The sequence below is a fragment of the Sphingobacterium sp. BIGb0165 genome (genome assembly GCF_024810095.1).
Taxonomy (GTDB): domain Bacteria; phylum Bacteroidota; class Bacteroidia; order Sphingobacteriales; family Sphingobacteriaceae; genus Sphingobacterium; species Sphingobacterium detergens.
This window is the reverse complement of the sequence record NZ_JANUEB010000001.1, coordinates 461,374-519,044: the sequence shown is the minus strand read 5'-3', so window position 1 is coordinate 519,044 and position 57,671 is coordinate 461,374. Positions and strand designations below refer to the sequence as shown.

General features: G+C 40.6%; 48 protein-coding genes and 3 tRNA genes (2 of these 51 only partly in view). 29 read left to right on the top strand and 22 right to left on the bottom strand.

Features of this window, described 5'->3' with window-relative positions:
* The 3 genes from M2408_RS02255 to M2408_RS02245 all read right to left on the bottom strand — a co-directional run.
* Window positions 1-633: the 5' portion of an ImuA family protein gene (locus tag M2408_RS02255; RefSeq protein WP_259178874.1), read on the bottom strand. It extends 114 nt beyond the left edge of the window; 633 of the gene's 747 nt are visible here — the first part of the coding sequence; the start codon lies at window positions 631-633; the stop codon falls past the left edge of the window.
* Between the two features lie 141 nt (window positions 634-774).
* Entirely contained in the window at window positions 775-1,509 is a 735-nt protein-coding gene (locus M2408_RS02250; RefSeq protein ID WP_223580074.1) for a LytTR family DNA-binding domain-containing protein, read from the bottom strand.
* A 12-nt stretch (window positions 1,510-1,521) separates the two neighbouring features.
* Window positions 1,522-3,450 (bottom strand): sensor histidine kinase, encoded by a 1,929-nt coding sequence (locus M2408_RS02245; protein ID WP_259178871.1) that lies wholly within the window; start codon window positions 3,448-3,450, stop codon window positions 1,522-1,524.
* A 527-nt stretch (window positions 3,451-3,977) separates the two neighbouring features.
* Between M2408_RS02245 and lgt the strand changes: the two genes are divergently transcribed.
* The gene (gene lgt, locus M2408_RS02240; protein WP_259178868.1) at window positions 3,978-4,805 is read left to right on the top strand and encodes a prolipoprotein diacylglyceryl transferase; all 828 of its coding nucleotides are present in this window, start codon (window positions 3,978-3,980) and stop codon (window positions 4,803-4,805) included.
* Between the two features lie 33 nt (window positions 4,806-4,838).
* Here lgt and M2408_RS02235 read toward each other — a convergent pair whose 3' ends face one another.
* Window positions 4,839-5,501, bottom strand: a complete 663-nt coding sequence (locus tag M2408_RS02235; protein WP_259178867.1) for a response regulator transcription factor — start codon at window positions 5,499-5,501, stop codon at window positions 4,839-4,841.
* Between the two features lie 279 nt (window positions 5,502-5,780).
* Here M2408_RS02235 and M2408_RS02230 point away from each other — a divergent pair, with 279 nt between their 5' ends.
* Window positions 5,781-7,856: an ATP-binding protein gene (locus M2408_RS02230; protein WP_259178866.1), complete on the top strand. Its 2,076-nt coding sequence runs from the start codon at window positions 5,781-5,783 to the stop codon at window positions 7,854-7,856.
* A gap of 248 nt (window positions 7,857-8,104) precedes the next feature.
* Here the strand turns inward: M2408_RS02230 and M2408_RS02225 are convergent, their stop codons facing one another.
* The 6 genes from M2408_RS02225 to rocD all read right to left on the bottom strand — a co-directional run bounded on the left by M2408_RS02225 (window position 8,105) and on the right by rocD (window position 17,856).
* On the bottom strand, window positions 8,105-9,184 hold the full coding sequence (locus M2408_RS02225) for a phytase (RefSeq protein ID WP_259178864.1): 1,080 nt from the start codon (window positions 9,182-9,184) through the stop codon (window positions 8,105-8,107).
* Between the two features lie 10 nt (window positions 9,185-9,194).
* A complete protein-coding gene (locus M2408_RS02220) occupies window positions 9,195-10,457 on the bottom strand; it encodes a right-handed parallel beta-helix repeat-containing protein (protein WP_259178863.1) in 1,263 nt (420 codons plus the stop codon).
* Between the two features lie 66 nt (window positions 10,458-10,523).
* On the bottom strand, window positions 10,524-13,307 hold the full coding sequence (locus M2408_RS02215; RefSeq protein WP_259178862.1) for a TonB-dependent receptor: 2,784 nt from the start codon (window positions 13,305-13,307) through the stop codon (window positions 10,524-10,526).
* 206 nt (window positions 13,308-13,513) lie between these two features.
* Complete coding sequence (locus M2408_RS02210; protein WP_259178861.1) at window positions 13,514-15,178, bottom strand: tetratricopeptide repeat protein; 1,665 nt, start codon at window positions 15,176-15,178, stop codon at window positions 13,514-13,516.
* A gap of 450 nt (window positions 15,179-15,628) precedes the next feature.
* Entirely contained in the window at window positions 15,629-16,594 is a 966-nt protein-coding gene (locus M2408_RS02205; RefSeq protein WP_259178860.1) for an arginase, read from the bottom strand.
* Window positions 16,591-17,856: an ornithine--oxo-acid transaminase gene (gene rocD, locus M2408_RS02200; RefSeq protein ID WP_259178859.1), complete on the bottom strand. Its 1,266-nt coding sequence runs from the start codon at window positions 17,854-17,856 to the stop codon at window positions 16,591-16,593. Before rocD ends, M2408_RS02205 begins: the two co-directional genes overlap by 4 nt.
* A 123-nt stretch (window positions 17,857-17,979) precedes the next feature.
* Here rocD and M2408_RS02195 point away from each other — a divergent pair, with 123 nt between their 5' ends.
* Window positions 17,980-18,432, top strand: a complete 453-nt coding sequence (locus tag M2408_RS02195; RefSeq protein WP_108631878.1) for an Lrp/AsnC family transcriptional regulator — start codon at window positions 17,980-17,982, stop codon at window positions 18,430-18,432.
* Between the two features lie 61 nt (window positions 18,433-18,493).
* Here the strand turns inward: M2408_RS02195 and M2408_RS02190 are convergent, their stop codons facing one another.
* Complete coding sequence (locus tag M2408_RS02190) at window positions 18,494-18,682, bottom strand: hypothetical protein (protein ID WP_120257934.1); 189 nt, start codon at window positions 18,680-18,682, stop codon at window positions 18,494-18,496.
* 205 nt (window positions 18,683-18,887) lie between these two features.
* On the opposite strand from M2408_RS02190, the gene M2408_RS02185 reads away from it, so the two are divergent.
* The 3 genes from M2408_RS02185 to M2408_RS02175 all read left to right on the top strand — a co-directional run bounded on the left by M2408_RS02185 (window position 18,888) and on the right by M2408_RS02175 (window position 21,394).
* Window positions 18,888-19,130 carry a hypothetical protein gene (locus M2408_RS02185; protein ID WP_120257935.1) on the top strand — a complete coding sequence of 81 codons (243 nt, stop codon included), beginning with the start codon at window positions 18,888-18,890 and terminating at the stop codon, window positions 19,128-19,130.
* 106 nt (window positions 19,131-19,236) lie between these two features.
* Entirely contained in the window at window positions 19,237-19,896 is a 660-nt protein-coding gene (locus tag M2408_RS02180) for an NAD(P)H-binding protein (protein ID WP_259178853.1), read from the top strand.
* Between the two features lie 85 nt (window positions 19,897-19,981).
* Window positions 19,982-21,394: an alkaline phosphatase gene (locus M2408_RS02175; RefSeq protein ID WP_259178851.1), complete on the top strand. Its 1,413-nt coding sequence runs from the start codon at window positions 19,982-19,984 to the stop codon at window positions 21,392-21,394.
* Window positions 21,395-21,434: 40 nt separating this feature from the next.
* Here the strand turns inward: M2408_RS02175 and M2408_RS02170 are convergent.
* The 3 genes from M2408_RS02170 to M2408_RS02160 form a co-directional block, all read right to left on the bottom strand.
* Window positions 21,435-21,507, bottom strand: a tRNA-Thr gene (locus M2408_RS02170).
* Window positions 21,508-21,541: 34 nt separating this feature from the next.
* A tRNA-Thr gene (locus M2408_RS02165) sits at window positions 21,542-21,614 on the bottom strand.
* A gap of 33 nt (window positions 21,615-21,647) precedes the next feature.
* Window positions 21,648-21,720, bottom strand: a tRNA-Thr gene (locus tag M2408_RS02160).
* A 272-nt stretch (window positions 21,721-21,992) separates the two neighbouring features.
* On the opposite strand from M2408_RS02160, the gene clpB reads away from it, so the two are divergent.
* Window positions 21,993-24,593, top strand: a complete 2,601-nt coding sequence (gene clpB, locus M2408_RS02155; protein WP_259178850.1) for an ATP-dependent chaperone ClpB — start codon at window positions 21,993-21,995, stop codon at window positions 24,591-24,593.
* A gap of 90 nt (window positions 24,594-24,683) precedes the next feature.
* Here clpB and M2408_RS02150 read toward each other — a convergent pair whose 3' ends face one another.
* The gene (locus M2408_RS02150) at window positions 24,684-25,178 is read right to left on the bottom strand and encodes a thioredoxin family protein (RefSeq protein ID WP_259178848.1); all 495 of its coding nucleotides are present in this window, start codon (window positions 25,176-25,178) and stop codon (window positions 24,684-24,686) included.
* 157 nt (window positions 25,179-25,335) lie between these two features.
* Here M2408_RS02150 and purN point away from each other — a divergent pair, with 157 nt between their 5' ends.
* Window positions 25,336-25,908, top strand: coding sequence for a phosphoribosylglycinamide formyltransferase (gene purN / locus M2408_RS02145; protein ID WP_120257940.1), 573 nt, complete (start codon window positions 25,336-25,338; stop codon window positions 25,906-25,908).
* A gap of 254 nt (window positions 25,909-26,162) precedes the next feature.
* Here purN and M2408_RS02140 read toward each other — a convergent pair whose 3' ends face one another.
* Window positions 26,163-27,398 carry an MFS transporter gene (locus tag M2408_RS02140; protein WP_259178846.1) on the bottom strand — a complete coding sequence of 412 codons (1,236 nt, stop codon included), beginning with the start codon at window positions 27,396-27,398 and terminating at the stop codon, window positions 26,163-26,165.
* A 92-nt stretch (window positions 27,399-27,490) separates the two neighbouring features.
* Between M2408_RS02140 and M2408_RS02135 the strand changes: the two genes are divergently transcribed.
* The 9 genes from M2408_RS02135 to M2408_RS02095 all read left to right on the top strand — a co-directional run bounded on the left by M2408_RS02135 (window position 27,491) and on the right by M2408_RS02095 (window position 36,888).
* Window positions 27,491-27,988 (top strand): DUF4442 domain-containing protein, encoded by a 498-nt coding sequence (locus tag M2408_RS02135; RefSeq protein WP_120257943.1) that lies wholly within the window; start codon window positions 27,491-27,493, stop codon window positions 27,986-27,988.
* 40 nt (window positions 27,989-28,028) lie between these two features.
* Complete coding sequence (locus tag M2408_RS02130; RefSeq protein ID WP_259178843.1) at window positions 28,029-28,445, top strand: transposase; 417 nt, start codon at window positions 28,029-28,031, stop codon at window positions 28,443-28,445.
* Window positions 28,446-28,527: 82 nt separating this feature from the next.
* On the top strand, window positions 28,528-29,175 hold the full coding sequence (locus tag M2408_RS02125; protein WP_259178842.1) for an SCO family protein: 648 nt from the start codon (window positions 28,528-28,530) through the stop codon (window positions 29,173-29,175).
* Between the two features lies 1 nt (window position 29,176).
* On the top strand, window positions 29,177-29,596 hold the full coding sequence (locus M2408_RS02120) for a cytochrome c (RefSeq protein WP_259178841.1): 420 nt from the start codon (window positions 29,177-29,179) through the stop codon (window positions 29,594-29,596).
* Window positions 29,597-29,825: 229 nt separating this feature from the next.
* Complete coding sequence (locus tag M2408_RS02115; protein ID WP_259178840.1) at window positions 29,826-30,431, top strand: TetR/AcrR family transcriptional regulator; 606 nt, start codon at window positions 29,826-29,828, stop codon at window positions 30,429-30,431.
* Window positions 30,421-31,746, top strand: a complete 1,326-nt coding sequence (locus tag M2408_RS02110; RefSeq protein WP_259178837.1) for a TolC family protein — start codon at window positions 30,421-30,423, stop codon at window positions 31,744-31,746. Before M2408_RS02115 ends, M2408_RS02110 begins: the two co-directional genes overlap by 11 nt.
* Window positions 31,747-31,774: 28 nt before the next feature.
* Entirely contained in the window at window positions 31,775-32,932 is a 1,158-nt protein-coding gene (locus M2408_RS02105) for an efflux RND transporter periplasmic adaptor subunit (protein ID WP_259178835.1), read from the top strand.
* A 37-nt stretch (window positions 32,933-32,969) separates the two neighbouring features.
* A complete protein-coding gene (locus M2408_RS02100) occupies window positions 32,970-36,140 on the top strand; it encodes an efflux RND transporter permease subunit (RefSeq protein WP_259178833.1) in 3,171 nt (1,056 codons plus the stop codon).
* A 136-nt stretch (window positions 36,141-36,276) separates the two neighbouring features.
* A complete protein-coding gene (locus tag M2408_RS02095; RefSeq protein WP_259178831.1) occupies window positions 36,277-36,888 on the top strand; it encodes an HAD family phosphatase in 612 nt (203 codons plus the stop codon).
* A gap of 137 nt (window positions 36,889-37,025) precedes the next feature.
* On the opposite strand, the gene M2408_RS02090 is transcribed toward M2408_RS02095, so the two are convergent.
* Together M2408_RS02090 and M2408_RS02085 are read right to left on the bottom strand one after the other, a co-directional pair.
* The gene (locus M2408_RS02090; RefSeq protein ID WP_259178829.1) at window positions 37,026-38,408 is read right to left on the bottom strand and encodes a hypothetical protein; all 1,383 of its coding nucleotides are present in this window, start codon (window positions 38,406-38,408) and stop codon (window positions 37,026-37,028) included.
* A gap of 14 nt (window positions 38,409-38,422) precedes the next feature.
* Complete coding sequence (locus M2408_RS02085; RefSeq protein ID WP_223580031.1) at window positions 38,423-39,028, bottom strand: RNA polymerase sigma factor; 606 nt, start codon at window positions 39,026-39,028, stop codon at window positions 38,423-38,425.
* A 225-nt stretch (window positions 39,029-39,253) separates the two neighbouring features.
* On the opposite strand from M2408_RS02085, the gene lysS reads away from it, so the two are divergent.
* The 6 genes from lysS to coaA all read left to right on the top strand — a co-directional run bounded on the left by lysS (window position 39,254) and on the right by coaA (window position 45,615).
* Window positions 39,254-40,972, top strand: coding sequence for a lysine--tRNA ligase (gene lysS, locus M2408_RS02080; RefSeq protein ID WP_259178823.1), 1,719 nt, complete (start codon window positions 39,254-39,256; stop codon window positions 40,970-40,972).
* A gap of 202 nt (window positions 40,973-41,174) precedes the next feature.
* Window positions 41,175-42,230 (top strand): patatin-like phospholipase family protein, encoded by a 1,056-nt coding sequence (locus tag M2408_RS02075; protein WP_259178822.1) that lies wholly within the window; start codon window positions 41,175-41,177, stop codon window positions 42,228-42,230.
* A gap of 31 nt (window positions 42,231-42,261) precedes the next feature.
* On the top strand, window positions 42,262-43,494 hold the full coding sequence (locus M2408_RS02070; RefSeq protein ID WP_259178819.1) for a nucleoside recognition domain-containing protein: 1,233 nt from the start codon (window positions 42,262-42,264) through the stop codon (window positions 43,492-43,494).
* Window positions 43,495-43,655: 161 nt separating this feature from the next.
* A complete protein-coding gene (locus tag M2408_RS02065) occupies window positions 43,656-44,036 on the top strand; it encodes a methylglyoxal synthase (RefSeq protein WP_120257954.1) in 381 nt (126 codons plus the stop codon).
* Between the two features lie 21 nt (window positions 44,037-44,057).
* Window positions 44,058-44,462 carry an OsmC family protein gene (locus M2408_RS02060; protein ID WP_259178817.1) on the top strand — a complete coding sequence of 135 codons (405 nt, stop codon included), beginning with the start codon at window positions 44,058-44,060 and terminating at the stop codon, window positions 44,460-44,462.
* Between the two features lie 193 nt (window positions 44,463-44,655).
* On the top strand, window positions 44,656-45,615 hold the full coding sequence (gene coaA, locus M2408_RS02055) for a type I pantothenate kinase (protein WP_259178816.1): 960 nt from the start codon (window positions 44,656-44,658) through the stop codon (window positions 45,613-45,615).
* On the opposite strand, the gene M2408_RS02050 is transcribed toward coaA, so the two are convergent.
* On the bottom strand, window positions 45,612-46,460 hold the full coding sequence (locus M2408_RS02050; RefSeq protein WP_259178814.1) for a mechanosensitive ion channel family protein: 849 nt from the start codon (window positions 46,458-46,460) through the stop codon (window positions 45,612-45,614). The genes coaA and M2408_RS02050 overlap by 4 nt on opposite strands.
* Window positions 46,461-46,637: 177 nt before the next feature.
* On the opposite strand from M2408_RS02050, the gene M2408_RS02045 reads away from it, so the two are divergent.
* The 4 genes from M2408_RS02045 to M2408_RS02030 all read left to right on the top strand — a co-directional run bounded on the left by M2408_RS02045 (window position 46,638) and on the right by M2408_RS02030 (window position 53,752).
* Window positions 46,638-48,737 carry a cation-translocating P-type ATPase gene (locus M2408_RS02045; RefSeq protein WP_259178812.1) on the top strand — a complete coding sequence of 700 codons (2,100 nt, stop codon included), beginning with the start codon at window positions 46,638-46,640 and terminating at the stop codon, window positions 48,735-48,737.
* Window positions 48,738-48,900: 163 nt separating this feature from the next.
* Window positions 48,901-51,471 (top strand): DNA gyrase subunit A, encoded by a 2,571-nt coding sequence (gene gyrA / locus M2408_RS02040; RefSeq protein WP_259178810.1) that lies wholly within the window; start codon window positions 48,901-48,903, stop codon window positions 51,469-51,471.
* Window positions 51,472-51,476: 5 nt separating this feature from the next.
* On the top strand, window positions 51,477-52,577 hold the full coding sequence (locus M2408_RS02035) for a lipopolysaccharide assembly protein LapB (protein WP_259178809.1): 1,101 nt from the start codon (window positions 51,477-51,479) through the stop codon (window positions 52,575-52,577).
* Between the two features lie 2 nt (window positions 52,578-52,579).
* A complete protein-coding gene (locus tag M2408_RS02030; RefSeq protein WP_259178808.1) occupies window positions 52,580-53,752 on the top strand; it encodes a tetratricopeptide repeat protein in 1,173 nt (390 codons plus the stop codon).
* Window positions 53,753-53,887: 135 nt separating this feature from the next.
* Here M2408_RS02030 and M2408_RS02025 read toward each other — a convergent pair whose 3' ends face one another.
* Together M2408_RS02025 and M2408_RS02020 are read right to left on the bottom strand one after the other, a co-directional pair.
* The gene (locus tag M2408_RS02025; protein WP_259178807.1) at window positions 53,888-54,322 is read right to left on the bottom strand and encodes an FKBP-type peptidyl-prolyl cis-trans isomerase; all 435 of its coding nucleotides are present in this window, start codon (window positions 54,320-54,322) and stop codon (window positions 53,888-53,890) included.
* A 216-nt stretch (window positions 54,323-54,538) separates the two neighbouring features.
* Entirely contained in the window at window positions 54,539-54,949 is a 411-nt protein-coding gene (locus tag M2408_RS02020; protein ID WP_259178806.1) for an OsmC family protein, read from the bottom strand.
* A gap of 202 nt (window positions 54,950-55,151) precedes the next feature.
* Between M2408_RS02020 and M2408_RS02015 the strand changes: the two genes are divergently transcribed.
* Together M2408_RS02015 and M2408_RS02010 are read left to right on the top strand one after the other, a co-directional pair.
* A complete protein-coding gene (locus M2408_RS02015) occupies window positions 55,152-55,400 on the top strand; it encodes a hypothetical protein (protein ID WP_259178804.1) in 249 nt (82 codons plus the stop codon).
* 53 nt (window positions 55,401-55,453) lie between these two features.
* Window positions 55,454-56,638, top strand: a complete 1,185-nt coding sequence (locus M2408_RS02010) for an MFS transporter (protein WP_259178802.1) — start codon at window positions 55,454-55,456, stop codon at window positions 56,636-56,638.
* A 119-nt stretch (window positions 56,639-56,757) separates the two neighbouring features.
* Here the strand turns inward: M2408_RS02010 and fabV are convergent, their stop codons facing one another.
* On the bottom strand, window positions 56,758-57,671 hold the 3' portion of the coding sequence (gene fabV, locus M2408_RS02005) for an enoyl-ACP reductase FabV (protein WP_259178800.1). It continues 289 nt past the right edge of the window; the window shows 914 of its 1,203 coding nt (coding positions 290-1,203); its start codon lies beyond the right edge, outside the window; its stop codon occupies window positions 56,758-56,760.

Genomic DNA, 57,671 nt, shown 5'->3' with positions numbered 1-57,671 from the left:
TCCGTTCCGAACTTTCAACAAGGCTATATCCCAACTTGGGTAGCCAATTCCCGGCAGTCCATCTTCCAATTGACTCGGCAGCGAGCTAATTTTCCATCGTGCTGCACAGGCAGTGGCACCCAGTAACTTTGGGTTGTGCTGTAGGATAAATCCCGTCACTGCACTTTTCTCCACGGCCAACTGCAAGCGTCGCGACTGTACAAAGTCCAAATGATGTATCTCCGCCAGTACAGCCGTGATCCCTTCACATTTTAGGGCCTCTTCCATCGCCCATAAAACATCCTTTTCCCGTCCCATACGAACGAAAATAACATTTTCAGGAACAACACCAAACGATTTCAGGGCCGTGGGAAATAGTGTATGAAAGCAACTTATCCAAATGCAAATCCCACCATTACACATCAGCTTGCCCAACAATCCACTGATAAAACCACAAGAAACAGCTCCCCCTACCCGATCAAAACTAACAAATTCGTGAATCACTCCCCTTGGGAAAATTCCATTGGGAAAAGTCTCTTCCAATGGACCAAGGCCCATCGGAAGTACATCGGCCGATTTTTGTGGTACTCCCTGCCATACCAGCAGGTCCTTTTTCAATTGGCCGATTAAAGCTTTTTTTTCTGTTAATAACATAGCCACCTCCGTCTTAAAGTTTAAGCAAATTTAATACTAATAATTTTAGTATTAAAGCGGAGTTGCTATATTTTTTAGCTTTTCAGAATTTATAAATAAGAATAAGCCTTCTTTTCGATTCCAAAAGAACTTACATTTCCATTAGAAATCATTCAGAAATTGCTGAATAACATCCTTCTTTCTCGTCGCTACAGGAATCATTTTGCCATCTGCCATCTCCAACTGACCATCTTTAAAATATTTTTTAATATAGTTTGCGTTGATCAGATAAGATTGATGACATCGGATAAACTCTGTTTCGGGCAACATGGTTTCGAAGTGTTTCAATACTTTAGAAACCATCATAGGCTTGTTGTCCTTGATATAAAATGTGGTATACCCCTTGTCGCCATGGCAATAAAGCACATCGTCGATATTCACAATCTGTGTATATTCAAAAGTGCGCAAGGCAATTTTTTTGGGTTTATTAGGCGCCTTCAGATAGCTCTCCGCCATATTTAACTGCATGCTATTGAATCGATATTCGGTATTCTTTTTATAGCATTTTTCAATCGCCTCTATAAACTGATCGGGCACCAACGGTTTCAACAGATAAGCAATGGCACCGATATTAAGAGCTTCAATGGCATATTGATTGAATGCTGTAATAAAAATCGTATTGATATCCAATTTAAGTTCAGAGAGAAAAGATAAGCTCGAACCATCTTTCAGCTGAATGTCAGCCAAAATTAAATCGGGGTTGGTTGCCAGTAGTTCCCGCTCAGCCTGTGCAATGGAAGGGCTGTAACCAACGATTTGAACATAAGGGATGCTATCCAAGAGTGACTTTATATACAAGTATATATTATACTCATCTTCAAGAATATAAACTTTCATAATATTGATTTTTTAGTTAAAATATAAAACAAGCGGAATATAAATTTCGACTTTATAACCACGCTGATCCTCGCTATAGTTTGGTGTTATTTCAATCCGTGCTTCCGGTTCAGCATCCGTAAACAAAAGCTCCAGACGTTCTTTTGTAATGATCTGCGATAAGGACGTCTTATGGGGAACCTGTTCCTTAGATACCTGCATTCCCCAGCCATTGTCACAGATGCTGACATGCAGTTGATTTTCATGTGTACGGAAAGAAATCTCCAGTTGTCCCATATAAGGTAAATTCTTAAACGCATGCTCAATGGCGTTTTCCACAAATGGCTGTATAATCATCGGTGGAATCATGACATCATCCAGATCCAGCTCGTCGGTCTCAATCTGAAAGCCAAACACATCTTGATAACGCATCTGCTGTAAAAGTATATAATTATTTAATGATTTAATTTCCTGATCCAATGAAATATATTCTTCCCTATTCAACTCAAGAATATCACGGATCTGACGCGACAATAAGAGCAGATATTGATTAGCCTTTTCCTTTTGTTCGCTACTGATCAATCCCTGTAGGTTGGCGATAGCATTGTATATAAAATGCGGATTCAGTTGGTTTTGCCTTGTCTTTTGTTCTAAAATAAGCTGCTTATTCTCCGCAAGAATGCGTTGATTGATATTTTTCAGCAATTTCTGTTTGTTTCTGAAATAGATAAAAAATGCGATACTGAATACCAGGGCCAATAGAATTACAAATATCCAGCGTTGTTGTACCAGTATCTTATGATTGAATGTGTTTGTTGTTCTTAACAGCGTAATCGCCTGATCCTTTTTCTCCGTTTGGTATTTTGTATTGATATCGTTGATTTTTTCGGCTTCGATCCGCTGTGTACTCAGTTTGTAATCTTGAAAAGTTGAATCCAATGCAAAATATGCCCGTTCATAATCTCCTTTTGACGCATAGGCTAATTGCAGATTTTTATAATAAAACATTTTATTATGCTTAATCTTGTGTTTTTTAATAAATCGGAGCCCGGCATTAAAATAAAATATGGCCGAATCCACTTGATTATTGTTCAGGAAATTCTTACCAAGATTTGCAAAAATATACGCATTGAGGGTATTGGATGCTTCTAGATAATTGAAATACTTCTTGGACGCCTCTATTGCTTTGGGATTATTATTAATACTAAAATAATATTGCGACTGTAAGTCATACATCCGCATGATGATGGCCGAGTCCTTGGTTACATTTGCATAGTGTTTACAACTGTCCAAGGTACCTTTTAGTTTCTCATAATCATGCAAAGCAATATATTGCATAAACTTCATTTCCTGATAGGCCTGAGAGACATGTGGGTTGGACTTATTGGGATGATAATGATACCAGGACTCAACATCTTTCAAAGCCTCTCGGTATTTTGCCTGTCGGTATTCCGCATTGGCCAATAGATTATAGAACAGAAAGGTAAACACACTTTCATGTGCTAAAGCGTACTCTTTTGCATCAATAATCTGCTCCATCATCGTTCCGCTGGTTACATCATGAAAACTAAAATTAGCACGGATTTCCAAATAATCCTTTAAAACAGCCAAATCCGAAGATAATTTTTGTCCTTTCAGATTTTTTAAAGCGATTTCGACGGAATCAATATTGTCATCCAATAAATATTCGTAGGCCAACAGAATCGAACTGTAAGAAGAATGCTCAAAATAGCCATCTTTAAGCAGTTCATTTCTTTTCTTGTTTACAAGGGCTGCACTCCTAAAATCCTGTGTCGAAAGATAGCTCAACATCACATTCTCATAGCTCAAGTCAAGAGAGTCGTTGGCTACGACCGCAGCCTTCTGTGCATCTTGGGGCTTATTCTGATGACAAGAAAATAACTGGACCAGCAGTAAAAACACGATAAGACAGTAAAACGCTCCAGTTCTATATAATTTCATCTGAATATCTATTAATTCACTTTTGTTCTTCTCCAAAGGTATACTTATGTCCTCAGTGATTTAAAATAACAATGCCGCTAAGATGAGTACGATATTTTAAACGTTAAGGTATAGCGCTCATCAGGGTTGCGTCAATAAGTAATCGAATATCGGAATATTCCCAACAAAACAATATACCTGAGTTCAAAAATATTTAACTTTCCTGATATTTAAGTATAACTCTTAATGGATTAAAGATACATAGAAACATACTTCTTACGGTTCATCCTAAACAGGTAGGTCTACTATCTTTAAATCAGGTTGTTTATAAAAAAAACTTCGTCATGCGGTCTTATTAACAAACAAATATACAGGATCGAAAAAAGATAAATTAGGCCTTTTAACAATCGTACAGGTAGCATCAATATTTGTATTGAATGACCTAGTTTCCGAACTAATAACGCAACTTTGAACTTATTTTAATGATTTAATGTAACAAAAAACCATCTTCTTATACTAATACCATACACTAAATATTTTAAGGCATAATGACGAGTAGCTTAATATTGAATTTCATCACCTGGGATGTCAATAGCGACATCTTTACCATACCGATCATCAATCACCCTGTCCGTTGGTACGGCATATTTTGGCTATTTGGAATTATCCTATGCTACAGACTGTTATGGACAATGTTTAAAAAGGAAGGCCGAGCTGTCGAATTTTTAGATCAGCTTAGTATCTATGTTGTCCTGGGCACAATTATAGGCGCACGTTTGGGGCATGTCTTATTTTATGATCCCTCGTATTATTTCAACAATCCGCTAAAGATCTTCGCCATATGGGAAGGAGGGCTTGCTAGTCATGGCGGTGGCATTGGTATTTTGGTCGCTATTTTCTTGTTCGCGAAGAAGCAGAAGCTTCCCTTCCTTTGGGTCGCAGATCGAATCGCATTGGTGGTCCCTATCGCAGGAGCGTGTATCCGCCTGGGTAATCTCATGAATTCGGAGATGATCGGTACACCAACAAACATGCCCTGGGCTTTTGTCTTTACTTCTATTGATCAAATACCACGACATCCGGCTCAGTTATATGAAGCGTTGTTTTGTATCATACTATTCCTGTTACTGCGTTATCTCTGGACAAAACCAATCCTAAAAAACAACATTGGAAATTGCTTTGCTTTATTGTTGATCCTGTTGTTCTCTTTTCGATTTTTAGATGAGTTTCTAAAACTCAATCAGGAAGACTTTGAGAATTCATTGTTCATTAATATGGGACAGCTACTGAGTATCCCATTTATACTTATCGGATCTGTCTTACTTTTCATCAACAGGAGGAGAAAATCACAACAGCTGTTGCAAACCAAAAGTTAGTCAAGCAGGAATCGCTTGTATTATTTTAATGCACTATTTGAGAATACCAGACTGGAAGGCAACTTTAACAAGTTCTGCCGTATTTTTCACATTCATTTTTTCGATCAAACTTTGTCGATGGCCCTCTATTGTTCGTTTGCTCAAAAATATTTTGTCGGCAATCTCCATATTCGTAAAACCGTCCGCGATCAACTTCAGTACTTCCAGTTCACGTTCACTGATATCAAAGTCTGGTAGCGAACGGTTTGGTAAATCCGTGTAATTTTCACCAGACATCACCTGATCAAGCAGCGCCATACTGATTTCTTCACTCATATATTTACCACCATTAGCCACATGGTTGAGTCCAAAAAGAAGTTCGTTATAATCCACATTTTTAAGCAGATAGCCCGAAAGGCCATGCTCAAATCCTTCAACAACATAATGAATCTGATTCAACATCGAGAGGATAACAACCTTAATGGACGGATACTTCGCTTTGATCACACGCAATAGCTCCATACCATCCATATGATCCATACTGATATCCGTTAAGATAATATCGGGCAATAATTCGTTGCTCAGGAGTTGTAGCGCCTCATTGCCATCCGAAGCCTCCCCAATGACAACAAAATCCTCCTGAGACTCCAATAACAATTTAATACCATTACGTACGACCATATGATCTTCAACCAACAGTATCTTAACCTTACCCATCTTTTGCAATATTTAATAAAAATTATCTTTCTTCTTCATCCGAATAGTATGCTACTATGGAGTTTAGTTGCATTTTTTTACCTTGGAAAGATCAGGAAACCTCTTGTACCTCCAGCTACCCTCCTGCCTTCTTTCCAAACCGGTACATACTGATAAAGATACAAAATTCTCAGCAAGAAGCCCCTGTTCGGTTTAAATTTTAAGGAAAGTATAAGCAGGATCTGGAAAGGGAACAATATTTGTTTTAAACTAAATAGCATTTTATTTTTTTGAAACTTTATGATCCGTTCCGACAAAGATATTTTAACCATACTCAGAACAGCATCGGTGGCCTGCGCGATTTATGATAGCCCTGAGCTGCATATATCCTATGCCAGCGCAAGAATGCTCCAGCTATGGAATTGTGATGAAACTGTCCTTGGACAGCGTCTGGAAGATCGTGTTCAACAGGATGATCTCCTAGCTACTGTCTCCAAATTAAAACAGATATGGTTTAGCCAGAAAAGCCTACTAGAGGAAAATATATCAATCAGGATTGATCTGGAAGGGCAATCCGATAGCTATAACTGCAGCATGAAATACCAGCCCCTTTTCAATACAACAGGAGAAGTGTATGGCATCTACCAGGAAATAAACATTATTCCCGACCATATTCCGATCGTACAGCAGTCGGATGAAAAGAATAGCATTGAGCAAAAACTTCTTGAAGATCTACTGACTCCAAAATACAGTCTGGAAGGCAACATTCATGCAGTCACCAGTTTAAATAAATATCCATTACCGGGCAGGGAATCCAAAAATTTAAACCAAAAGCTAAAAGTTGCACTAAAAAAAATTATCGAAAGCGAAGAACATTATCATTTTGCGCTACAATCTGCCGAAATGGGAACCTGGAATCTAAACTGCAAGAGCTACATTGTACACTGGGATGAACGTACACGTGAGCTCTTTGGCTTTGCCAAGGGTGAGACTGTTCCTTATAGCGAGGTTTTACGCTATATACATCCCGATGATAGGAACAGAATAGATCAAGAAGTCAAAAAATCATTGAGTTATCAAAATAAGGGTGTTTATGATGTGCAGTTTCGTACCATTGGTGCCGAGGATCAAAAATTACGCTGGCTACATTGCAAGGGAAAAATGTATTTTGATCAGGACCAACAGCCGGAATGGTTTGCTGGCACCACCCTGGATATTACACAACAGCATGCAGAGCGTGAACAACTGGAGGCGATCAACAATCTGGTCGCAAAGAAAGATCAAGAGTTTAGAATGATCGTGGAGGCTGCAGGAATTGGCATCTTTTCCATTGATCTGGAATCAAGGAAAATGGAACTCAATGATCAATGTCGCGAGCTTTTTGGCTTTGATCACCATAGGGAAATACAGGAAGTGGATTTCTTCACCCAGATCCTACCGCAATACCGAGACAACGTACGTCGTATCTTTCAGGAAGTTGTATCCAAGCAGTCCCCCTTTGACTGTCAATGTGAAATAGAAGATAAAAAAACAGGCAAAATAAAATGGCTTCGATCTGTTGGTGGAGGGCAATTATCGGCTGATTCAAACCGACAAATCATATACGGTGCGATATTCGATACCACTAACGACAAAGAAGAGGAAAGGAAAAAACTGGACTTTATCAGTATCGCAAGCCATGAATTGAAGACTCCTTTGACTTCGCTGATTGCCTATATACAACTGTTACTTGCAAGGGAGCAGACACTCAGTTCGGAAAAACGTCTACAATATCTCCATCAGTCAAATGAGCAGGCTACACGCATGCGTGGATTAATCGAGGGTTTCCTGAATGTATCTCAGCTCAATGAGGGAAAATTATTGCTTCACAAAAATACATTTCGCATCTGCACACTGATAGATTACATCCGTAACATCTATTCACTAAAACCCATCAAGCATCTTATTCACTATACCGGAGCAACCCATTCCAGACAGGAAATTGTTGCTGATCGTGATAAGATCGAACAGGTGATCATTAATTTCATCGATAACGCCATTAAATACGCTCCGACCAATTCAACCATTATCATGGATGTCCTGGTGGATGATGATTATTTCAGTGTAAAAGTCAGCGACCAGGGAAGAGGCATCAGTGACAAGCACCAAAAGCAGATTTTTAATAAATTCTATCGGGTGAATGATTCAACAGACAGTTACGCCTCTGGATTCGGCATCGGATTGTTTATCTGTCGTGAAATTATCCAAAAACATCAGGGAGAAATTGGTGTGGACAGCACACTCGGTGAAGGTTCGACATTCTGGTTTAAGGTCCCTATCCATTGTCAGGAATTATCTGTAACTACAGTGCATAAAGCCTCTAACAGGATTGATTAATGCTTTGCTTGCACCGAGGAAGACCATATTTCTTTCTGAGAGCCTGATTCGCTATCACCAGCAGGAATCAGCTGTAGCGTATAAAATGTACGAGCAGGATTGATAAAGGCTACGCTTCTGCTTGCACTGTGCGGGGATCGTGGATCTTTTAAAAAACAACAGTAGTAATACATTATTACTGAAAAAAGCAACAACTGTACGTCAATTGTACAGCTGTTGCTTCATACTTTATCAGTCTTCTCTAAAGACTATTTCTTTTTTAGCTCCTGCCCCGCGATATCTTCCCAACGGTAATAGTGAAAAGTCTTATCATCGCTCATGGCAACAAATAAACCATGCTGAAATGTATCGTTTAGACGGGAAGAAACGACATCCGAACCATCACTTTGCGTAGCCATAACAGGCACCGTTTTCAAATGAGTATGTTCAAATGGGTTTGCCTTTGTACCCTCACGGCTAAAAACCTGAAAGCGGTTAGCTCCCTGATCGGACACCAAAATATAGCCCGTACTATCCGTCAATTTATAAATCGAAATACCTTCATGGTCTTCTTTGAAACCTTCGGTCGCAAACAAAGCCAACTGCTGATTTCCCTTCTCAGGATCTGCATAATACTGCTTCACCCCCACTTGTTCATCCGAATAGTAGATATAGCCCAGTTCATTGTCTACAGCGATAGCTTCAATTTCTTTCTTCCCACTGAATGAACCAAACTTACGGACTAAGGTGGCCTTCACAGCACCGGCACCATTATCCGTCAAGAGATATTGGCCCAAGTAACCCTCTTTGGGACCATTTTTTCTTCCCACAATGGCATAGATCTCCCCTTTCGGTGAGGTATAAAGTGCTATTCCCATCAGATCCCTGAAATCAGGTTCGGTCTCCCCTACAAACATATCCAATCCACCCTGATCGATTGGTTTCATATCTGGCAGTGAGAATACGCGCAGTTTATGTGTCATCCGTTCTGTTGTCACAGCGATATCGACAGATTTCCCTCCGATGATCAAACCATAGGCGATATCCACATTATTTGGGCGTTTCAAATTTGAGATTACCTTATCTTTGACAATTTTACCTTGTAAATCGTACACAAATAAAGCGCCATCCGCATCTTTGTCCGTTGCGATGACCAGACTTTTGCTAGGATCGGTTTTATCGACCCAGATCGCAGGATCATCGGAATCATAACGTACCGTATCAGTAACAAAAACAGGTTTAATGGAATCCGTTGCGGGCGTATTCGTTTTTGGGTTATTACAGGAGACTTGCAGTAATGTCGATGCTGTCAAGCCAAAAAATAGTATTGTTTTTAAAGTTGTTTTCATGTTGAATTAATTAAAATTTGGCACCAAAAGCACCAACATAAGTTGTGGGTTGTGGAGAGCTGTAGGATAAACCATTTGATAGTGTCAATCCGTCTATAAAATGTGGTTTGAATGCTAACGTACCAGCCTTCAAAGCGGGTGAATTTCCTTGTAGGTGGAAATCCCAGGCTGCATTAAATACATAGTTATCACCGGGAGTTTCTAATGGATAGTTCACAAATTTAGGGTTGTTCTCCCCTGCCAATTTGCCCCTGACATCATTGGTACCTTCAACAATATCATTCTTTCCGACCTGAAATTGATCCACCGTCAATTGATCATAACCATAATACCAATTGTTGCTTGATACCGAGCGCTTATCTTCGGGCTTCTTGGGATCGCGTTTAACCCCGAATCGCGTATTGGCGAACAGATTATTGTACACTTCCGCTTTAACAGAGGCCTCTAACCAAACCGAACCACCTTTTGCTGTCGGCCGACGCCAGCCCGTATTCAGCATGGTATTGTTGTAAACGATGATATGTGCCTGTGGTATTCGGTCTCCTGAATTGGATAGCTTTAAGGCATTGGTATTGACACTGTAGACCAGATTGTAGGCTACATCAGCGAGACAACCCGATTTAAAGTTCATGGCTTCACCTCCAGTGACGCCATTCGAGAAGAAACGATTATTAGCGAAGATAATTTTACCACCTTCAATATAGGTGCAATCTTCATGAAAATGACTGATTGTGCTATTTTGAACAATCAGTTTCCCATCAATATTGGAAAACCATAATGCAGGTAGCGCTTCACCAGCTGTCTTTTTATATAATCCCATTTTGACAGACATTGACGCATCTGAAGTAACTGCTCCCCCATATTCAATAATTGTATGGTCTAAAACTAACTCCTGGCAACTAGGTGCCGCTAAAATACCACCCCAAAGCTTTCCAAATTCATTGGTTTTGGATTTGTATTTATCTTCTACGGTAAATTTCACCGGATTTTCAGCTGTACCTAGCGCATATAGATTTCCTAACACCACGATTTCAGCTTTACCAACAGAGTCCATTAACACCGTCACGCCCTCCTCAATGGTCAATGTTTTTCCTTCGGGAATAATAATATCACCTTTAATATGCTGGATACTCCCCTTACTCCAAACGCCGGAAACTTCACCAATAGCACTACCATTGGCATCAGAAGTATCCACGTCAATATTTGCCTTTTCACAGCCCGCTAAAAATGCGATTGAAAGAGATATAAACAATAAAATAATGTTATTTTTCATCTGTATATTTCATTATGAGCATGTGCTCGATTTATTTAATTATAATATGCTAAATGCTTCACAAACCTATTTATTCAGATTATAGCGTAGACCTAGGATATAATTTTGGCCATATAAATCCTTCCGAATAAGCGTATTACCACCCTGTACGAGCTTTTCCTTAATCTTGTCATTCTCAGGATTTGTCCCCTTCACATACAGTTCCATAGGTGTATTTAAGATATTATTGGCTTTGGCGAAAATTGCCCATCCTGCACGGAATTTCTTTTCCACAGAAGCATCAAGTTGAATAAATCCCTTTTGCCATAAATCATTATTCAAAAACTGGGAAACGGTATTGATCCGAGATCCGGTATAAGATCCAGCCAATTGTCCTTCCCAACCTTTGTTAGCATCTTTGTATAACAAGGATAAATTAGCTATATGTGCTGCTTGCCCATAAAGAGGGCGAGTTTGATCCAAAAAGATAGGATCAGGATCCTGTGTAACTTCGTTCGTCTTACGGGTCATTTTAGTGGTCGTGATGCGCGAATGCGTGTATGTATAATTTGCCTTAACCCCAAATTTTTGGATATACTTAATATAATCAACCTCTAAGCCGAAGTTTTTAGCAGTTCCAAAATTTCCAGGTGTATAGTATACGTCCTGCCTGCGTACCTCATCAGGCTGAAAAGTGTACTCGATGGGGTTTTTAATCTTTTTATAAAACATACCCACAAGAAATTGTGATGACGCTTCTGGGAATAATTCGTAACGTAAATCAAAATTATCGGCCAACGCGTGTTTCAAATCTGGATTTCCTCGTTCCATAAATTCCTCATTGACAACACTAGATGGAACAATTTCGTAAAAACCAGGGCGGTTTAATGCCCGATAGTAAGCTGCATGAAGTTGTTGCTTTTTGTCCAAATGATATTTAATTGTTAAACTCGGCAACCATTCTGTATAAATCTGGGATCCCTCAGGTCTCTTTTCTCCAGCAGGGAATAATAATTTATACCCCTGATTCGTATGTTCCATACGTATACCTCCGATCATTTGAAGCTTGTCATTCTCATAGTTGAACATACCGTAAACCGCCGTCGTTTTTTCATCAGCATCGTAGGTCAATGCATTAGCAACAGCACCAGTAGCATTACTGACTGTCAACTGGAGATCCGTATATTTCTGAAAATCAACCCCATACTTATATTTTACCTCATCAGAGATCGGAGAAAGGTTATAATTATTATAGAAGCTGCTCCGTTGTTTGTCACGATATAAACCACCAGTAGAAATCTCCAGTTTGTTTTCTGCCATCGGAACTTTATAAGCGAGGTCCCAATAACCGGCTCGATCCTCATCGGTATTACGTTCCCAACGGTAAGTCACTGGCGACTTGTTTACGAGAGAAGTCCGTCTACGTTCGAAGTTCTCTTCTACTCCATCTAAGCTAATTGTCGTGTTCTGCGGCAACTCATTGCGCGCCGAAGACAAGACACCCGACCAGCGAAAATTCAAACGATTATCCAAAAAATGATGATCGCCTTGGAGATTACCAGTGTAGATCTGTTGTTGTGTCTTCCTGCTACGGGTCACATAGGTCAGCTCTGACTTACCAATACTTGGATCGTACTGTCCATTGTAAATGGTATTGATCGCATCACGTAATTGGAGGTTGTTCAAATTCACATACATCTGATAAAAACTCAGCCGATGGTTTGGGTTAAATCGATAATCAATTTTATTATGCAGTCCCAAGCGTTGTTGCTGTTCATCATATTGTCGGTCACTCTGTTCAGTAATGACCGCATTGGGATTGATATCAACGACAGACGATTTGTAGAAAATAGAACGACTGCCGCGATGAAGATTTTGATAACTTGCCCCTAGTATGACCCCCAATTTATCATCTAAATAGCGATTTCCAATCGTTAGGTTACCGATAAGATCTGGTGATGGTTTTTTATACGTATAATCCAACGTTCCCTTATCAAAATCAGCGGAAGTAGCATTATAATTTTTCCCATGAAGTTCATAAGGAGATTTTGACGAAACCCCGCTGGTGGAAAAACTTCCAAAATCCCGATTAAAATACCGTTGGCTGTATCCTGTAGCTAAGTTGGCCTGAAACAATAATTTGCTTGGAGCAGATTTCATGACCATATTCACGACACCACCAATGGCATCAGCCTCCATATTTGGCGTCAGGGATTTGTAGATTTCCAATCGCTCCAACATATCCGATGGGAATAGATCCAGGGGCACATAGCGATATTTATTGTCAGGACTGGGGACTTTCACGCCATTGACCAAAGTCGTATTATAGCGTTTGTCCATGCCCCTTAAAATAGCATACTGCCCCTCACCATTCGAATTCCGTTCGATGGAAACACCCGAAACACGTTGCACAACATTTGCCACTGTAATATCCGGAGAGATCTCAATTGCCCGAGCTGATACAACATTCATGATCTGTGAGGCATTCTTTTCTAGTCGACGAGCGCTTGGATCATCATCACCGCCATTTCGCTTTCCTTTGACTGTTACCTCCATTAAAGTTTGCTCACTCGAGGTAAGCTGAAAAGTAAAATGAGGCGTATTCTCTTTTTTAATCTCAATTTCTTTAATCAATTCAGTATAGGCCACATGTCGAATATGGACTTTATCTGTACCTGCGGATAGTCCTTTGAATTCAAATGAACCATCCAATTGTGTCTTGGTTGACAAACCACTTTGTTCGAGGAACACAGTAGCACCGACAATGGCTTCCCCTGTTTGTCCATCCAGGACTTTCCCCTTGATCTTGGTCGCATAAGCGGCGCTGATCGAAATACTGGAGGCAAGCAATACCGTTAAAATGTTTTTCATTTTTAATAGATTATTATGAATCTCTGATTGTTGCTGCAAATATGACAGCCTGCAATAGATTCACAAAATCTTTGGCGTTACAAGAAAGAAACAAGCCAAAACAGGGAATCAACTAGAGGGAATCAACAACAAGCAAATAACTGAAATAAAGACGATTACAGACAAAATAAGCGCCATTAATCTTCAGTTACCCCTATGTTAAGAAATTATGAAATACTAAGTAGATACCCGGCGAGATCCTCACCCTGTTCCAGTTTTAGTTTTTTCCTTAACCGATGTCTGGCCACCCGAAGGCTATCCTGTGATATCCCCAACAGGATCGCGATGTCTGTATTGTTGAGATTGATTTTTAGCAATGCGATCAGGCGCATGTCGGCTGCGGTCAGATCAGGAAATAGCTTGATCAGTTTTTCAAAGAAACTATGATGTACGCGTTCAAATGTCCCCATAAACTCTTTCCAATGGATGCCTTGTGTAATATGTTCATTGATCTGTTGTACCAACCGTTGCATGGGTTTCTTTTGATCCCGTCGATCGTCTTTGACCAGCGCTTTCAATTCGTCACGAAGTTCTTCCAGAAATTGGTTACTGCGGATAAGATTGAGTGTATGGGATGTGAGTTCTTTTTCCTTCAGCGTTAACTCCTGCTTGAGCTGCTTATCTTCCAACAGCTGATTTTTGAGAGCTATTTCCGCCAATTCACGCTCCGCTTCCTGTTTCCGTGATTCAGCGATCTGAGTTTTGATCCTTATTTTCTGCCGGCTATAAAGGACATAGGATAATACACTCAATAAGATCAATACCACAATCGTACCGAGCAATAAGATCGAATTGATCCGTTTGTTTGTCTGTAGTTCTTCAATTTCCTCCGCCTTTTGATTCATATCATACAGTGCTTGGAAAAATGCCGTGTGCCGCGCCCCATCCACACTATAAAGCTCCAGCACGAGTTTTCGACTCCGTTCGGCATAGAAATAAGCACTGTCCATTTGTCCGCTTAAAGCATATGTCTTACTGAGATCTTTTGTCGTTGATGCCATCTGATAAACATCTCCAAGATTCTCCGCTAGGCGAAAAGCGAGTTGGGTGAGCTGAATACTTTCGGGATATTTATTGGTTTTTCGAAAGATATCACCCATATTATTGATCACCACAATCCTTCCATAGTTATCCTGCGTTTCCTGATATAAATTCCTCGCCTTTTCAAAATGCACATAAGCACTATCGTATTTCCCAAGATCTTCATAGATACTGCCCAAGTTTTCATGAATCTTAGCTTCCCCGTTACGATTTGTCTGCTCACGGTAGATTGCCAAGGCCTGTTTTTGATAGACAAAGGCCGAATCATAATGTCCCTCCTTTTCAAAAAGATGCCCCATATTTCCCAGGACAGAAGCCTCGCCATTTCGATCATTTTCGCTTTTGAATGTTTGTAGCGCTTTGTTAAAGTATTCCTTGGCCAACTGATGTTGCTTGTTGAAGATATTGAGTTCACCGATATCACTCCAGTTGGATCCTAACGCTTGTTTTGCGTTAAGCTGAGTATAGATGCGATCTGCCTGGAAGTAATAGTCTTGCGCCTGGGCATAATGCCCCTGATTCACGCATAACCAACCTATTGTCTGCAGGCAATTTCCCTGCAGCAGTAGATCGCGGTCGTTTATGGCTTTTGCATAATGTTTTTTCACTAAAGTAATCGCCGAATCCGGATAATTTTGACTCAATACGCGAATCTCTTTGAATGAATCTACTTGTGCCGTAGTCAACTGTGAGAAAAAAAACTGTACCAGAAAGAAGGTTGAAAATATAATATTGTAAGAAATTCTCATTTTTGCCGTAAATAGTCGCCGCGTAAATTTAAGCGTTAGCATGTTAACAGAATATTAAATCCGATTAAACTTAACATGCAGAGCATAGAACAGCTTCGACTGTTCCTCGGAATAGTTTCGACATTTCTCCTACATTCGTTCGACAACGCTTCGGGACTTCTTCGACAACGCTTCGAGATCTCTTCGACTGGCCTTCGGGAAGTAGTCGAAGCCCAGTCGAACAACTGTCGAACAGCACTCGAACAATTCCCTAATCAGTCCCAAAGCTGTCTCGAATAAACGTCGAATAAATACCGAATAGGTGTCGAAAAAAGTATGGGATACTCCAGAAAGACAAAAGGGTATCCGATCTTCATATCGGATACCCCCCTAGTACCTATTGATTTATTAAATATTAATACAAACGCACTACGTGACCTTTTGCTTATTACTAATCCTTGCAGAGAAACTGACCTAATCCAAAAGCAATATAAAAGGAAATCGTATCACATATCAATCACCAGATTTGAGCTCGATCATCGGTGTTATGCGTTCTAAAATATCAAAAGCGACCTCCGCCATCTTGTTTCCTTTATTGTCCAACAAAGGGTTTACTTCGACAATCTCCAGACAACCAACTTTTTCAGAACGTATGATTTCTTTCAATATCAGAACGATTTCCTTTGGTATAAACCCTTTGGGAACAGGCGTCCCAGTACCGTCTGAGATCAATTCGCTATCCATACTATCCACATCAAAAGAGATATAAATCATATCGCAGTCCTGCAAACTGATCAATGCTTCAGCCACACAGTCTTCAATTCCTCGTTGGCGAATTTCTTCGACACGGTAATTTTTAATTCCCAAATGCGCAATCAAAAGATCTTCTGGTTCCTCAGTATCCCTGACACCAAAATAGATTAAACTCGCTGGTTGTATCTTTTCTGCCGGACCGGCAATACGCTTCAGCTTATTCCAGAATTCCTGCGTTGATTGATCAATTTCATTAATTTTACAGGACAGGTTATCTTCATTCAACATGGCTGCCAAGGGCATGCCATGCATGTTGCCAGAAGGTGTCGTATAAGGCGAATGAATATCAGCATGGGCATCTACCCAAATCACACCCAATTTTTTATCGGGATAAGCCGACTTGATACCGCTGATTGTCCCCATTGCCGAAGAATGGTCACCCGAAAATACCAAGGGGAAATTACCAGCCGACAGACTATCTTCCACTGTAGAGGCCACCTGCTTACATTGTTCGTAAATCTGTTGGATATGTTTACCGAAAGGATGGTTATCATTTTGGTAAATGGAACTATTTCGTGTAGGCACATCCACAAAGGGATAATTGATAAAATACTGACTTCCCTTGTTGATCGCCGCAATCTCAATAGCATCTATACCAAGGTCAGAACCTCGGGTACCCGCACCAATATCCGATCTGTTTTTGATCAATTCAATCATTTTCTTCATCGTGCAGTCACATTAGTCAACGATCGTTCGATTATCTCCAGGCAGCTGTCAATCTGACTTTCCGTAATGACCAATGGCGGCGCCAAACGGATCTTGTTGCCATGGGTAGGTTTTGCCAAAAGACCATTTTCCTTAAATTTCAGGCAAATATTCCAAGCTAGATCACTCTCTTCGCTAGCATTGATCACAATAGCTGTCAATAGTCCTTTGCCTCTGACTTCGGTAATCATATCCGATTTAGCCGCAATTTTTCGTAACCCCTCCAAAAACAGATCCCCCATTTGACGGGCATTGTTGATCAGATCTTCATCCAGTACAACCTGGAGCGCTTCCATCGCTACCGCACAGGCCAGTGGATTACCACCGTAGGTAGAACCATGCTCGCCCGGTTTGATACACAACATAATAGCATCATCTGCCAATACCGCTGAGACTGGCAATACACCTCCAGACAGCGCTTTTCCCAATATCAATACATCCGGTTTACTCGCACTGTCCGCATCATCAATGGCATAAGAAGCCAACATGCTTCCAGTTCTTGCAATACCTGTCTGGATTTCATCCGCAATAAAGAGTACATTATAGGTTGTACACAACTGGCGTACACGTTTCAAATAATCTGCATCCGGAACCACAATTCCTGCTTCACCCTGAATCGGCTCAACAATAAATCCGGCAATATTTTTATCCTGTTTAAACAAGGCTTCCAATGCCGCAATATCATTGTAGGGCACCAATGCAACTCCCTCCACGAAAGGACCAAAATCGTTGGTTGCAGTCGTATCGTTTGAAGCAGATATCACCGAAATGGTACGTCCATGAAAATTATCTTTGGCAAAAACTATTTTAGCCTGATTTTGAGCAATACCTTTGACCTGATATGCCCATTTGCGACAGAGCTTCATCGCTGTTTCAACAGCCTCAACACCCGAGTTCATAACCAAAGCTTTATCGAAGCCAAATAGCTTACAGATCATTTCCTCAAAATCACCCAGCTTATTGTTATAGAAAGCACGCGAAGTCAAAGTCAACTTCTGAGCTTGATCTGTCAACGCAGCAATAATACGCGGGTGACAATGCCCCTGATTGACTGCTGAATACGCCGACAGGAAATCAAAATAAGACTTACCATCAACATCCCATACCAACACACCTTCTGCCCGTTCCAACACAACCGGTAAAGGGTGATAGTTGTGTGCTCCATATTTTTCTTCCTTGGCAATAAATGCCGCGCCGTTTCCTTGTTTAGATACAATACTCATAATTTGGATTTTATTTCAAATAATAACAAATATACAATTTTTACTATTTTTAAGGCAAAATAATAGAATTTAACACTAAATTAGCGTTAAAATATTAAAATTAACTTTTAAACCTGCATAACAATGAACGGCATAGATGAATTTGACCTTCAAATTTTAAAATATCTGGATGCGGATGGCCGAATGGCGTACTCGGCTATTGCAACAGCATTAGGCGTATCCAACACCATGATCCATCAACGTATCAATCGTCTCATGGAGCAAGGGATATTAACAGGCATAAAACCCGTATTAGATGAAAAAAGATTAGGTTATGATTGGGGAGCTTTTACAGGTCTCAGTCTGGAAAAAGATCATGATTCAAGTCGTATCATTGCCGAGCTTAAAAAGATCCCTGAAGTTACGGAATGTTATTACATCACTGGAAACTACACCTTATACGTAAAGATTATCGCCAAAAACCATGAACATATGCGTCAGTTGCTTTATGAAAAAATTGATAACATTCCGGGCATCGCAAAGACAGATTCTCTCATCGAATTAGGATGTGCATTTAAACGCAATATTATCCTTTAGCAACAATAGCAAACTCAAATGGTCTCGGATCTCAGAAAGCAATCTTGGATTCAAGACCTTGTTATTGTTTCCCGATATTTGCCAGCTCCTCCTCTGTCCAATAAATCAGTTCCCGTAATACAAACACATTTTCATAGCTTCCCAACCCATCTATATAATCCCACAGATTGCCTTCAACTTTAACCGGCCTGCCATGGTGCAGTATATCATACCCATTATCCAACCAATTTTGTATCTGCTCTTTATCCATCTTTATATGATCTTATTGTTAATATTTATTTAAAACGATTACTTCAAATATAAGGCATTTTTGTGAGGGAAATAAGTCTCCGGATAAGAAAATTTAAATTCTATACTTTATTAAAAAACAACATATCAGCGACAAGTTTTCAGTTCGAATTAGGCAATTTTAGGATTAAATAAAGTATATTCGTATAAAACCAAATTGTATAATTATGGCAGATTTTTTCTATGTTGGCTATGAAGGTGAAGACGAACTACTCGAACTCGTAGCTGTATCAACCATCCAATCGCTATTGTATTTTCAAGACGCCGATCAGGAAGATTTTACGACAATAAAAACCTCTATCGATCAAAATTTTATTGTGGAAGAAGATCTGATTACTGTAGCCGACGCCCTGAGACTGGATCAATCCATCGTACGTTTTACACCCGGAAAACCAAATTACAAAGATTAGGGATTCTGCTGTAAAAAATTGCTACTTATCAGTAGCAGTATTGCTATCCCGATTGACAGGGATAGCCCATAGTTCATTTGTGAAGTAAAATAAAAAAATCAACAACATGAGAGCAGTTTTAATTGGTGGTTCCGGCGCAACTGGAAGAGTACTTGTTCATGAACTATTAAAGTCTACTGATTTCACCGAAGTCATCGTCCTCTTACGTCGCAAGAGCTTTGATGAACAACCCAAATTACGACAGATCCTTGTAGACTTCAGCAAACTGCAAGAGTTTGAACAAGAGATTCATGGCGACATTGCTTTTTCGTGCCTGGGTACCACTGTCAAAGATGCCGGTAGTAAAGAAGCTCAATGGAAAGTGGATCATGACCTCAACCTGCAATTCGCGGCGCTGGCCAAGAAAAATGAAATCCCCTGTTTTGTATTACTTTCGGCGGTCAACGCAGATGCGGAATCGAAGATTTTCTACAATCGGATGAAAGGGAGTCTGGAGCAACATGTGAAAGCACTAGATTTTGGTAAACTTATTATTGTACAACCCGGCGGCTTGATCCGTCCCAACACCGATCGCCTAGGCGAAAAGATTGGCATAAACGCATTACGCGCTTTTAACCGTATCGGCCTTTTTAAGAGCTATGAAGTGCTACCTGTTGCCACAGTTGCCCAGGCAATGATAAAGTCCATTCATGCCCGCAAAGAACGCATCAATATCATCTCAGTTGAAGATATCAAACAGCTATCAGACACTGCGAACCAAGGGTAATGTAAAAAGTATTCATAACAATGAATTAACAATAAGCTAATCCAGGCTTATTAATTTACCGTCATTTATTTTACTTATCACACTAATGAAAAAACGCTTTTTATTCCTTTTTCTCTTTGCTTTTATTTATGTATTTCCGGCTTTTAGCCAAGAAGCAAAATATATCTTTTACCTCATCGGTGACGGAATGGGACTCAATCAAGTCAATCTAACCGAAATACACCGTGCCGAACTCCAGCAAAAAAACAGTACGGTACCTTTGGTCTTTACCCAGTTTCCCCATGTTGGATTTGCTTCCACGCACTCCCAATCCAATGGTGTTACCGATTCTGGCGCTGGTGGTACAGCTCTTGCCGTCGGTAAAAAAACGAAAAATGGTGTTATCGGAATGGACAGTACCGGAACAGTACCACACAAAAGTATCGCTTATGCAGCTAAGGAAAAAGGAAAGAAAGTCGGTATCATCACGAGTGTGAGTATAGACCATGCTACACCTGCTTCGTTTTACGCCCATCAGCCCGACCGGGATATGTATTACGAAATTGGCAAAGAAATTATCAGCTCCAATTTTGACTTCTTTGGTGGATCCAATTTCCTAAAACCCGAAACAACCTTTGATAAACAACCCGCTCCTTCTCTTTTCCCCCTATTTGAAAAAGCAGGATATAAAGTTCTAAAGGGAAAAGAGGCCTATATGCAACATCCCCGCAAATCTGACAAAATCATCCTCATGAATACAGATGGCACTGCAACAGATGCGCTAAAATATGCCATAGATCAAAAACCATCTGACCTCAAGCTAGCGGATATTACCGCTGCGGCAATCCAATCTTTAGAACAAAACAATAAAAATGGATTCTTTTTGATGGTTGAAGGTGGAAAAATAGACTGGGCCTGCCATGCAAATGATGCAGCCACCACCATCCAGGAAGTATTAGACTTTAATTCAGCGGCGGAACTTGTATATGAATTCTACAAGAAACACCCCAAGGAAACACTTATTGTGGTCACTGCTGACCATGAGACTGGCGGATTGGGCATTGGCAATGGTAGTTCTACTTTAAAGACAAAATTACTGGCTAATCAAAAATTATCGCATGCCGAGCTTTCAAATGAAATTGGTCACCTGCGCAAAAACAATGCAAATGCAACTTGGGATGACCTAAAAAATCTACTTTCCAAGCATACGGGCCTTTATAACCAGGTAAACGTCAATGCGGATGACGACAAATCACTACAAGAAGCCTATCAACGAAGCTTCGTTGACCATCAGAATGAAACAGCAAAAAGTTTGTACGCCAGTGATGACAAAATCGCTGCTTTAAGCATTGCCATATTAAACCGTATGGGGTCAATCGCCTGGGCTTCCAATAACCATTCGGCAGCTTATGCTCCTGTTTATGCCATTGGCGCAGGAGCAGAGCAGTTCAATCAGAAAATGGACAACACCGACATACCAAAGAAAATAGCGATAGCCGCCAAGCTAAGCTTAGACTAAAAACAAAAAAATCCCCAAGAATTTCCTGGGGATTTTTTTGAGCCTCTTATCGGAATCGAACCAATGACCTACTGATTACAAGTCAGTTGCTCTACCAGCTGAGCTAAAGAGGCTTTTTAAATGAATTTTAATGAGTATCGCTCAAAGAGCCTCTTATCGGAATCGAACCAATGACCTACTGATTACAAGTCAGTTGCTCTACCAGCTGAGCTAAAGAGGCTTTTTAAAGAAGTTTGATGAGTAACACTCGAAGAGCCTCTTATCAGAATCGAACCAATGACCTACTGATTACAAGTCAGTTGCTCTACCAGCTGAGCTAAAGAGGCTTTTTACTTCTTCTCAATCTTAAAACGACCTCCGTTTTAAGATGCTGCAAATATCGAAAGCCTAAATCAAAAATGCAAGTCCCCCGCCATAATTTTTACCCGCTTTGAAGCCAAATATTTAAAAATCAACAGCATTATTTTTTAATACTGAAAATTTGTCATGAATCAATAAATATTAATGTCATTTTTTCCGAATTACCACATAAAACTCGAATGGCATTTCAATTGTTATACCCATACATATCAACAAAACTTTAATTAAGCGATACAGAATGAACTTTAACAATTACACAATCAAAGCCCAGGAGGCTATACAAAAAGCGTCGGAGATAGCCGCTGGAAATCAGCAACAGGCCATTGAGACAGCACATATATTAAAAGCATTACTTACTGTAGATGAAAATGTTGTCAGTCACCTATTAAAGAAATTGAACGTCAACATCCCCTACCTTGGCGCCGAGCTTGATAAGCAAATCGAGAGCTTCCCCAAAGTAAGCGGAAGTAACATCTATCTCAGCAGTGATGCAAACAATGCTTTACAAAAAGCACAAGGATATCTCAAAGAATTTAACGATGAATTTGTCTCTGTCGAGCATGTACTATTGGGTATATTGGCCACTTCAGACAAAACCTCATCCCTGCTGAAATCACAAGGGGTTACGGAAAAAGATCTCAAGACTGCCATTAAAGAATTGCGGGGCAATAGTCGCGTGACTGATCAAAATGCGGAAGCAACTTACAACGCACTTGGAAAATATGCCCGTAACTTAAATGAATATGCCGAATCCGGCAAACTAGACCCAGTCATCGGCCGTGACGAGGAGATCAGACGTGTCATGCAGATTCTTTCACGACGTACCAAAAACAACCCCATACTCGTTGGTGAACCCGGGGTTGGTAAGACCGCTATTGCGGAAGGAATCGCCTATCGGATTATCAAAGGCGACGCACCAGAGAATCTAAAATCCAAAATTGTATTTTCTTTGGATATGGGCGCCTTGGTTGCCGGAGCTAAATATAAAGGTGAATTTGAGGAACGCTTGAAAGCTGTTGTCAAAGAAGTAACCGATTCCAATGGTGAGATCGTCCTTTTCATTGATGAGATCCACACCCTGGTTGGTGCTGGTGGTGGTGAAGGCGCTATGGATGCCGCAAACATCCTGAAACCTGCCTTAGCCAGAGGTGAGCTACGTGCCATTGGAGCGACCACGCTCAACGAATATCAAAAATACTTTGAAAAAGACAAGGCCCTGGAGCGTAGATTTCAAAAAGTCATGGTAGAAGAACCTGACACACAAGACGCCATCTCTATCCTACGTGGACTGAAAGAACGCTATGAAACACACCATAAAGTACGTATTCTTGATGAATCTATCATTGCTGCGGTGGAGTTATCACAACGTTATATCGCGGATCGTTTTTTACCGGACAAAGCCATAGATTTAATTGACGAGGCTGCATCCAAATTACGTTTGGAAATGGACTCCGTACCAGAAGCCGTAGACGAACTGGAACGCCGTATCATGCAATTGGAAATCGAACGCGAAGCGCTGAAACGTGAGAATGACGACAAAAAGGTGCAGGAACTTTCTGAAAGTATTGCCAACTTATCTGCTGAACGCGATACCTTGAGAGCTTCATGGCAGGAGGAAAAAAGTCTGGTGGACAATGTGAACCAAGAAATTGAAAACATTGAAAACTATAAACTTGAAGCCGAACAGGCCGAACGCTCAGGTGATTATGGTAAAGTAGCTGAATTACGTTACGGACGGATCAAAGAAGCACAGGAAAAAGTAGAAAAGCTAAAAGCCGAACTGGCTGAAAAACAGGAAAGCAAACGCATGCTCAAGGAAGAGGTAACTTCAGAAGATATTGCTGATGTCGTTGCCAAATGGACCGGAATACCTGTCAGCAAAATGATTCAGTCTGAACGTGAAAAGCTGTTGAACCTGGAAGAGGAACTTCACAAACGGGTAGCAGGTCAAGATGAAGCCATTGAAGCGATCTCTGATGCAATCCGCCGTTCAAGAGCAGGACTGAATGATGCGAAACGCCCAATAGGTTCATTCATCTTCCTGGGTACAACCGGGGTCGGAAAAACCGAACTCGCAAAAGCCCTGGCTGAATTTCTATTCGATGATGAACAATCTATGGTGCGTATCGACATGTCCGAATATCAGGAAAGACATGCCGTATCCCGTTTGATTGGCGCGCCTCCGGGATATGTTGGTTATGATGAAGGCGGTCAGCTTACAGAAGCCGTACGCAGACATCCTTATTCGGTCGTATTATTGGATGAAATTGAAAAAGCACATCCGGATGTATTTAACATCTTGTTGCAGGTATTGGATGATGGTCACCTAACAGACAACAAAGGCCGTACAGTCAACTTTAAGAACACAATCATTATAATGACCTCTAATACAGGATCACATATCATCCAAGAGAATTTCAGTCATTTGGATGATGACAATAAAGAGGAGATCATTGCAAAAACACGTACTGAAGTGTTTGACCTACTCAAACAGTCGATCCGTCCAGAGTTCCTGAACCGTATTGATGAGGTGATTATGTTTACACCATTGAGTAGAGATGAGATCGGTGATATTGTGAGACTTCAATTTGTACATGTCCAAAAACAATTGGCCGAACAAAATATCTTTATCACAGCCTCGGATGAAGCGATGGATTGGTTGGCACAACTCGGATACGATCCGATCTATGGTGCCAGACCATTGAAACGTGTCATTCAGAAACGTATTCTGAATGAGTTATCCAAAGAAATCTTATCGGGCAAAGTCAGTCGCGATTCGATTATCAGACTGGATGTCTTTGATGGAAAATTCGTCTTTATCAATAAACAGGAAGATTGATAGTTTATAAATAGTCATAAGAGCCCCGCTAATGAAGCGGGGCTCTTATGTTATAAACAGGTATTTTACAGGTTAAAGGGTAACTATCATTTAATTCGAAACCCCTACTGCTTTCAGCAATTTCTTCACATCGTCCTCCCCGTCAAGATGCTGCACTAAGGTCCGCGTTTTTGCATCATAAACATAAAGGGAAGGATAATTACTTGGGCTGAATTTTTCTATAAACTGTGTTCCCGAATCAAACAAAAATTTCACATTGGCAGCACTTTTCAATGCTTTGGCATGCATATTAATAAATCCATCCACATAAGGTTTATCGTTCATGGAGATAAAATAAAAACTAACGTTTTTTAGCTTTTGTAAATTCTGTGCAATGCCCGCTCCCATTTTCTGACAATGGCCACAACCTGGATCATAAAAATTCAAAACGATATAACCTGTCTTGGGCAATTTGTCTGAATTAAATTTACCCGACTGATAAACCTCATCAAACGTAAATACTGGAATTGTTTTTGGAGCCTGCGCAAATAAGGGCTGAAAAAGAAAAAATGCACATGCAAAAAATAGGGAGCAGAGTAACTTCATGTTAAAGAATTTTAAACTGACAATGAATATTCAATTAATTTTAACCAATAATACCTAAAAATGCGGTTCTATTCGTCAATATTTTAGTTTTTTTACAAAAAATGCGTAAGTTTGAACTAATTTTTAAATCGATCAAATCTATTAACACTCATTAATCGTGAAAAAACGAATTGCCATTTTTGCTTCAGGTTCAGGGTCCAATGCTCAAAAAATAATGGAACATTTCAAATACTCAGATGAAGTTGAGGTTGCGCTGATCCTGTCCAACAACCCTGATGCTTATGTTATTCAACGCGCTGACAATTTTGAAATTCCAGCTCATATATTTGATCGCAATGAATTTTACAACACGGACAATGTCGTTAACATCCTTAAAAATTTGAATATCGATCTGATCGTCTTGGCAGGTTTCCTATGGCTTGTTCCAAACAATCTTTTAAAAGCCTATCCAAATCAGATCATCAATATCCACCCTGCTCTCCTACCTAAATATGGTGGCAAGGGTATGTATGGCGACCATGTACATAAAGCTGTTTTAGCTAATAAAGAGGAAGAGCATGGCATTACCATTCATTTTGCCAATGAGCACTTTGATGAGGGCGAGATTATTTATCAAGCAAAGTTTAAGGTAGATGCCGGTGACACATTGGATATCATTAAGTTCAAAGGACAACAATTGGAGCACCAGCATTTCCCGAAAGTAATTGAGAACCTAATCAAAAAAATGTAAAAACAACATTTTTATTTAGAATTATTTTAAACAAATTGTAACTTTGTCTCATGAACGAAGTTATTGAATCCTTTGTGGAACAGTGTGAGGGCGAGGGCAAAGCAAGCCCATTTCAATTTAGAAGTGCCGCAATGAATCCTTTTTCTGATTTTTCCTGTGTTTGTTTCAAAAAATGCTGTAAAAAATACAAAGAAGGGAAACGTTGCAAAAAGTGTCCAGGCCGAAAAAAATAAGCTATTACCATATTTTTGGGCTTACTCCTCTAGATAGTTCAGATCCTTATCAAAGCTTTCTTCAAGCTGTGTCAGTGAATACATAGCGATACCAGAAAGCACCAATACCATCGTAATTGCTGCGGGGACGATACCAAAAGAATCTACCAAAAGTCCATAGATCATTGTTGATGGTATCAAGGCGCCTCTGACAAAATTAGGTGCTGTGGTAGCCACAGTAGCCCGCAGGTTGGTCCCAAATTGTTCTGCCGAAATAGTCACAAATGTGGCCCAATACCCTACTCCTAACCCCATGATAAAAGCCAAAACCAAAAATTTATTAGCCGTAATTCCAGTACTTAAAAGATACCATAGCGAACTCCCGATAATAATCAACTGGCAGATAAAAACCACCTTTTTCCGGGATTTTAGAATCTGTGCAAACACACCTGCCAACACATCGCCAATGGAAATTCCGATATAAGCAAACATCACCCCTTTACCCGCGCTCAGGGTCTCGGATGCCCCTAGTGCTTTTCCTATTTCCGGAGCCTGCGTGACCAGCACCCCCACCACAAACCAGATTGGCAAACCTATACAGAGGCAATTGATATAACGTTTTAATCGGCCTTTATCGGTAAAAAGCATCCTAAAATCACCTTTAGGAACATCCTTTTTATCCTGTTCCTTAAATAGACCCGATTCAAAAGAACCAACACGCAATAGCAACAACAATAAACCCATTCCACCACCAACAAAATAAGCGGTACGCCAATTAAATTCCTCTGAAACAAAGTAGGCTAAAATAGCGCCCAACACCCCGACACTGGCGACCAGCATCGTTCCATAACCGCGCTTTGACTTATGCATGCTTTCCGAAACCAAGGTGATCCCCGCTCCCAGCTCCCCGGCCAACCCAATCCCTGCTATAAACCGGATAATCCCATATTGCCACACATCCTCCACAAAACCATTTGCGATATTCGCTAAGGAATACAGTAGAATGGAGCCAAACAGCACCTTTAAACGCCCGTATTTATCACCGATAATCCCCCAGATAATCCCACCCAACAACAGGCCGCCCATTTGCATATTAAGAACAAACTCTCCTTTTACCCGCATCTGTTCTATCGGTACACCGATATCTGTAAAGGATTGAATGCGGACAATAGAAAAAATAATGAGGTCATAGATATCGACAAAATACCCCAACGACGCTATCGTCACCAATAGCCATACCTTCTTGCTTTCAGCTTGTTTATCTTTTAATGTTGACATTTTAGGTTCTTTGATGCCGTAAAAATACCATAGTGAAATAAGAAAACCAAGATTTCGAAAAATAATCCGGTACATTGTTCTATTTTTGTATCATGAGATACAGTCCGCGTGCATTAACATGGCTATTGCGTTTTTACCCTCCCTTTTTATTTCAGGGAATCTGGGTAAAAAAAATCAGTCCCGGCTTTAAAGGAGCCGAAGTGAAAATTTACAAGACTCCGTTCAATATCAACACCAATAAAACCTTGTTTGGGGGAACAATTTTCGCTGCTGCAGATCCTATATTTCCGATCCTAATCGATCAATACCTTCAAAAAACAGGTTTTAGAAAGACCGTAGCCTGGCTCAAGTCGTCTCGGATTGATTTTAAAAAACCCGGCAAAACGAGTGTGGGCTATTCTGTTCAACTTTCGGACGAACTACTGGACGAATGTACCCAAACCATTCGCACGAAAGGCAAAATTGTCAAAAACCTGAGTCTGGAAATAAAAGATAAAAATGATGAGTTATGTGCTGTAGTACATTGTGAAACCTACATTCGTGACTTGAATTTTACATTCCCGGATAGAAATCGAAAGGTCGAGCAATAAGAAATTGATATCTTTGTCCAATTACCAAAAAAATAGAAACATGAACAAAATCGCTTTCATGGCTATCGCATCCTTGGCAATAGCGGCATGTGGAACCACTGGCACAAACAATGTAAAGGTTTTACAAGATTCAACAATCAAAATCCATGATGAAATCATGCCTCAGATCGCTCATTTTGACCGCGATGCAGTCAAAATAGACTCTATCTTGAATAATCTAAAAACACTGAAAGCTGCTAAGGCGGACTTAGACACCACAACGACAAAAAAGGAACTTGGTATATTAAAAGCCAATCTGGAGAGTGCAACAGACCATATGATGGACTGGATGAAAGCATATAAGCCCGACAGTACCGATATCAAATATTTTGAAGTCGAATTGCAAAAAGTATCAGACATGAAGAAAATATTTGATACTGTCTCCAAGGAGAGCCAAGATAAATTAAAGAACTTCTAGGCGAACCGCACTACTCATTGCCTTCTTAGGGCAAGATAGAAAAGCCCAGTAGGGCAAATTGATAATGAAAGAATACAAACGGATGAAATCTATAATTAAACTTTGTTGTGCTACGGGCCTATTGCTTGGTTTATTTTCTTGCAAAAACACGAGCCAGTCCAACTTACCAATTTATGGCGAACGGGAAGCCGTCGAAAAAACAGTTGATGGAAAACAAGTGATAGATACGGTTTATCATACCATACCAGCATTTAAATTTTTGAATCAGGATAGTGTGATGATCTCAGAGAAGGATTTTGAGGGAAAAGTATACATCGCAAACTTCTTTTTTACGCATTGTCCAAGCATCTGCCCAACAATGAACCGTAATTTGCTCAAAATCTATACGCAATATAAGGACAATGATGCTGTTCGCTTTTTGTCCCACAGCATAGATTTTAAATATGACCAACCTTACGTATTGAAAGATTACGCAAATAAACTAGGCGTCAGCAATGACCATTGGCAATTTGTTTCAGGTACAAAGGCAGATGTATATGGTATAGCCAACCAATATATGGTTTACACGGCTGAGGATAAAAATGTTCCCGGTGGTTATGATCACCAAGGTTATCTAGTCTTGATTGACAAGGACAAACGCATCCGTGGCGCTTATGATGGCACAAATGATGAACAAGTAAAGAAATTAATGGAAGACCTACCAAAGCTATTGAACGAAGCTAAAAACTAATATGCGCACCCTTTTAACGACCTGTTTTATTATTGGATGCCTATTATCGGCTTTGATCGGCTGTCAAAGCGAAATTGATATCAGGACAGCACAATACAGCGTAAATGGTCAAAAAGTGTATATAACACATTGTCAGAATTGCCATGGCGAAAAAGGAGAAGGATTGGGAAACCTCTACCCTCCGCTTACAGATACCAAGTTTTTGGAAAAAAATCGCCAAAAGCTTGCCTGTATCGTTAAGCATGGCGCAACAGGAGAACTCGAGGTCGCAGGCAAGAAATTCAATAACACCATGCCGGCTTCAAATCTTTCCGCCGTTGATATTGCTTATGTACTGACCTATATCAATACAAAGATCAATAAGGGTAAGGAAATATTTCCCTTAAATGAAGTGGAAAAACAATTAAAAAATTGTCAATAAAAAAAGAGGAACTTGCATAAAGTTCCTCTTTTTTTTGCCCTATTGCCAGAAAGACACGTTAAATCCAGCCGACTAAAAAATAATCACCCAAAGCCAAAACAATTTAAATCTTTTTTCCTTATTGTATTATTGGTCCAATTTGTTTTTGTATTTATTGATTTATAACAATAATTTGACATTTTGGATTCAAATTAATCACTAATTTTGCAACCGAATGAACGTTCGATTGATGCAGACAAATGAAAAAATTGCAGCTGTCTTTGCTGCCACACTTAAACTGATACACACAAACGGTTTCCATGGGACGCCAATGAGTAAGATCGCACAAGAATCCGATGTAGCGATAGGAACTATCTACCACTATTTCCCCTCTAAAGATGATTTGATCTTTGCTCTGTTCAAACATTGCCGATCAATCTTGAACGATTACATATTTGATGGGATAAAAGAAGACTTTGATTATAAAGCTTCTTTTTTTCATGTGTGGCGCAACTTTGTCCAGTTCTATTTAGAAAACGGACGGATCTTCAGTTTTTTTGAACAGTTTTTTTCCTCACCTTATTACGAGAAGAATAAAGCTGAGATACAGGAACCTGTCGGTGGCCAAAACAAAGTACTCGACTTTTTGCAAGAAGGCATTGACAAAAAAATTTTAAAACAAGTAAATGTTCACCTACTGGTGGCTAGTTATATCGGAGTGGCTTTGTCCACAGTACATAGCATCAAATTCAAAGATCTTCACTTCTCCGAACAGAATATGAAGGAGCTGATGGAAATAATTTGGGATGGCGCTGTCAATAGAAATAAAATAATTAATGAGATATATGAAGTTTAATAAAATCGTTTATTCCTTAGCGACCCTGTCGCTGTTGAGTAATACAGGATTTGCACAACAGCAATCTGAAAACTTGCCGCCAAATGCGACGCTTCAGCAGCTAATAGATTATGCACTACGCAATCAAATTTCTGTAAAACAGGCACAATTGGATGAAGCCATCGGTGAAAAGGATATCGATATCTCCCTCTCGGGCTGGTACCCACAATTAGGTTTGAAAGGAAGCTACAACTACAATGTGATTGTCCCTGTGGTCAATATCGGTGGAAATAATATCAAAATGGGGCAGAATAATGCCAGTGCATTGACGCTACAAGCCGATCAGCAATTGTTGAATCCCGAATTGATACAGGCAAAAAAGGCTGCCTCATTAGTTCGCTTAGGCAACAAGCAAAACACCGAAAGCAAAAAAATAAATGCGGTTGTGGAAGTCAGCAAAGCTTATTATGACATCCTAACAACAGAGGAAATGATTAAAATTGTCCGCGAAAATATTGCTAGGCTCCAAAAGCAGCTGAAAGACGCAAAATCGCAATATGATGTTGGAGTGGTTGACAAAACGGATTTTAAAAGAGCGCAGATCGCTTTGGCCAATTCCAACGCAGACGAAAAACGTAATGTCGAATTACGAAAATATAAATATGAATACCTGAAACAGCTGCTAGCATTGGATAAAGGCCAAAATCTTACTTTATCATTCAGTAACAGTAACATGGAATCCGAAATTTTATTGGATACCACAGCTGCTGTGAGTGTTTCCAATCGGATCGAATTCCAACAATTGGAAACATCGAAAAAGATTCAACAATTGAACACGCAATATTTTAAATGGACCTATTTACCTAGCATAAGTGCCTTTTATAACTACGCATTCAATTATCGGAATGATAAATTCAGTAAACTCTATAACGACAATTTTCCGGGTTCTGTCGCAGGTTTGAATCTCTCTTTTTCTATTTTCGACGGATTCAAACGAAAAAAACAAGTCAATAAATCCAGGTTGCAGGAGGAACGTATTGACTGGGATATCAAGAATCTGGAAAACAGTATCAATACGGAGTATGCCTTATCAAAAGCCACATACAATGCTAATCTAAATGATTGGAAAACGGCAAAAGAGAATGTAGAATTGTCCAAAGAGGTTTATGAAACAATCAAATTGCAATACGATGAGGGAATCACAAAATACCTGGATTTAATGACGGCTGAAAATGATCTCAAAATAACGCAATTCAATTATCTGAGTGCGCTCTATGCATTGCTATCAAGTAAATTGGATGTTCAAAAAGCAGTTGGGGCAATCCAAACTAATTAATCAATTCAAACGGAAACTAATACAAATCATGAATAAAAGACAATTATTATTCGCTTTCTTCCTTGGGACGGCTTTAGTATGGACCTCTTGTGGAAATAAAGATGCAAAAAAGCAAGGTGCAGCACAGGCTCAGGCCGAGAAGGTTGTTCCTGTTACCTTTGGCGCAGCATCACATGAGACTGTTACGGGAACCATAAGTTACCCAGCAACAGTCAAACCGTTGAACGAAGCAGACCTATTTGCCGAAGTAAGCGGTTATATTACCAAAATATATGTTTCAGACGGTGCCGTGGTCTCTAAAGGTCAAGCCTTATATGAGATTGACGGAACACGTTATAATGCAGCGGTACAACAGGCCAAAGCAAGCCTTCAAATCGCACAGACAGACCTTGACCGTCAAAAAAGAGATTTAGCGCGTTACCAAACATTGGCGGACAAAGATGCGATCGCTAAACAGGTTTATGATAATGCCGTATCAAATGTTGCTTCTTCGCAGGCACAGGTAGAATCTGCGCGCGCGGCATTGGTAACAGCCAATACCAACCTGTCCCGTTCTACGATTCGTGCGCCATTCTCCGGAACCATTGGTATATCACAGGTACGCTTAGGTGCTTTGGTCAATCCTGGTACTACGCTATTGAATACATTATCCTCAACAAGCCCGATTGCCATTGAGTTTCAGGTCAACGAAAAAGATATCAGCAAATTTGCTCAAATGCAGAGCAGCCATGCTTCTTCGGACCTTTCGCTTTTATTGCCGGACGGAAGTACCTATGAAGGTAAAGGAAGCATAACGACCATTGACCGTGCTGTTGATCCAGCGACAGGAACAATTAAAATACGGGCTACATTCCCGAACAATGCCAATGCGTTAAGAGCGGGCATGAATATCACCATGAATGTATCGACCACATCGGCAACTGAAGAAATCGTTGTCCCTTACAAAGCTGTCTTCGAGCAATTGGGTGTGTTCAATTTATATGCCGTTAACGATAGCAGCAAAGCTGAAATCCGTCAGGTAAAATTGGGTATTAAAGCCGGTGATAAAATCGTTATCAAAGAAGGTGTCAAAGACGGTGAGAAAATCGTTGTTGATGGTGCCATGAATGTCCAAAATGGTGTTAAAGTTGTCGATGCTGCCACTGCTGCCCAACAAGCTGCAAAAGGCGCTCCGAAAGGAAAATAACAGCATTAATTTTTAAAGAGAATCTAAAAGATATAGAATGATTTCAGAAGTATTTATTAAGAGGCCAGTTACCGCAATCGTTATTTCGATATTGATTTCAATCATCGGAGTTATTGCTGTATCTACGTTGCCAATTAGCCAGTACCCTTCTATTGCACCTCCAACCGTAACAGTTACAGCAAACTATACGGGCGCAGATGCACAGACGGTTGAGCAGACCGTGACAACTCTGATCGAGAGTCAGATCAATGGTACACCTGGCATGATTTATATGTCGTCAAATAGTACTTCAAATGGTCAAGCAACAATTACTGTCACATTTGAAGTAGGCACCGACATCGATATCGCAACCCTAGACGTCCAAAACCGTGTCGGGATTGCAGAACCTGCCCTTCCAGAAGCTGTTAGACGTTTGGGGATCACGACCCGTAAAGCCAATAACGATATCTTGATGTTGGTGGCTTTAACATCACCCAAAGGAACCAGAGATGAAAATTTTCTGGCCAATTACAACAACTTGTACGTCAAAGATGCGTTATTGCGTGTCAAAGGTGTCGGTGATGTAACGGCCTTCGGTCAACCTTTCTCCATGCGTGTGTGGTTAGATGCCAACAAATTGGCTAATCTAAGCATGACACCTGCAGATGTTTCCGCAGCTATTGCCGAACAAAACACCCGTATACCAGGAGGTAGTGTCGGAGCACGTCCACAAGAGTCTTCGACCGTATTTGAATATCCTATTATTACGGATAGTGACCTTTCTAATCCCGAGGACTTTGAAAATATTGTCGTCAAAACCAATAAAGATGGATCCATTGTACTTTTAAAGAATGTCGCACGTGTAGAACTGGGACAATTTAGCTATGGAACTTCTTCCAAAGTAAATGGAATGACCTCATCAGCGATGATGATCAACCAGACACCCGGTGGAAACGCCGTTGAATCCGCAGAAGGTATTGTTGCTGCCCTGGAAAAATTAAAGCAATCCTTTCCAACTGACGTTGATTACACCATCAGTTACGAGACCGTTTCTGTAGTAAATGCATCCATTTCTTCAGTAATCCATACCTTGGTAGAAGCATTACTTTTGGTAACTTTTGTGGTATTCTTCTTCTTACAAAGCTGGAGAGCGACATTAATCCCTGTTCTAGCGATTCCAGTGTCGATTATTGGTACCTTCATCTTCTTCCTGATGTTTGGTTTCTCCGTCAACAACTTGACGATGCTTGCCTTTGTACTGGCCATCGGTATTGTGGTGGATGACGCCATCGTTGTGGTGGAAGCGGTTCAGCACTATATTGACCACTATAAACTGGATGCAAAAGAAGCGACCCGTCGCGCAATGGGTGATATTACTGCGCCGGTTATCGCGATTGCCTTGATCTTGGCCGCGGTATTCGTTCCGGTAGGATTTATTCCGGGGATGGTGGGTAAACTGTATCAACAATTTGCGATTACCATTGCTGTATCGGTTATGTTATCCGCATTTATTGCCCTTTCCCTGACACCTGCGCTATGTTCAATTTTATTGAAACCAACGGCTGTACACGAAGGTGCAAAAGGATTGAACAAGTTCTTCTACAAATTCAACGTATGGTTTGAAAAAGTGACGATCAAGTACTCACGCGGTGTAAAACAAGCCATCAAAAAGGCGCCGCTTGTGTTGATTATCCTTTTATGTATTTTTATCGGTACAGGTTATATGTTTACCACCAAGCCAACAGGATTTATTCCTTCTGAAGATGGTGGAGCCTTCTTCGCTGGGGTCACTTTACCTGAGGGTTCATCCTCTGCCCGTACCAATGAAGTATTAAAAGAGATCGAGGACGATTTACACAAGACCTTCCCTGAAATCAAATACGTTACAGCCATCTCGGGTATCAATATTTTGAACCGTGCCTTCAAATCAAATGGTGCAACGCTATTCGTCTCCCTAAAACCTTGGGAAACACGGACACGTACCGCCAACGATATCGCCGGTATGATCATGGGTAAATACATGGCTTATACGAAAGCTCGGGTATTGGCAGTAACGCCACCGGCAATCCCGGGTTTAGGTACTTCCGGCGGCTTCTCCCTACAAATTCAAGATTTACAAACAGTAAATATCAAAGATTTTGAAGCCACTGTAGGTAAATTCCTTATGGCGGCCAACCAACGTCCTGAAATTGGAATGGCCTATACGATGTTTAACACCAATTCGCCAAACTACAAATTGGAAGTCAACCGTGAACAAGCTAAACGTATGGGCGTACCGATCTCAAGTATCTATTCGACAATATCGGCCTATTTAGGAAGTAGCTATGTCAATGACTTTACGAAATATGGCCGTAGCTACCGTGTCGTTACACAAGCCGATATCCCCTACCGGATGAACATTGAAGACATCAACAAGCTGTATGTCAACAATACGATGGGTAATCCAGTGCCAATGGGTACATTGGTGAAGTATGAGCTAATAACGATGCCTTCAATCATCAACCACTACAATATCTTTAGAAGTATTGAGATCAATGGTAGTTCTGCCCCAGGATATTCTTCTGGAGATGCTTTGAAAGCTTTGCAAGAAGTTGCGGCGCAGACATTACCTGAAGGATTTGACTATCAGTTCTCAGGTCTTTCATTACAAGAGATGCAGTCCGGATCGAAGACCGTTCAGATCTTTGCCCTATGTATCTTATTTGTATTCTTGCTGTTGGCAGCATTGTATGAAAGCTGGTCTGTTCCATTCTCTATCCTCCTATCAGTTCCTTTAGGTGTATTTGGAGCGATCTTGACCTTGACGTTGATACCAACATTGGATAATAATATCTATGCACAAATCGGTCTGGTGACCATCATTGGTCTTGCGGCCAAGAATGCTATCCTGATTGTGGAATTTGCCAAAGAACGGGTTGATATCGGGATGAATCTCTATGAAGCGACATTAGACGCTGTAAAATTGCGTTTACGTCCGATTATCATGACCTCTTTTGCCTTCATCCTGGGTATCATTCCATTGATGTTGTCACACGGTGCCGGTGCCATATCCCGCCAAACAATCGGCTGGACGGTATTCGGCGGTATGACTGCGGCAACACTTTTAGCAATCTTTATCGTACCGGTTCTATTCGTTGTGATCACACGAATGGCTTACGGTAAGAAAAAATTGGCTGAATTAGAAGCTAATTTTGATGAAGAAAAAGCGAAGAACTTAAGTGCACACTAAGCAAATAAAATTTGCAGTATGTGCTAAGACCATACCGTAAACGCTAAGACGCCTTTCCTTCCAACGAAGGAAAGGCGTCTTGCTTTTTGCTCTTCCAATTATAATTTTTAATTTTACCACACACTATTAAATAGATATGTCACCTGAATCACAACGTAAATTTGAACAGCTAAACCTTCTTGCCGAATCCTACGACGCCCTACTATTTGACGTCGACGGTACTTTGGCCGACAACATGGATGCCCATAAACAAGCGTATAAAGCTGCCGCCGAACAATATGGTGTCACTTTGGATGTCAATCTTATTGACGAAACAGCCGGCTGGCCTACGGTTGCTGTTGCAGAGGAAATCAGTAAACGCTATGGCGTAGACTTCGATTATCAGGAATTCTCAACGCTGAAGTCCACCATATTTCGGGATGAATATGTCTTTAAAACAAAGCCTGTGGACTATGTTGTTGAACATTTAAAATATCAAAAGGGTAAAAAACATATTGCTGCTGTCTCAGGAGGCACAAGAACAACCTTGTCGATGACCCTGACAACCATAGGCGTGTGGGATGACCTCGAAACATTGGTCTGTGCCGGTGATACAGCAGAAGGTAAACCCTCACCTCAACCGTTCTTACTTGCTGCTTCACAGTTGAATATTGCTCCTGAAAAATGTTTAGTCTATGAAGATGGAGTCCCCGGTGTAGAAGGCGCAAAAGCCGCCGGAATGGGCTGGGTCCGCGTAGATGAGCTATAATTAATCAAATAAAGACGCTACAAAAAGCCCCCGAATTTTCTATTCGAGGGCTTTTCTTTTATTCCAGCGCTCCCTCCTTTCAGACTGTTCAATTCTGGGAGGGATTCGCTTCTACTTCTGCATGACTTCTTTCTATACTAGAAGCTGGTGATAATTTTTACTCCACCATTACTGTAATTCAGATCAGACGATCTTAAGCCGCCAACAGGTATTTTATAATAGGGTTCCACAGAAATGGAAAGTTTTCCTACTTTCTGTTTTCTTCCGACCGAGAAATTCACAAAACCATTCACCCCTTTATCATCCACATTCTTTTCGGTGGATTTTTGCTTATACTCCGTATTGTTGGTTTCATAAATGGTCGCGCGTTCCTGATCCAGTACACCAACATAAGAAACCCCTACAGAGGTATAAAAATTCTTAGTGATTGCATAACGAACATCAACCGGAATATCCACTGTCAGAATTTTACCAGAGACACGTTCGTTGCTTTTTGCATCTTTTGCATCAGCTAAACCCTTCGCAAAAGCATTACTCAAACCATTGGGTTGCGAAAGATAACTTGGTGCGTTCATTTCAAAAGAATTGGAAGCCATCGCTGGTGTGATTGGCGTATTTCCCGAAACAGCACCATAGTGTTGGATCGAAGCACCTGAACGAATGCTGATCTTACTTGAAACATTATAGGCCAGGGCAACTCCCCCGCCAAGCGTGATGCTTTCAGAAGTGGAAGCTGGAGAAACAAATGCGCCCATTTCCCATTTTCTATCAAGGTCATTATTGGATTTCAACATCACACCACCCCCCCGGTTTTCCTGTTGTCCAGCATATAGCGCAGCAAGACGTGCAGCTTCACGTTGGGTCTGTGTAGAAGAAACCACAGTATTTGAGTTCGTTGATATCACATTTGAATGTGTTGCTGTGGCAACCTGAGTCCCTGTTGTGATATCTGCCGAAGCAGTAGCTGTAGGGTCATCCAAATTGATCTGTGCGGATAATGTACTATTTCGCAGTTGCATGGTCTGCCCACCCAAAGCGGCGAAATTATTTGATACACTGATCTTATTTCCACGAACTCCATTTCCGCCAAATAGAACAAACTGTTGTTGCTGACTGCTCTCGGCAAGCTCGCTTTCCACTTTCGAATAGGTAAACGGTCTATCCCGCAATAGCTCCTGTGCACTTAGCCCCTGCTCTCCAGTAACAGCAGACAATGAGCGTTGAATAGACTCTTTTAAATCTTTATTATCGGCGAGAACCTCGCTATTTTTATCATTTTGTGTTAAAACTGCAGATGACGGAGCTACCGAAGAATTATTTTTTAAACCCCAATACCCCACACCAAAACATAAAAGTACAGCGGCTGCCGCACTCCAATATTTCCAGGCGGAAGAAGGCGGTGCTGCTACCCCATGCTTTGACGCAAACTTTTCCCAGGAGCCTTCCCGATACGGTAGCTCATGGTCTTTTAATTGCCCAATGATTTCTTCTATCAATTCTTTTTTCTTATTGCCTTCCATTGTAACAACAATATTTATCTTATTTCTTGAACTACACCTGTATAGTCCAAGTATAATTTTCTCAGTTTTTGTTTTGCCCTTGTCAGATAAGTACGCGAAGTACTATCCGGTATATTTAGCATCTGGGCAATTTCATCATGTGAATAGCCTTCTATTTCATAGAGATTAAAAATAGTTTTTTGAATTTCGGGAAGCTGATCCAACAGACTTAGAATTTCATTCACCTCTAACCGGCTGTCCAATTGAACCGACGGTGTGTGCATATCCCCCTCAGCCATATCTTCAACAGAATACATTTGTTTTTTACCCCTCAAAAAATCAATAGAGATATTGGCAGCGATTCGGCCGATCCAGGCCCTAAATGACTTTTCGAGGTTTTCCGCATCGATATCCATATTAAAGGATTCCAATTTTCGAAAGATCCGGACAAAGCTCTCATTCACAAGTTCCTCGGCATCCACATCCTGTTTGACATAACGGATAATGATTGCCATGAGGTAGCCATAATATTTTTTATAGACGAAAGCCTTTCCGTCCTCACGATTTCGCAAGCAACGCTCCAGGGCATCATGTAAAGATGATAGCTTCTTGTTATAAAAATATGACTGAATAATTCCCACTTAAACTATTTTAATATTAAGCTTCAAATAACGAAAATAAAATTATAAAACTTAAAATCAAATAGTCGAATGTCCCCGCTTAATATCACTATTTAACTATTTTTATTCTCCTAACGGTTCCTATTTATATTTCGCTACACTGCTTTCAAAAAAAATCAATAAAAAGAATTGAAAAAAATGGCTATTTTTGCATGATTTTCACATTTTAAATATTATTCAGACCGAATGAGTACTGTATTATCCGAACAGGAACAACTTAGAAGACAGGCGATGCAATCGTTGTTGGATATGGGAATCGAGCCTTTTCCAGCAAATGAATTTGTCGTCAACGCACACGCTGCCGATATTTTAGAAAACTACGATAGAGATAAATTGAATTATAAGAACATTACCATTGCCGGACGTATCATGAGTCGTCGCGTCATGGGAAGTGCTTCATTTTTTGAAATTCAAGATTCTACCGGACGTATCCAGGCCTATATCAAGCGTGATGACGTATGTCCTGATGAAAATAAAGATCTCTATAATGTCGTTTTCAAAAAACTATTGGATATTGGCGATATTGTAGGTGTCAGAGGATATGTTTTCACAACACAGACCGAAGCTATCGCAGTACACGTTGAGGAACTTACCGTATTATCCAAATCTTTGCGCCCACTTCCAATCGTTAAATCTGCTGAAGGCAAAACTTTCGATGCCTTTACGGATCCGGAACAACGTTACAGAATGCGTTATGTGGACTTGATCGTAAACCCTGCCAATAAAGATATATTTGTAAAACGTACCAAGCTTTTCAATGCCATGCGTCAATTTTTTAATGATGCTGGTTATATGGAAGTGGAGACACCTGTTTTACAGTCTATCCCCGGTGGCGCCACTGCACGTCCATTTATCACACACCATAATGCACTGGATATTCCATTATATCTTCGTATCGCCAATGAGCTTTATTTAAAAAGATTGATCGTGGGTGGTTTTGACGGTGTTTATGAGTTTTCAAAAAACTTCCGTAACGAAGGAATGGACCGTACCCATAATCCCGAATTTACTGCAATGGAAATCTATGTAGCCTACAAGGACTACAACTGGATGATGGATTTTACAGAGCGCCTTTTAGAATATTGTGCCGTAGCAGTCAATGGTACCACTGAGGCAACTTTTGGTGAGCACAAAATCGATTTCAGAGCGCCATATAAGCGTATTTCCATGACCGATTCCATTAAAGAATTTACTGGATTTGATATCACAGGCAAAACCGAAGACGAAATTCGTGTCGCTGCAAAAGGCATGGGAATCGATGTCAACGAGACAATGGGTAAAGGCAAGCTGATCGACGAGATTTTCGGTGCCAAATGTGAAGGGAACTATATCCAACCAACATTCATCACGGATTATCCAAAAGAAATGTCACCATTGACAAAGAAACATAGAGACAATCCTGACTTAACGGAACGTTTCGAGTTAATGGTCTGTGGAAAAGAGATTGCCAATGCTTACTCGGAATTGAATGACCCTATTGATCAACGCGAACGCTTTGAGGATCAATTACGGCTTTCAGAGAAAGGTGACGATGAAGCGATGTTTATTGACCAAGATTTCTTGCGTTCTTTGGAATATGGTATGCCTCCTACTTCTGGTTTGGGAATAGGTATGGACCGCCTGATCATGTTCCTAACAAATAATGCTTCTATTCAAGAAGTATTGTTCTTCCCGCAAATGCGTCCAGAGAAAGTGGCAAAAGTTGCTGATGTGAGAGACTATGAAGAACAAGGCATTCCTGCTGAATGGGTACCAGCTCTACAAAAAATGGGTTTTACAACCATTGAAGCATTGAAAGAAGCCAACCCGAATAAAGTTTTCAATGACCTGGGTGGTATGCGTAAAAAGCTAAAACTAGAGGTTGCGATGCCGAGCAAAGAAGATGTACTTGCTTGGTTTAACTAGCCGACTACAAGCATATAAAAGGCGTGTCTGAAAAAATTGGACACGCCTTTTTTGTTGGTATAACTAAGGACAGCCCATTATTGCTGTTTAATCCAACCTATTGCCTATATTTTTATTACAAAAACCTTACCTAAGAAAGGGTACGCTAAATTGTAAACATTTTCTATATTTACGTATCTTGAAATAAAAATTGCTTTAGCGTATGAAGAGCATACTTGCCCTTGATGGCGGTGGTATACGGGGAATTATTCCGGCTATGATACTTGTGGCTTTGGAGGAGAAATTACAAAAAAAAACAATGGATCCTAATGCACGGATCGCCTCCTATTTTGATTTTATTGCCGGTACAAGCAGTGGTGGGATTCTGACAAGCATCCTACTATTCCCGGAAGAGGGAAATCCCACGCACCCCAAGTTTTCTGCACGCGACGCCCTAAACCTATTTGTCAATCACGGGACAGAAATCTTTCACACCTCCAAATGGCGACGTTTTCTGGGCGGATTTGGTCTTGTCAGCGAATTGTATTCTTCAGTCGCCTTATCAAATGTGCTGGACAAATATTTTCAGAATGCACGGTTAAGCCATCTCATCAAGCCATGTATTATCACGGCCTACAATATCGAGCTCCGTAAAAATCATTTTTTCAGACAGCAAAAAGCCATTACACATGGCGAAGCGCGCGATTTTTATCTGAAGGACGTCTGCAAGGCAACCTCAGCGGCCCCGACCTTTTTTCCCGTTGCTGAAATATATTCCATATCAAACACCAGATACCCGCTCATAGATGGTGGTGTATTTGCGCAAAACCCCTCCATCTGTGGTTTGCTGGAAGTTCTAAAAGCCTTCAATAGTACACAGATCAATGATGTATTTATGGTATCCTTGGGTACCGGTGTTTCAAAGACAGCATATAATTACGAACACTTCAAGAAAAAGCTTGCGATCCAGATTGGCCCTGCCCTGGTCGATATCATGACAAGTGCTTCTTCTGAAAGTACCGAATTTTTTATTAAGCAATTGTTTAGGAACAATGGCAAACAGCAGAATTATGTCCGTCTGGAACCGGCAAACCTGTCCAGTATCAATGCTTCCTTGGATGCTGCCTCGCCAAATAATATACAGAAACTCATATCCCTATCCGATAAACTGATCAGCGAACATGAGGATACGTTGGATTATATCATCGAACACCTCATCAAAGAAAAGAATCAGAATAAGAAGAAAAATCCATGGAGCCAGTTGATGGATAAATTCTAAAAGGTTACTTTTACGCATATTTAAATCTATTATGGCATTAAACTACGTTTGGGTTGCATTTTTTTTAATCACATTTGCCGTAGCCCTAGTAAAACTTATCTTCTTCGGAGATACCGAAATCTTCCAACAAATTGTCAACTCGATCTTTGACAGTGCTAAAAACGGAGCCGAAATCTCCTTAGGACTGATCGGAATGATGAGTTTCGCTTTAGGGATCATGAAAATTGGTGAAAAAGGCGGCATGATCAATATCTTCGCAAAAATCGTAGGCCCTTTCTTCCACAAATTATTTCCCGAAGTCCCTAAAAACCACCCTGCTCTTGGATCTATCCTGATGAATTTCTCCGCCAATGCACTTGGTCTGGATAATGCTGCTACCCCTTTGGGGCTTAAAGCAATGAAAGAGCTTCAAGAACTCAATCCCAATAAGGACACAGCAACCAATGCACAGATTATGTTTATCGTACTCAATGCATCCAGTCTGACCTTATTACCGATTTCGATCATGGCTTATCGAAAAGAAGCCGGTGCGCCAGATCCTTCCGATGTTTTTCTTCCGATTTTGATTGCAACATTCTTTTCCACTTTGGTCGCTTTAATTCTTGTAGCCATCTATCAGAAAATAAACCTATTCAACCGGGTAGTTTTGGGCTATCTAGGTGCCATGTGTTTATTTATCGGTGGATTGTTGTATTATTTCTCGGGTTTACAGCAATCTGAAATCGAAGTCTTCAGCAAGGTGTTTGGCAATGTGATCTTGTTTAGCTTGTTCACTTCGTTTATAGGATTGGCGCTGTTCCGCAAAGTCAACGTTTACGATTCCTTTATCGAAGGTGCCAAAGAGGGCTTTGAAGTTTCTGTCAAGATTATCCCCTATCTGGTGGCGATGTTGGTCGGTATAGCTGTCTTTAGAGCTTCTGGAACGATGGATTATATGGTTGCGGGAATATCCAAGGGTATTGCTCTCTGTGGTTTAGATACGTCTTTTGTGGATGCCCTTCCTGTTGCATTTATGAAACCGCTAAGCGGTTCGGGTGCCCGTGGACTAATGGTCGACCTGATGAATGCCAAAGGTCCGATGGACTTTGCTGCCCGCGTTGCCTGCGTAATCCAGGGTTCTACCGAGACAACATTTTATGTACTGGCGGTCTACTTTGGTGCCGTAGGTATCAAACGGACAAGACATGCCCTACCTTGCGCTCTTTTGGCTGAATTGGCCGGTGTGGTAGCAGCAATTATTATCTCTTATATCTTTTTCAAATAGCGTTTATTGTCGGCAATAGTTGAATAGCAAATAAACACTTAAATGAGTAAACCGGGAGACCTGTAAAGTAGATAGATAAAGGTCTACGTGTATTCAATCAGTTAAGGAGCGCTTCGAAGCGTTTGAATGCATAGACAAATGAATAAATAATTTAGAGACGAATGAAAAAAACAATCGCACTGATCGCCCATGATGGCAAGAAACCAGAAATGGTTGCCTTTGTCAAAGACCACCAAGATTTGTTGGAACATGCTAATATCATCGCAACGGGAACAACAGGTTCCTATGTGCGGCAAACCGGATTACCTGTGGAGCTAAAATTAAGTGGCCCTATGGGCGGTGATGCACAAATCGCTGCATTGGCCGCTGAAGGTAAAGTGGATGGTATTATTTTCTTCCGTGATCCGCTAGGCAAACATGCCCATGAACCCGACATTCAGATGTTAATGCGTGTATGCGACCTCTATAATGTTCCATTAGCAACAAATCCTGCTACTGGAAGCTTAATTATCGAAGGGTTATTGGAAGATCTCGTTGACTAACAAAAAGCTATTTTATTCAAGATGATGGAAAATGAAGTTATTGTCACCATAGGTGAAATTCCCTATACAACGACTGTACAATATGGCAAACACCAGATTATTGTAGACGAGCCGGAAGATTTAGGTGGTCAGGATCAAGGCATAAGCCCAACACCGCTTTTACTTTCTTCTTTAGGTACATGTAAAGCTGTCACAGTAAAAATGTATGCTGATCGAAAAAACTGGCCCTTAGAAGAAGTGAAGATCCGTCTCTCACACGAAATCCAGACCAGTGAACAGCAGCAGACGACCTATATACAATGTCACATTAGCTTCAAAGGCGATTTGGACGATGAACAAAAAAAGAGGTTATTTAAGATCGCCGAAAAATGTCCGGTACATAAAATCTTAACTAATCCTATTGTAATAACTTCAAATCATTTGTAATTGTTTCTTGGGATAACGGACAACACTATTTATATTTGTCCGCACAAAAAATCTTCGCATAACAATCCATGTTTTTGAGGCAAATGGATACCGAAGGTTCTAATTGGCCTTTGAATCGAGTGGAAAGCGCTCAATTTTGAAAGAATAAGCAGGAATCAAGAATACATACACGTTCAATAAAAATAGCAAACCGATGCAATTGGATCCACAAATAGCAATAGACTCTCCTTTTAGATCAATTAAACGGGAAGACTGGAAAAATCTAAATGGAAAAATATTGCACAACTTCAGTTCCGAAGATCTTGAAAATCTACATGCACTCAATGAGCCATTGACAAATCAGGAGATCGAAGAAGTTTACGTTCCTTTGAGCCATTTGCTAGAAATTCACATTGACCGTTTCCAAAGCCTGCATCAACGTACAAATCGCTTCTTCGGTAAAGAAGAGAGCAAATTGCCCTATATCATCGGCATTGCCGGATCTGTGGCAGTCGGAAAAAGTACAACAGCAAGAGTATTGCAACGGGTACTGAGTATGCTGCCTTCCAAACCAAAAGTAGATCTGGTGACAACAGATGGCTTCCTCTACCCCAATCAACAGCTGATCGAAAAAGGTATTCTCAACCGCAAAGGATTTCCGGAAAGCTATGATGCCAAACGGTTGATCCATTTCCTCTCTGCCGTCAAGTCTGGAGCCCCTAAGATTACTGTCCCGGTTTATAGCCACCTGGTTTACGATGTCCTGCCTGACGACCAACAGCAAATCATTGAACAACCGGACATATTGATTGTCGAAGGTATTAACGTATTACAGGTTAATTCACAACGCCCCCGCAAGGGACATAGTGTTTTCGTTTCCGATTTCTTCGATTATTCCATCTATGTACATGCCAGTGAGAAAAACCTCATCGAATGGTATACCAACAGGTTTGAATCCTTGCGCGCGACGGCATTCCAGAATCCGGCTTCATTTTTTCATAAATATGCGGATATGTCACCTGAGGAAAGTCATGCCATGGCCGTAAACATCTGGAATGAGATCAACAAGCCCAACCTGATCAAGAATATCTTACCGACCCGCTATCGGGCCGATCTTATCCTCGAAAAAGGCAGCCACCACTTTGTCAAGAATGTGAAGGTCAGAAAGATCTAACTGACCCTCCCCTTGAATTGAAGCACTTCATTCAGGATCTTGCTCTGCACCTGCTGGTGAATCCGATTGCTTGAAGATATGGTACTGACTTCAACTTTGTATTTCACATAATCTTTGGCCAGGTCAGCTATTTTCACCGAGAAGCCCTGCCCATGGTCTAAGTTGGGATTATCCTGAAATAAAGGTTTAAAATACTGCTCCAGCTCCTCCACAGCGACCGCATGGTCAACCGGTAACTCGAATTTCACGACTATTTTATTGGATTTCTGTGAGGTCTTGTTGACCAAAGTCGCAGTAAACACCAGGTTATTCGGAATCATCACAGCATCATCATCCTCGTCCCGGACAACCAGATTGGCTAAGGTTATATCAACAATTTTACCCTGATATTCCCCGATTTTAATGCGGTCACCGACAGAAAACTGATCCGAAAACATAATGATCAGACCCGATATCATATTTGTAATATATTCCCTAAAAATAACAGCAATGGCCATGGCGACGATTGTCATACTGGTGATAAAATCTTTCGGATTGATACCAACAGCAATCATCACACTCACAATAATGAAAAATACATTTCCTACGGTCGCCACGCGTGTGATGCCGAGCACGAAATTACCACGCACAACCTGATGTTCATTTCTACTGTTGTACAGTTTGACCAGAATAAAATGACCAATCGAAATCAGCACGCTGGCCGTCAGAAAGGTATTCAGCCCGTATGCGATATTTCGTATGCTATCTTTTTGCTCATAAAAAGCTTCAAACTGCACAAACGAAGCCGTCAGGGCAATAAGTAATATGATCCGTACAATAAAAGAAATTGAAATAGATTTCGTCATTTTTAAACGTTGATGATTTGCAAATAAAAACAAATTTATCGTTTTCTCCACTGTCACCAAAGATTTTTTTGCTACATGGAGGAACTAAAAATGTTGCATAGCTAAACAATTTTACTTTACGTAAAAAGCATTATCAGGAAATACCTATCTTTGCCTAAAGACATTACATGCTATTAAATGAAGGAATCCAACGTGCAAACTGAACTCAACGTCACCGGAATGCATTGTACAAATTGTGCTATTTCAATCCATAAATACCTAGAAGACAACGGCGCTAAGGAGATTTACGTTGATTTCGCTTCAGATGAAGTAAAGTTTTCCGATATTCCGCAGGATCAGGTTCCACAGCTCGTTAAAGGCATAGAGTCATTAGGTTACAAAGTCATCAAGGACAAAGACAGCAAAGTAAGCTTCTGGAAATCAGTTGAGTTTAAATTTCTGATCTGTCTGCTCTTGACGATTCCACTCTGGAGTCACATGTTTGTGGATCTCCCCTTGCTTCATGACCCCTATATACAACTGGCTTTATGTGCGCCTGTCTATCTTGTTGGTTGTATCTACTTTGGCCATAGTGCACTACGCTCGCTATGGAATAAAATGCCTAACATGGATGTACTTATCTTTGTGGGTTCCACGGCAGCATTTGTCTATAGCGCTATTGGCACATACTATAAACTGGGGCACGATTATCAATTTTACGAAACCTGCGCAACCATCATTACCCTAGTTTTTATGGGGAATGTGCTCGAAAAACGTGCTGTTACCAAAACCACATCTGCAATCAAAGATCTAGTTAAATATCAAGACATTAAAGCAATTAAAATCCTCGAAGATCAGGAGATTGAAATTACCGCTAAAGAGATTAAATCCGGAGATATCCTCAAGGTAAATACGGGAGGCCTGATTCCAGCAGATGGCGACATCCTTGATGGACATGGCTGGATAGACGAATCAATGATCACGGGCGAGAGCATGCCTATCGAAAAAACAAAATATGAGGCTGTCATTGGCGGAACACTGCTGACTGCTGGCAATATCAGAATCACGGCAACCAAAGTAGGTTCAAAAAGCGTTTTGTATCAGATCATTCAATTGATCAAAGATGCACAGAGCAAAAAACCGCCTATCCAAAAATTTGGCGATAAAGTAGCGGCCTATTTTGTTCCTATTGTTGTCACAATCGCCTTTTTCACCTTTTTTATTGCTTACTTTATCGCCCAGTTGCCCTTGCAGCAAGCCTTGATGAATGCCATTGCGACACTTGTTGTGTCTTGTCCCTGTGCAATGGGCCTGGCTACACCAACAGCAGTGATGGTAGGTCTCGGTCGGGCAGCCAAGCAAGGTATCCTCATCAAGGGCGGAAGCACAATTGAAGAGTTATCCGAACTCAAACAGATGGTCTTTGATAAGACAGGGACACTGACAACAGGCGATTTTAACATCAAGGCCATCCAGACCTTTGGCATCGAGCAATCTCAGGTCGAATCCATTATCGCACAACTGGAAAGCTACTCCAGTCATCCGATTGCCCAATCTATCCGCAAGCAACTCAAGGAAATAAAGTCCTATCGTATTATCTTCAAGGAAGTCAACGAAATTAAAGGACAGGGAATATTTGCGACAGACACGAATGGGAACAGCTATTCGATCTGTAATGCAAAAATCGGTAAGAAGGATTATTCCAATCGATACGACCTGACGCTGACGATTAATGAAGTTGTCATTGCAGGTATCGTTTTGGAAGATCAGATCAAGCCCTATGCAAAAGAACTTATTCAATATTTAAAAGATAAAGGGGTCAGACCTATTCTACTAAGTGGTGACCGACAGAGTAAATGTGAACGGGCAGCACAAAAGCTTGGCATAGCTGACGTCTACTGGGAAAAATCGCCCAGCGAAAAACTGACGATTCTATCTGAGCTAAAAAAGACTGCTCCTACGGCGATGGTCGGTGACGGCATCAACGATGCTCCTGCCCTTACGGCAGCTGATGTCGGTATTTCTCTCGGTGACGCAACACATGTCGCCATTCAATCGGCGAAAGTGATCCTCCTCAACAATGATCTGAAATCAATCGAGAAACTGCTACAGATAGGGCATCACACCCTACTGACCATTAAACAGAACCTTTTTTGGGCATTTGCATACAACATCATTGCGATTCCATTAGCCGCTGCGGGGTTTCTGGGACCCATGCTCGCAGCGTTAAGTATGGCCTTCTCCGATCTTATTGTGATCGGCAACTCGATCCGCCTGCGCTTTAAAAAATTGAAATAAAAACAATACGGCATCAGTACCAAGACAATCCATAAAAGATTGTCTTTTTTATGTATATTAGGCTTCAATTGATTCGCTTTTGAGGTTAAATTTTTGTAACTTCGCATGCGTAGCAAGCCAATTAAAAAGGCTTGCTTACTAGTTTTATTGAAACCAAATTCATATGGCTGAAGAAACAGAAAACGACAACAATCTTGTTCCGGCAAACGACCGGATTATCCCAATCAATATCGAGGATCAGATGAAGTCTGCTTACATTGACTACTCCATGTCTGTCATTGTATCCCGGGCTCTTCCTGATGCACGTGACGGCATGAAGCCTGTACACAGACGTGTACTTTATGGTATGTTGGACTTAGGGGTTACCAGTGGCAAGCCTTATAAAAAGTCTGCCCGTATCGTTGGTGACGTATTAGGTAAATATCACCCACATGGTGATTCTTCCGTTTACGACACCATGGTTCGTATGGCTCAAGATTGGAGTTTACGCTATCCGTTGGTAGACGGTCAAGGTAACTACGGTTCCATTGACGGTGACCCTCCTGCGGCAATGCGTTATACAGAGGCGAGATTAAAAAAGATTGCCGAAGAAATGCTTTCAGATATCAACAAAGATACTGTTGATTTCCAAAATAACTTTGACGACTCCCTACAGGAACCTACCGTATTACCGACCCGTATCCCTAACCTTTTGGTTAATGGAGCTTCGGGTATCGCTGTAGGTATGGCAACGAATATGGCGCCACATAACCTGTCTGAAGTAATTGATGGCACCATTGCCTTCATTGATAACCGCGATATTGAAGTACCTGAATTGATGCAGCATATTAAAGGTCCTGATTTCCCAACTGGGGCATTGATCTATGGTTATGCTGGTGTTCAAGATGCTTGTAATACAGGTCGTGGCCGTATCGTCATGCGTGCAAAAGCAGAAATTGAAACAACCAAATCTGGAAAAGAACAGATTATTGTGACCGAAATCCCTTATCAGGTGAATAAGGCCAATATGATTGAGCGTACTGCTGATTTGGTTAACGAAAAGAAACTGGAAGGTATTTCTGCAATCCGTGATGAGTCTGACCGTACAGGTATGCGTGTCGTTTATGACATTAAACGTGATGCTAACGCCAATGTTGTCTTAAACAACCTGTTTAAATATACAGCGCTACAAACTTCTTTTTCAGTCAATAACATCGCCTTAGTTAAAGGAAGGCCTGTACTGATGAATCTAAAAGATATGATTCGTGAGTTTGTTGAGCATAGACATGATGTCATCGTCAGACGTACACGTTACGAACTGGCGGAAGCTGAAAAACGTGCTCATATCTTAGAAGGATACTTGATCGCGCTGGATCATTTAGATGAAGTCATCAAATTAATCCGTAACTCCGATACACCTGAGGATGCACGTCTTGGATTAATGGAGAAATTTGGTTTATCCGATCTTCAGGCTCGTGCGATTCTGGATATGACCCTACGTCGTCTGACAGGACTGGAACGTGATAAGATCAAAGAAGAATATGCTGAATTGATGAAAACAATCGACTATTTGAAATCTATATTGGCAGATGAAGATCTCCGTATGAAGATCATCAAAGATGAGTTGATTGAGATCAAAGAAAAATATGGTGACGAACGTAGATCGCAGATTGTACACTCTGCAGAAGACATGCGTATGGAAGACTTTATTGATGACGAAGAAATCGTGATCACCATCTCCCACAACAGCTATGTAAAACGTACGCCATTATCAGAATATAAACGCCAAGGTCGTGGTGGCCGTGGATCAATCGGAACAAATACACGCGAAGAAGATTTCACAGAGCATATTATTACAGCTTCGGCACACAACTATATGCTCCTATTTACCGAAGCAGGCCGCTGTTTCTGGTTACGTGCATTTGAGATCCCTGAAGGAAGCCGGACATCGAGAGGCCGCGCACTTCAAAACATCATCAATGTACCGAAGGAAGAGAAAATTAAGGCCTTTATCTTAGTGAAGAACCTGAAAGACCAAGAATACTTGGAAAACAACTTCATTATCATGTGTACTAAAAAAGGTACCATCAAGAAGACGTCTTTGGAAGCTTATTCCCGTCCAAGAGCAAATGGTATCAATGCAATTAACATCAACGAAGGCGATCAATTAATCGAAGCTTGTTTGACTACAGGAAGCAGCGAAATTGTGATGGCACTGCGCTCAGGAAGAGCAATCCGCTTTAATGAATCTACCGTTCGTCCAATGGGTCGTACAGCAACAGGGGTTCGCGGTATTACCTTGTCTTCCGAAAGTGATGAGGTGATTGGCATGATTAGTGTCAATGATTCAGAAACAACTGTATTGGTGGTTTCAGAGAAAGGCTACGGAAAACGTACAGATATCGAAGACTACCGCGTTACCAATCGTGGTGGTAAGGGAGTCAAAACAATCAATGTAACCGATAAAACGGGTGAATTGGTTGCGATAAAAGGCGTTACAGATGCTGAAGACCTTATGATCATCAATAAGTCTGGTATCGTTATCCGGATTGCTGTAGAAGGATTACGTGTGATGGGCCGCGCAACACAAGGTGTGAGACTCATTAATCTGAAAGACAACGACGAGATTGCTTCCATCACGAAAGTAGATCGTGAAGAGGAATCTGACGAGGAATCTGGAGATATCGAAAATCCAACAGAAGGAGATAGCGAAGGATCTGCTTCCGAAGAAAATATAGATTCAAACGAAGAATAAACTGCATGAAAAACTTACTGATATCATTGTTAATATCTGCAAGTAGTTTAACTGTTGCTGCCCAATCAAATTTGAAAGAGGGCAGCAACAGTTTTGCTTTATATACCAAAACTGGTGATCTTAAACATCTCGAAAATGCCAGAAAGTTTGCTGACGCAGCATTTCTAACAAAAAAAGACACCTCTGCTGTCAACAATAATCTTTTAAGGGCTTTGGTATATAGCTCACTGGCAGTTGCAGATTCAACTAGAAAACAGCAGTATAAACTGGACCCCATAGATATATCCATCAAATCGCTAAAATTGTTGGATGCAAAAAAAGCGCGCCGCAATTTTCCTGCAGAGATGGACTATGTTCGTCAAAATCTTGCTGGCGCAATCTCCTATCAGGGCGGTATCGCACTAAAAGACAATAAATTTGATAAAGCATATAAGGCTTACCTTCGAATAGACTCCCTTGGTTTTAAAAATACCGACCTCAAATATAATCTTGCCGTACTTGCCGGAAAAAATAAAGATTATATGAATGCTATTAATTACTATAACGAGCTTATTAAAGCTGAAAATCCCAAGCCAACCTACTTTTTGGAATTGGCACAAATTTATAGCTTAGGAGGTACTAAACAGGATGTCTTAAACGTTCTAGAGAAAGGACATGCTATATTCCCGGAGAATAAGCAAATCCTTTTTAGGTTAATAGATGTGTATTCGGCCAATAATTCTTACGATGCAATATTGAACGTTATCGCTGATGCAATTCGTTTGGAACCTGAAAATGTGGAATTAAATTACATTGCCGGTTATTCTTACGAAAATGCGAATGATCTAAAAAAAGCAAAAGAATACTATAATAATGTGTTACGATTAGATCCAAACAATTATGAATCTAATTTGGCATTGGGCTTAATTAATCTCGAAACGCTATTAAAAGATCCGACAAACCAGGATATCCAGGATTTAACGGTCGAATATCTATTAAAAGCAAACGAAATCAAACCCTACGATGTTAATGCCTTAAAAGCCTTAGCAAAATATTATACGCTTATCGATGATGCGTTACAATTAGACAGGGTGAATTTATTATTGAATCAATTAACAGTTAAATAGATATGAATTTAAAATCTCTATTATTATTAGCGGCAATAGGTACTGTATCTACATCAGTTTCTTTTGCCCAAACGGGTAACGTAAAAAAGGCAAAAACTGGTCTTGCTAAATTTCAGGAATTAAAAGATGCTGGTACTGCACAGTTAGGCTTGCCAAATCTTAAATCAGCAAAAGAAGCTATTGACGCTGCTGTGATCAACGAGAAGACAAAAGATAATGCAGAAGCTTGGACAGTATATGCTTTAATTAACGCAAACTTATCGACTATAGATAAATCCGCTGAATTGGCAAAATTAGCAGAAGATGGTATTGCCAAAGCAAAACAATTGGATACAGATGGAGCAAACAAAGCGAACATCACTGTAGCTGAGCAAATCCTTGGACAATACAACTTCAATATTGGTGCTGAAGAATACCAGGCACAAAAATATGCCGATTCCTATAGTTCGTTCACCAAAGCATTGACGTACCTTCCCGGGGATACGCTAGTGACTTACTATAGTGGTGTAGCGGCATTGTCCAACAAGGATTATAAAAATGCGATCGAACGTTACAAAGAATTGATCCCTAGAAAGGATTTCTCTTCACATAAAACAATTATGGTTGATTTACCTAAATTGTATTTATCATTACAAGACACAACTTCTGCTCTTGAATATGCGAAGAAAGCTGCCGAAGCTTACCCGGATGACAATGCAGCGATGACGCAAAATATCGAATTGAATTTGATCACAGGACATGAGAAAGAGACCATTGATGCCATCACGACACAATTGGCTAAAGATCCTTCGAATAAAAGCTTAAACTATTATTTAGGTATCGCACAAGCATCAGCAAAAAATGATGAGGCAGCAGTTGTAGCATACAAAAAAGCGTTGGAAATCGACCCTAACTTCTTTGAAGCCAATACAAATTTAGCGATCACGTTGATGAATAAAATTCGTGAAAAACTAAATGTTGTTAACAACAACAGAAAGTTGACGCAAGCGCAATATAACACAGAAGTGGATAAGATTAAAGCAGAATTGAAACCTGTATTACCTTACTTGGAGAAAGCTGTTTCTTTGCAACCAAAGAATGTAGATGCTTTAACAAACCTAAAGAACTACTATGTTTTTATGCAAGATGAAGCTAAAACTACTGAAGTCAATGCTAAAATCAAGGAATTAGAATAGTTTTAAAAAATTTTTCTAAAATAATTAGAAAATCCCCAGCGTCTGTTGGGGATTTTTTTATGCTTGAGCCGTAATTATTGTTTTCGCCAGGGATGAGCCGCCCCCCATTGGGAAATTGGTATTTCCAATCCGCTATTATAGAATTGCGATCAGTTCAATCTGAAATACCAAGGTGCACTCCCCTCCTTTTCGGGGCATTAATTCTTCCTTGCCATAAGCTAAGTGTGGTGGAAGATAAACTTGCCAGATTGATCCAACGGGCATCATACACATGGCCTCCTGCCAACCACGGATAAGTTCATTGATATAAAATGTTTCTGGTCGTTTATGCCTATAGGAGCTGTCAAATACCGTTCCGTCCAATAGTTCCCCCTTATAATGACAGATTACTTTTGAGGTTTTCACCGGAATTTTACAGGCACCTTTCGTCAATATTTTATATTGTAAACCCGATGGGCTGGCTACTACACCTTCCTGCGTAGCGTTCTCTTTTAGAAATGCAATCCCTTCCTCCTTATTCTTTTCCAATAACGCTGTCGCGCTTAGCTTATTCTTCTTTTTCTGTACCAAAGTAATATTCGTTTAAATGCTCTAAAGTGGTGATCAGTGCTGCGCATACCGCCTCAGTATCCGCGATAGGTTTTATTGCGGAACACAAGGTGCTGACCAAGGTCCAAAGTAACGGCTTTTTATCTTTTTAACGAAAAAATGCAGCGATTTTTAGGAAGTCTAAAATGTCACTGCATTCATAGCGTAGATCTACGCCAATTTTTATATTCCAAACCGCTATACCAAGGCAGCATGCAATGTTTTTTCAAAGCTAAATGCTTTGCTGACCGGGCAATTCTCCTTTGCTTTCTGAGCAAGCGCCTGAAATTCTGCGTCGTCAATGGAGGGTACTTTTGCGGTCAATTCGAGTTCAGAACGTACGATTGCACCATTTTCAAAGACAATGGTCGATACCGTTTTGAGTTCATCTGGTACAAAACCAGCTTCGGTTAAAAATGCGCTCAGCTGCATCGTAAAACATCCGGCATGGGCTGCGGCCAATAGCTCTTCCGGGTTGGTGCCAATACCATTCTCAAACCTTGTTGAAAACGAATATTGTGCCTGATCCAATACCGTACTATCGGTGGTCAGATTTCCCTTACCTTCTTTTAGACTCCCATTCCATTGGGCTGTTGCTTTTCTTCTCATGATTATTTCTTTGTTGTTATATTTTATTATCCTTTGATACTAGCTTTATTTTCAAAGATTTGCTGAAAATAACACTCCAGATCCATTTAAGAACGATCTATATATACAACAAACCTGCCTATAAAAAGTTGTATTTAATTGTATAAAATCATGTCGCACTTCTAAAGAAGGTCTCGTTATTTACTACAATAAAACTAAACTCATGAATAAATTAGCGTATCTCCTCATCTTAGTAGCATTCACTTCCTGTAAAACTCGTCAGAACACGCAACAGGCCTTAATTCAAGCTTGTCCCGAAGAAAAAATCGTCAATAAGATCCCTGGACCGCCAGTAAAAGGAGAATCAGAAAAAATCTACTATATCTATCAGGGCAAAAAAGTATCACCTAAACAATTCGATCAGGAATGGCTTGAAAAAAATTGTGAGATTAAGGAGACAGTCGTCTACTAATTTTATTTCTAAAAACAAGTCTAAACACGTATTTTTGCCTAAAATTTTTTAAAATGACAGTTTCTCTTCGGGAGGTCAATAAAAAGATTTTAGGCTATGTTTCTTTAACTTTTCTCGGTTATTTCACGATTGGCTTATCACTTGCGACCCTACCCATTTTTATTCATCAAATTTTAGGGTTTAATACAATTATCGCCGGATTGGTCATCAGTGTCCAATATATTGCGACCTTTTTATTACGGGGTTATGCCGGAAAAATAGTGGATACCAAAGGTCCCAAGGTATCGGTCCTGCGCAGTATGCTCTTTTTTGCGCTTTCGGGGATCTTACTCCTATTCGTCTTTTTATTCAAATCGCAGCCTTTCATAAGCCTTGGTTTATTGCTGATCACGAGGTTATTCACAGGCATTGGCGAGGGACTGGTCGGCGCCAGTCCGATCAATTGGGCGCTATTGGAGCTAGGCGATGAACATGCTGCCGAAGCCATCTCCTTTAATGGTATTGCGAGTTATGGCGCACTTGCCCTCGGAGCACCATTGGGTGTATTGATGGTTGACCATATCAATTATGAATCATTGGGACTGCTGACCTTTGCTATTGGTATCTTGGGCTATCTTTATAGCAAATCAAAAACTCCCTTTCGGGTGATCGCCAAGAAGACTAGCACTGTCAGTTTCAAGCGTGTACTTTTTACTGTCGCTCCATTTGGGACCTGTCTGGCCCTGGGCGGTCTCGGTTTTGGGAGTATATCGACCTTTATGACACTGTATTATGATCATTTTAACTGGCAAAATGGTGCTGCCTGTTTGACCGTTTTTGGTGTTTTCTTTATCCTGACAAGGCTTGTGTTCAATAAGGTCATTGATCAATATGGAGGTTTGAAAGTCGCCTTGGTCAGTCTTTTTGTAGAATCATTAGGTTTATTAGTTATTGCCCTCGCCCTCCATCCCTTTTGGACACTTGTTGGAGCAGCATTAACAGGCCTTGGCTTTTCACTCGTTTTTCCTGCCCTTGGTGTGGAAGCGATCAAAAAGGTCGATCAAAGCCAACAGGGTTCGGCATTGGCTGCCTACGGATTATTTATTGATATTTCTCTGGGTATTACAGGTCCCTTGATCGGCTTTGTAGCCAACAATGTTGGCATGACAGGTATCTACCCCTTCAGCGCCATTATGGTGTCTATTGGTTTTGCAGTCGTAGGCAATTTATTATATAATCGGAAACCGAAGCTTGCCTGACACCCCCGACCTGTGCATGGTAGATTCTCAAAAACTACAGGGGATAACAAATAGAAGAAACGAAAAAAGGCTAACCTGACGGTTAGCCTTTTTTATATTACTCGTATTGCTAGCTTATATTAGTTTTCAATGCTCGGTACAGCAACAACCTCATTGGTATCAGCGTTGTAATCTATACCATCAAAGTTAAAACCAAATAAGTTAAAAAACTCATTGCGGTAACCTTCGATATCGGAGATCTCAGTCAAATTTTCTGTATTCGCTTTCTCCCATAGTGCGGCTACTTCAGCCTGAACATCTGCACGCATCTCAAGGTCGTCAACACGGATTCTGCCTTTATCGTCAAGCAATACTTTGCCATCAGCAGTATAAAGGCGCTCTGCAAATAAACGTTGCATTTGTTCAATCGTGCCTTCGTGGATTCCTTTTTCTTTCATAACCTTGTATAATAAGGAAATGTACAAAGGTACAACTGGGATCGCTGAACTAGACTGTGTTACTAAAGCTTTGTTTACAGAAACATAAGCTACTCCGTGAAGATCACTTAAGATCGCGTTGATTGCAGGTACAGTACCTTCCAAATCATCTTTCGCACGGCCAATCGTTCCATTGCGGTAGATCGGATAAGTCAATTCAGGGCCGATATACGAATAAGCAACTGTCTTTGCGCCTTCAGCTAAAAGGCCTGCAGCTTTAAGATCTTCGATCCAAAATTTCCAGTCTTCTCCACCCATTACGGCAACTGTATTGGCAATATCTTCACTATTTTCTACGGGTTGAATCGTAATATCCGAAACAATACCCGTATGGAAGTCTACCGTTTTATCGGTAAAAGGTTCCTGTATAGGTTTTAAAACAGAAGCGTGTGCAACACCTGTTTTTGGGTGTGTACGACGCGGAGATGCTAAACTGTAAACCACTAAATCTACTTGTCCCAGATCCTTTTTGATTAATTCAATGGTCTGTTTTTTGATATCGTCCGAAAAAGCATCACCATTGATACTTTTGGCATATAATCCAGCTTCGTGGGCTT

Bases quoted from the DNA above. Each gene is read 5' to 3' on its own strand.
- M2408_RS02230 (WP_259178866.1), top strand. From the start codon at position 5,781: ATGATCCGTTCCGACAAAGATATTTTAACCATACTCAGAACAGCATCG.
- M2408_RS02105 (WP_259178835.1), top strand. From the start codon at position 31,775: ATGAATAAAAGACAATTATTATTCGCTTTCTTCCTTGGGACGGCTTTA.
- M2408_RS02030 (WP_259178808.1), top strand. From the start codon at position 52,580: ATGAATTTAAAATCTCTATTATTATTAGCGGCAATAGGTACTGTATCT.
- M2408_RS02095 (WP_259178831.1), top strand. From the start codon at position 36,277: ATGTCACCTGAATCACAACGTAAATTTGAACAGCTAAACCTTCTTGCC.
- M2408_RS02205 (WP_259178860.1), bottom strand. From the start codon at position 16,594: ATGAAGAAAATGATTGAATTGATCAAAAACAGATCGGATATTGGTGCG.
- gyrA (WP_259178810.1), top strand. From the start codon at position 48,901: ATGGCTGAAGAAACAGAAAACGACAACAATCTTGTTCCGGCAAACGAC.
- M2408_RS02120 (WP_259178841.1), top strand. From the start codon at position 29,177: ATGCGCACCCTTTTAACGACCTGTTTTATTATTGGATGCCTATTATCG.
- M2408_RS02050 (WP_259178814.1), bottom strand. From the start codon at position 46,460: ATGACGAAATCTATTTCAATTTCTTTTATTGTACGGATCATATTACTT.
- M2408_RS02245 (WP_259178871.1), bottom strand. From the start codon at position 3,450: ATGAAATTATATAGAACTGGAGCGTTTTACTGTCTTATCGTGTTTTTA.
- M2408_RS02065 (WP_120257954.1), top strand. From the start codon at position 43,656: ATGAAAAAAACAATCGCACTGATCGCCCATGATGGCAAGAAACCAGAA.
- M2408_RS02125 (WP_259178842.1), top strand. From the start codon at position 28,528: ATGAAATCTATAATTAAACTTTGTTGTGCTACGGGCCTATTGCTTGGT.
- M2408_RS02215 (WP_259178862.1), bottom strand. From the start codon at position 13,307: ATGAAAAACATTTTAACGGTATTGCTTGCCTCCAGTATTTCGATCAGC.
- M2408_RS02060 (WP_259178817.1), top strand. From the start codon at position 44,058: ATGATGGAAAATGAAGTTATTGTCACCATAGGTGAAATTCCCTATACA.
- M2408_RS02185 (WP_120257935.1), top strand. From the start codon at position 18,888: ATGGCAGATTTTTTCTATGTTGGCTATGAAGGTGAAGACGAACTACTC.
- M2408_RS02150 (WP_259178848.1), bottom strand. From the start codon at position 25,178: ATGAAGTTACTCTGCTCCCTATTTTTTGCATGTGCATTTTTTCTTTTT.
- M2408_RS02250 (WP_223580074.1), bottom strand. From the start codon at position 1,509: ATGAAAGTTTATATTCTTGAAGATGAGTATAATATATACTTGTATATA.
- lysS (WP_259178823.1), top strand. From the start codon at position 39,254: ATGAGTACTGTATTATCCGAACAGGAACAACTTAGAAGACAGGCGATG.
- M2408_RS02020 (WP_259178806.1), bottom strand. From the start codon at position 54,949: ATGAGAAGAAAAGCAACAGCCCAATGGAATGGGAGTCTAAAAGAAGGT.
- coaA (WP_259178816.1), top strand. From the start codon at position 44,656: ATGCAATTGGATCCACAAATAGCAATAGACTCTCCTTTTAGATCAATT.
- M2408_RS02010 (WP_259178802.1), top strand. From the start codon at position 55,454: ATGACAGTTTCTCTTCGGGAGGTCAATAAAAAGATTTTAGGCTATGTT.
- M2408_RS02190 (WP_120257934.1), bottom strand. From the start codon at position 18,682: ATGGATAAAGAGCAGATACAAAATTGGTTGGATAATGGGTATGATATA.
- M2408_RS02090 (WP_259178829.1), bottom strand. From the start codon at position 38,408: ATGGAAGGCAATAAGAAAAAAGAATTGATAGAAGAAATCATTGGGCAA.
- M2408_RS02045 (WP_259178812.1), top strand. From the start codon at position 46,638: ATGAAGGAATCCAACGTGCAAACTGAACTCAACGTCACCGGAATGCAT.
- M2408_RS02015 (WP_259178804.1), top strand. From the start codon at position 55,152: ATGAATAAATTAGCGTATCTCCTCATCTTAGTAGCATTCACTTCCTGT.
- M2408_RS02115 (WP_259178840.1), top strand. From the start codon at position 29,826: ATGCAGACAAATGAAAAAATTGCAGCTGTCTTTGCTGCCACACTTAAA.
- M2408_RS02075 (WP_259178822.1), top strand. From the start codon at position 41,175: ATGAAGAGCATACTTGCCCTTGATGGCGGTGGTATACGGGGAATTATT.
- M2408_RS02235 (WP_259178867.1), bottom strand. From the start codon at position 5,501: ATGGGTAAGGTTAAGATACTGTTGGTTGAAGATCATATGGTCGTACGT.
- M2408_RS02225 (WP_259178864.1), bottom strand. From the start codon at position 9,184: ATGAAAACAACTTTAAAAACAATACTATTTTTTGGCTTGACAGCATCG.
- M2408_RS02195 (WP_108631878.1), top strand. From the start codon at position 17,980: ATGAACGGCATAGATGAATTTGACCTTCAAATTTTAAAATATCTGGAT.
- lgt (WP_259178868.1), top strand. From the start codon at position 3,978: ATGACGAGTAGCTTAATATTGAATTTCATCACCTGGGATGTCAATAGC.
- M2408_RS02135 (WP_120257943.1), top strand. From the start codon at position 27,491: ATGAGATACAGTCCGCGTGCATTAACATGGCTATTGCGTTTTTACCCT.
- M2408_RS02175 (WP_259178851.1), top strand. From the start codon at position 19,982: ATGAAAAAACGCTTTTTATTCCTTTTTCTCTTTGCTTTTATTTATGTA.
- M2408_RS02070 (WP_259178819.1), top strand. From the start codon at position 42,262: ATGGCATTAAACTACGTTTGGGTTGCATTTTTTTTAATCACATTTGCC.
- M2408_RS02110 (WP_259178837.1), top strand. From the start codon at position 30,421: ATGAAGTTTAATAAAATCGTTTATTCCTTAGCGACCCTGTCGCTGTTG.
- M2408_RS02035 (WP_259178809.1), top strand. From the start codon at position 51,477: ATGAAAAACTTACTGATATCATTGTTAATATCTGCAAGTAGTTTAACT.
- M2408_RS02130 (WP_259178843.1), top strand. From the start codon at position 28,029: ATGAACAAAATCGCTTTCATGGCTATCGCATCCTTGGCAATAGCGGCA.
- M2408_RS02180 (WP_259178853.1), top strand. From the start codon at position 19,237: ATGAGAGCAGTTTTAATTGGTGGTTCCGGCGCAACTGGAAGAGTACTT.
- rocD (WP_259178859.1), bottom strand. From the start codon at position 17,856: ATGAGTATTGTATCTAAACAAGGAAACGGCGCGGCATTTATTGCCAAG.
- clpB (WP_259178850.1), top strand. From the start codon at position 21,993: ATGAACTTTAACAATTACACAATCAAAGCCCAGGAGGCTATACAAAAA.
- M2408_RS02210 (WP_259178861.1), bottom strand. From the start codon at position 15,178: ATGCTAACGCTTAAATTTACGCGGCGACTATTTACGGCAAAAATGAGA.
- M2408_RS02140 (WP_259178846.1), bottom strand. From the start codon at position 27,398: ATGTCAACATTAAAAGATAAACAAGCTGAAAGCAAGAAGGTATGGCTA.
- M2408_RS02220 (WP_259178863.1), bottom strand. From the start codon at position 10,457: ATGAAAAATAACATTATTTTATTGTTTATATCTCTTTCAATCGCATTT.
- M2408_RS02100 (WP_259178833.1), top strand. From the start codon at position 32,970: ATGATTTCAGAAGTATTTATTAAGAGGCCAGTTACCGCAATCGTTATT.